The sequence below is a fragment of the Streptomyces sp. NPDC036822 genome, assembly GCF_055609145.1.
This window is the reverse complement of the sequence record NZ_JBVJPY010000017.1, coordinates 54,871-110,918: the sequence shown is the minus strand read 5'-3', so window position 1 is coordinate 110,918 and position 56,048 is coordinate 54,871. Positions and strand designations below refer to the sequence as shown.

Below are 56,048 nucleotides of genomic sequence, written 5' to 3'. Positions count from 1 at the left end.
GCGAGCACGAGGAGTGCGGAACGGCTCATCACGGGCCCGTCAGAAGAGGAAGTAGCGCTGGGCCATGGGCAGTTCGGCGGCGGGCGCCGGTTCGACCGGCTCGCCGTCGATCGTCACCGTGAAGGTGTCCGCGTCGACCTCGACGCGGGGCAGGGCGTCGTTCTCCCGCATGTCGGCCTTCGTGACCCGCCGGGTGCTGCCGATCGCCACGAACTCCTTGTGGACGCCTAGCCGTCGGGGCAGGTCGTCCTCGAGGGCCGCCTGGGCGGTGAAGTTGACCGATCCGGCGGCTGCCGCCTTCCCGAGCGCCCCGAACATCGGGCGGGGCAGGACGGGCTGCGGGGTGGGGATGGAGGCGTTGGCGTCGCCCATCTGCGCGTACGCGATCTGGCCGCCCTTGAGGACGGTCTGGGGCTTCACGCCGAAGAAGGCGGGGTCCCAGAGGACCAGGTCGGCGAGCTTCCCGGTCTCGACCGATCCGATGAGGTGGTCCATGCCCTGGGCGACGGCCGGGTTGATCGTGTACTTGGCGACGTAGCGGCGGACCCGGTGGTTGTCGGCGCGGCCGTCGCCGGGCAGGGCGCCGCGGCGCTTCTTCATCACGTGGGCGGTCTGCCAGGTACGCAGGATCACTTCACCGATGCGGCCCATGGCCTGGGAGTCGGAGGAGATGATCGAGATGGCGCCGAGGTCGTGCAGGACGTCCTCGGCGGCGATGGTCGAGGGCCGGATGCGGGACTCGGCGAAGGCGAGGTCCTCGGGGACGGCGGGGTTGAGGTGGTGGCAGACCATCAGCATGTCGAGGTGTTCCTCGACGGTGTTGAGGGTGTGCGGCCGGGTGGGGTTGGTGGAGCTGGGCAGGACGTACGGCTCGGAGACGACGCTGATGATGTCGGGCGCGTGGCCGCCGCCCGCCCCCTCCGTGTGGTACGCGTGGATGGTGCGGCCCGCGATGGCGGCCAGCGTGTCGCCGACGAAGCCCGCTTCGTTCAACGTGTCGGTGTGGATGGCGAGCTGGGCACCGGTCTCGTCGCAGACGCCCAGACAGGCGTCGATGACGGCAGGCGTCGCCCCCCAGTCCTCGTGGATCTTGAAGCCGAGCGCCCCGCCGCGCAGCTGGGAGTGCATGGCCTCCCGCGACATGGTGTTGCCCTTGCCCAGCAGACCGATGTTGACCGGGAAGGTGTCGAGCGCCTCGAACATCCGGGCCAGGTGCCAGGGGCCGGGCGTGACGGTGGTGGCCTTGGTGCCTTCGGCCGGTCCCGTTCCGCCGCCGACGAGGGTGGTGATGCCGCAGGCGAGCGCCTGGTCGACGAGGGTGGGCGAGATGAAGTGGACGTGGGCGTCGACGGCGCCGGCCGTGACGATCTTCCCGTTGCCCGCGATGATCTCGGTCTCCGGGCCGATCACGAGGTCGGGGTGGACCCCGTCCATGGTGTCGGGGTTGCCCGCCTTGCCGATGCCGGTGATCCGCCCGTCCCGGATGCCGATGTCGGCCTTGACCACGCCCCAGTGGTCGACGATGACCGCGCCGGTGACGACGGTGTCGGGCGCGCCCTCGGCGCGGGTGGTCCGGGCCTGTCCCATGGACTCGCGGATGACCTTGCCGCCCCCGAAGACGGCCTCGTCGCCCGCGCGACCGGGGCCGCCGGAGCGGTCCTCCTCGATCTCGACGAGCAGGTCGGTGTCGGCGAGCCGGATCCGGTCGCCGGTGGTGGGGCCGAACAGGTCGGCGTAGGCGGCGCGGTGGAGCTCAGGCATGGTCGGCGCCCTTCGGGTCGAGCGGGCCCGCCGTCTCGCCGCGCAGCCCGGGGACGACCCGGCGGCCCGCGAGCGGTACGAGTTCGACCTCGACGGGGATGCCGGGCTCGAAGCGCACGGCGGTGCCGGCGGCGATGTGCAGCCGCTGTCCGCGCGCGGCGGCGCGGTCGAAGTCGAGGCCGGGGTTGGCCTCGGCGAAGTGGTAGTGGGAGCCGACCTGCACGGGCCGGTCGGCGGCGTTGAGGACGGTGAGGCGGGTGACGGGACGCCCTTCGTTGAGGGCGACCGGCTCGTCCGCGTGGAGGATCTCTCCGGGGATCATCGGCGTCGCTCCCCGGTCACACGATGGGGTCGTGGACGGTGACGAGCTTGGTGCCGTCCGGGAAGGTGGCCTCGACCTGGACGTCGTGGATCATCTCCGGGATCCCGGCCATGACGTCGTCGCGGGAGAGCACCGTGCGCCCGGAGGCCATGAGTTCGGCGACCGTACGGCCGTCGCGGGCGCCCTCGAGGATGTGCGAGGTGATGAGGGCGACGGCTTCGGGGTGGTTGAGCCTCACTCCGCGCGCTCTGCGTTTCTCGGCCACGTCGGCGGCCACGTGGATCAGCAGTCGTTCCTGTTCGTGCGGGGTCAGTTGCACGCTTCCACCTCATCGTCGTCCACCGGGCGGTTCCCTCCCGGACAGCAGCGGACCTTACCGATCTTCAACACTCTGTTGAGCTGCGGAGACGCGCTGCGGGGCCGGACATTGCACGTTAGGGCGGAAGTTTTTCCGACGCGTTAACTCGGGCTTTGCGTCTCCATGGACATCAGTCCGCGCAGCCCGTCCTCCAGGACCTCGACCTCCACGTCGCCGAACAGGGCCTGCTGGGCGATGAAGCCCTGGGCGGTGGCGATGAGGGTGCGCGCGACCCGGTCGGCAGGGACGTCGGCCGCCATGAGCCCGTTCGCGCGGTAGGCGTCGACGAGCGTCGACCAGACCTCGCGCATGGCGCGGTACCCCTCGGAGAGGGTCGCGTAGAGCTGCTCGTTGCGCAGGGTCTCGGACCAGACCTGGAGGATGAGCCGGGCGAAGGCCTGGCGGTCCGCGCCCACGATCCGCTCCTCCAGGAAGAGCCGCAGGACCGAACCGAGCAGCACGTCGGGGGTGGGCGGCGGGGTGGTCCGCGCGGCATCCTCGAACGCGCCGCGGATGCCGGCGAACGCCTCCGAGGCGATGGCGGCGATCAGCTCCTCCTTGCCTCGGAAGTAGCGGTAGACGGCGCCGGCCGAAAGGCCCACCTCGCCGAGGACGTCCTGCATCGAGGTGGCGTGGAAGCCGTTGCGGGCGAAGCAGCGCGCGGCGCCGTCGAGGATCTGACGGCGGCGGGCGTCGAGGTGTTCCTGAGAGACGCGAGCCATGCCCCGAATCTAAAACGAACATTCATTCTTGACAAGCGGCCACTCCGGCGGGACAGTGACTCCACCGCCGTAAAACGAACGATCCTTCTCTTTGAATGGGAGTCGCCATGCCTGCCAACGGCACCCGCAAGACCCTCGCGGTGATGGTGTTGATCCCGGTCGTCGCGGCCCTTGCCCTGTGGGCGTTCGCCTGGCCCGCCGCCCGCGTCGCGCCGCACGACCTGCCGATCGGCGTCGCGGGCCCCGCTGCCGCCGCCGCCCCGCTGGAAGGGCGCCTCGCCGAGCGCGACGGCGCCTTCGAGGTCCACCGCTTCGACTCCGAGGCAGCCGCCCGTGCGGCGATCGAGGACCGGGTCGTATACGGCGCCGTGGTCGTCACCCCGCAGGGTCCGCGGCTGCTGACCGCGTCCGCCGCGAGCCCCGTCGTCGCGGGGCTCCTGCGGGAGGCCGTCACCGCCCAGGTCCCCGCCGGCACGCAGGTCGAGGTCATCGACGTCGTTCCCACGCCCGCGGGCGACCCGCGCGGCAGCGCGTTCGGATCGAGCCTCTTCCCCCTCGTCCTGTCCGGCACGGCCGCGGGCATCGTCACCACGGTCCTGGGCCTGCGCCGCGGACGGGCGGTCCTCGCCCTGTGCGGCGCCGCCGCGCTCGCCGGGATCGTCGGCGCCGGACTCGCCCACAACTGGCTCGGGGCGCTCACCGGCGACTGGTGGGCCGAGGCCGGTGTCCTCGCGCTCACCGTCCTCGCCATCGGCTCGACGCTCGCGGGGCTCGCCGCGCTGCTCGGCAAGGCGGGCTTCGGCATCGGGGCACCCCTGATGGTCCTGTTCGGCAACCCGTTCTCCGGCGTGGCGAGCGCGCCCGAACTGCTGCCCGCGCCCGCGGGCGCGCTCGGTCAGCTGCTGCCGCCGGGTGCGGGCGGCTCGGCCCTGCGGTCCGTGGCCTTCTTCGACGGCGCCGGCGCGGGCTCACCGCTGCTGGTGCTGGGTGTGTGGGTGGCGCTCGGCCTCGCCGCGGTCACCCTGGGCGGGCGCCGCACCCGGGCCGCCGCCGAGCCGGACCCCGCACCGGCCCCACGGCCCGCACCGGTGGGCTGACGCCCCCTCCTACCGCCGCGTGCCTCCGCTGTAGCGGACGGGGGCACGCGGCTTCCGCACGGGCGCCGGAGGTCCCGGGGCGGCGCGAAGACGCCGGGCGGACCGGGTCACTCTCCCGAGGACCCCGGCGAGTTGACATTCTCGCGTGTCGTGTCGAGGTCCACTCGGCCCACGGAGGGCGCAGAAAGCCTCCCCCTTTCGGCGTAGTCGATGAATCTACATATGGCCGGGGCGGGTTGCAGCGCAGCTGTACACATCTGGCTGAATCAGGCGTCCCACCCCTGGTACGGGGCTCGTCGGGCAAACCTCTGAAGATCACGAAACCTACTTGTCCACCCGAACGGATCAGTGGTGAGGAGCCTCACATATCGCCGTTTCAACTCGGATTTCACCCCGGATGTGGGTCAAGATCCCTGACGACGACAAGCCCCCGCCACCACGGCGGGGCGGTCCGGGCGGACGCCGAGTCCTGCCGCTGTCCCGGACGTCTGGTCGACAGAGGTGGATCGGCAGGAGTGGAGGACCCGAGCAACACGGGACGACCGAGCAGGTGGGCCGTTCCTCGGGGTGAAGCCGCAGCCGCGGCCGGGCATCTTCGCCTGCCCGAACCCGACAGGTCATCCTTCACAGGCGGCTGACGAAGGGTTGCGCATGACTGCGCAGATTCATGTCCCGTCCCTGCTGTCCCGGGCCGGAGCCGTCTCGGCTCTCACCCTCGCCGCCGTCGGGGGCACGCTGCTGGCACCAGGTGCCGCACCGGAGGCCCAGGCCGCGACCTCACACGCCGGCAAGGCGCTGAGCATCGCGGCCTCGAAGAAGGGATCGCCCTACAAGTACGGAGCGGCCGGACCGAGCCGGTTCGACTGCTCGGGGCTCACGCTCTACTCGTACAAGAAGGCGGGCAAGTCACTGCCCCGTACCGCGCAGCAGCAGTACAACAAGACCAAGCACATCTCCGCCTCCAGCAGGCAGCAGGGGGACCTGGTCTTCTTCCACTCCGGCGGAAGGGTCTATCACGTGGGCATCTACGCCGGTCAGAACAGGATCTGGCACTCCCCCAAGACCGGTTCCTGGGTGAAGCTCGACAAGATCTGGTCCTCGAAGGTGTACTACGGCCGCGTCCGCTGACGCGCGCCGGCCGGGCGCCCGCCGGGCGCGGCCGGTGTCCGACGGGTGCCGTCGGGCCCACGACGGCTGACGGGACGTCGGGCGGATGACCGGGCCTCGGACGGGCGCGGTGCCGAAGGGTCGCGATGGCGCCGCCGCCCTCGACGCGGCTCACACCGCCTCAGGCGCCCCCGAGCGGGGCCGGCACCGGGCGCCGGGCCGTCCAGGGCAGGTTGATCCAGACCGTCTTGCCCCCGTCGTCCGTCGGGGCGACCGTGAGCCGGCCGCCCGCCTCCGCCGCGAGGAAGCGGATGATCACCATCCCTCGGCCGTTGTCCTGCTGCACCGCGGCCGGGAGTCGCCGGGGCCAGCGGGGGTGGCTGTCGGTGACGCCGACGCACAGCCGCTCCTCGCGCTCCAGCCGGACGTCGACGGTGAACGTGGGCGACTTCCCGAAGGTGTGCTGGACGGCGTTGGTGGCCAGCTCCGAGACGATCAGCCGGATCGAGTCGGCCGTGTCGCTGCCGGCCTCGAGCCCCCATTCCCGGAGGACGTCGTCCACATATCTCCGGGCGGTGGACACCGAGGCGGGATCGCTCGGCAGCGTGACGGATGCTTCCTGGTGGTCTGCCATGGCGACGCTGTCCTTCCCACCGGGGCCCCGCCCCGGACTGCACTTCGCGTCAGGGTGCCACCGATCGGGCCGCCATAGGGGCCGATCCACCAAGATATGCATATATCTATCGCCCGAAGCGGTGAACTCCGTCCTGTCCCGGATGGACAGGACGTGCCCGCGTCACCCTGTCCGGCGCGGACGGAGGCGTGCGCGCGGGCGCCGTGGACAGCCTCAAGCCAGGGGCGGAGCCGTCCGGACGATCGTGGCCACCGCCTCGGCGATCTGGGCGTCGCCCAGGTCCGCGCGCGCGGTGAGCCGCAGCCGGGAGATCCCGTCCGGCACCGACGGCGGCCGGAAGCAACCCACCGCGAGACCCTGCGCGCGGCAGTCCGCCGCCCACCGCAGCGCCGCCTCCGGCGACGGGGCGCGCACCGAGACCACGGCCGCGTCCGGGCGCACGGCGGTCAGCCCGGCGTCGGTGAGGAGCCGGTGCAGGGTGGTCGCGACCGTCCTCGCGCGCCCGGCCAGGGCGGGGTCGCCCTGGATCAGGCGCAGGGCGGCGAGGGCGGCGCCCACGGCGGCCGGAGCGAGCCCCGTGTCGAAGATGAACGTCCGTGCCGCGTTGATCAGGTGCTCGATGACCCGGGCGGGGCCGAGGACGGCGCCGCCCTGACTGCCGAGCGACTTGGAGAGGGTCAGGGTGGCGACCACGTCCGCGTCGCCCGCGAGCCCGGCGGCGTTCAGCGCGCCGCGGCCGCCCTCGCCGAGGACGCCGAGACCGTGGGCGTCGTCGACGACGAGGGCGGCGCCGTGAGCGCGGCAGGCGGCGGCGAGTTCGGTCAGGGGCGCCTTGTCCCCGTCCACCGAGAAGACCGAGTCGGTCACCACGAGGGCCCGCCGGCCGCCATGGGCGTGGAGTGTCTTGCGGACGGACTCGGGGTCCGCGTGCGGGACCACGGCCGTCTCCGCGCGGGACAGCCGGCAGCCGTCCACGATCGAGGCGTGGTTGCCGGCGTCCGAGACGATCAGCGAGTCACGGGCGCTGAGCGCGGTGAGGGCCGCCAGGTTGGCGGTGTAGCCGGAGGAGAAGACGAGGGCCGCCTCGAAGCCACAGAAGTCGGCGAGTTCGCGTTCGAGGCGGGAGTGCAGCCGGGTGGTGCCGGTGACCAGCCGGGAACCGGTGGAGCCGGCGCCCCAGCGCCGGGCCGCCTCGGCGGCGGCCTCGGTGATCTCGGGGTGCCGGGTGAGGCCGAGGTAGTCGTTGCCCGCCAGGTCGAGCGGCTCCGCCTCGGCGGCGCGCGGCCGCAGCGTGCGGACGAGACCGGCCTCCGCGCGGCGGCGTGCCTCGGTGTCCGTCCAGTCGAACGGGGTACGGTGCGTGTCCTCGTCCGGCGTGTGCGCGTCCCGGTGCATGGGGCAGATCCTTTTGTAGGCAGCGCACAGACCCTAGCTGCCCGTGGCCAAGGTCAGAGTGTGGCCATCCACACACCTCAAACAGGCGCTGTTGTTCGGTTCCTCCTTGGCCGGGGGGTGTGCCGTAGGCCAGGATCAGCCCTTATGGACCTGCTGAACACGCTGGTGGACAAGGGGCTGCGGCGCGAGCTGCCGACCCGTGAAGAAGCGCTCGCCGTGCTGGCGACCTCCGACGACGAACTGCTCGATGTGGTGGCCGCGGCCGGCAAGGTGCGCCGCCAGTGGTTCGGGCGCCGGGTGAAGCTCAACTATCTGGTCAATCTGAAGTCCGGTCTGTGCCCGGAGGACTGTTCGTACTGTTCGCAGCGGCTCGGCTCGACCGCCGGGATCCTGAAGTACACCTGGCTGAAGCCCGACGAGGCGTCCCAGGCGGCCGCCGCCGGAGTGGCCGGCGGCGCCAAGCGGGTGTGCCTGGTGGCGAGCGGCCGCGGCCCGACGGACCGGGACGTGGACCGGGTCGGCAAGACCATCGAGGCGATCAAGGAGCAGAACGAGGGCGTCGAGGTCTGCGCGTGCCTCGGCCTCCTCTCGGACGGCCAGGCCGAGCGGCTGCGGGCCGCGGGGGCCGACGCGTACAACCACAACCTGAACACGTCCGAGGGGACGTACGGGGAGATCACGACCACCCACACCTACCAGGACCGGGTCGACACCGTGCGGAAGGCGCACGACGCCGGTCTGTCGGCCTGCTCGGGTCTGATCGCGGGCATGGGCGAGAGCGACGAGGACCTGGTCGACGTCGTCTACGCGCTGCGGGAGCTGGACCCGGACTCGGTGCCGGTGAACTTCCTGATCCCCTTCGAGGGCACGCCGCTGGCCAAGGAGTGGAACCTGTCCCCGCAGCGGTGCCTGCGGATCCTGGCGATGGTCCGGTTCGTCTGCCCGGACGTGGAGGTCCGGATCGCGGGCGGGCGCGAGGTGCACCTGCGCTCGATGCAGCCGCTGGCGCTGCACCTGGCGAACTCGATCTTCCTCGGCGACTACCTCACGAGCGAGGGCCAGGCCGGCAAGGCGGACCTCGACATGATCGCGGACGCGGGCTTCGAGGTGGAGGGCGCGGGCACCACGACGCTGCCCGAGCACCGGGCCGACGCGCTCGCCGCGGCGATGGGCGGCTGCGGCTCGCACGCGGGCGCCGAGGCCGGCGGGGGCTGTGGCTCGCACGCCGAGGCCGGCGGGGGCTGTGGCTCGCACGCCGAGGCCGGTGGCGGCTGCGGCCCGTGCGGCGGCGGTCCGGCGCCGGAGACGGTTCGGGCCCCCGAGGCCGGGAGCGAAGAGGTGCCGAACGCCCGTACCGACCTGGTGGCGGTCCGCCGCCGGGGGGCCGGCACGGACCTCGCGCCCAATGCGTGACAGCGAGCTGCTGGCCTTGGACCGGGCGCACGTCTGGCATCCGTACGGCCCCATGCCGGGCCGTACGGACCCGCTGGTCGTCGCGTCCGCGTCGGGGGTACGGCTGCGGCTCGCCGAACCGGTGCACGGCAGGACCGAGCTGATCGACGGCATGTCGTCGTGGTGGTCCGCGATCCACGGCTACAACCACCCGGTGCTCAACGAGGCGGTGCGCCACCAGCTGGACCGGATGAGCCATGTCATGTTCGGCGGCCTCACCCACGAGCCGGCCGTACGGCTCGCGACCCGGCTGGTGGAGATCACCCCCGAGCCGCTGCGGCACGTGTTCCTCAGCGACTCGGGCTCGGTCGCCGTCGAGGTCGCCGCCAAGATGTGCCTGCAGTACTGGCGCTCGATCGGGCGGCCGGGCAAGCAGCGGCTGCTCACCTGGCGCGGGGGCTACCACGGCGACACCTGGACCCCGATGTCGGTGTGCGACCCCGAGGGCGGGATGCACGAGCTGTGGTCGGGAGTGCTGCAGCGCCAGGTCTTCGTCGGCGCGCCGCCGGCCGCGTACGAGGAGTCGTACGCGCGGCTGCTGCGGGAGGAGATCGGCCGCCACGCGGACGAGGTCGCCGCGGTGATCGTGGAGCCGGTGGTGCAGGGCGCGGGCGGCATGCGCTTCCACGCGCCGGAGTACCTCCGGGTGCTGCGGGAGGCGTGCGACGAGCACGACGTCCTGCTGGTGTTCGACGAGATCGCGACCGGCTTCGGCCGTACGGGCGAGCTGTTCGCCGCGGACCACGCGGGGGTCTCCCCCGATGTGATGTGCGTGGGCAAGGCGCTGACCGGCGGCTATCTGTCGATGGCGGCGACGCTGTGCACGGCGCGGGTCGCCGAGGGGATCTCGCGCGGCGAGGTCCCGGTGCTCGCGCACGGCCCGACGTTCATGGGCAATCCGCTGGCCGCAGCGGTGGCCGGCGCCTCGATCGACCTGCTGCTGTCGCAGGACTGGGCGGTGGAGGTCAAGAGGATCGAGGCCGGGCTGCGCGAGGGCCTGGCCGACGCCGCCGCCCAGCCGGGCGTCCGGGACGTACGGGTGCTCGGCGCCATCGGGGTCGTACAGCTCGATCACGACGTCGACATGGCGGCGGCCACGGAGGCGGCGGTACGGGCGGGCGTATGGGTGCGCCCCTTCCGTGACCTGATCTACGTGATGCCGCCGTTCGTGACCGGCGACGAGGATCTGACCCGTATCTGCGACGCGGTGCGCGCGGCCGCCGCGGCGGGCTGACCGGCCCCGGCCCCGCGCTCCGGCACCACCTCCGAAAGGACAGCACACACCATGACCGTCATCGTCGTCAGCGGTACGGGCACCGAGATCGGCAAGACGATCGTGACCGCGGCGCTGGCCGCGGTGGCGACCGGCCAGGGGCGTTCGGTGGCCGTGCTCAAGCCCGCGCAGACGGGCCTCGCCCCGCACGAGCGGGGGGACGCGGACGAGGTCGTACGGCTCTCCGGGGCCGGGACCGCGACCGAACTGGGCAGGTTCCCCGAGCCGTTGGCCCCGGCCACCTCCGCCCGGCGGGCGGGCATGACACCGGTGGGGCCGCACCGGGTGGCCGAGGCGGCGGCGAAGCTGGCCGCCTCGCACGACCTGGTGCTCGTGGAGGGGGCGGGCGGCCTTCTGGTCCGCTTCGACGAGGAGGGCGGCACGCTCGCCGACGCCGCCCGCCTCCTCCGCGCTCCGGTCCTGGTGGTGACCCCGGCCGGCCTGGGCACCCTGAACGCCACCGCCCTGACGGCCGAGGCGCTGCGGGCGCGCGGCCTCACCCAGCTGGGCGTGGTCGTGGGCAGCTGGCCGGCGTCCCCGGACCTGGCGGCGCGCTGCAACCTGGCGGATCTTCCGGACGCGGCAGGCGCGCCGCTGATCGGGGCCGTACCGGAGGGCGCCGGGGCGCTGGACCCCGACCGGTTCCGGGCGGAGGCGGTCGACTGGCTCGCTCCCGTGCTGGGCGGCGTCTGGGACGCGGAGCGTTTCGCCTCGGCGCACCGGCCGTGATCTCCGTAGGCTGAACCCATGCGTGCAACCGTTCAGGAAATCGTCTTCGACTGCGCCGACCCGGCGGGTCTGGTGCGGTTCTGGGCCGGGCTCCTCGGCGGGGCTCCGGTCGACCGGAGCCCCGACTGGTCGTACGTCGACCCGCCGGGCTTCGTCCGGATCGCCTTCCAGCGGGTCCCCGAGGGCAAGGCCGCCAAGAACCGGCTCCACCTGGACCTGCAGGGGGCCGAGCTGGACGCGGCGGCCGAGGCCGCGATCGCCCTGGGGGCGGAGCGGGTCGCCGAGATCGTCACCGACGACCACGGCGACTTCCAGGTGATGCGCGACCCGGAGGGTAACGAGTTCTGCTTCGTGACGGGCTGAGCGGCGCGGGACGGGGAATAATCCCCCCGTCCACGTCCGCTCCGCCGAGCGCCGGAGGAGGTCCGCGATGTCATCGCGTTCCACCCGGGTCCCCCGGGACGCCGTTCACCACCCCTTCTTCGCCCGCTTCTACGCCCGGTTCAGCGTCTCCGCCGATCTGAAGGCCGGGATCGGCGCCCTTCGTACGGAGTTGCTGACCGGTCTGTCGGGCCGGGTCATCGAGATCGGGGCGGGGAACGGGCTGAACTTCGCGCACTATCCCGGGACCGTCGCGGAGGTCGTGGCGATCGAACCGGAGCGGCATCTGCGGCAGTTGGCCGCCGAGGCCGCGCTGCGCGCGGACGTACCGGTGGATGTGGCGCCGGGCGCGGCGGAGGCGCTGCCGGTCAAGAGCGAGGCGTTCGACGCGGCGGTGGCCTCCTTGGTGCTGTGCACCGTGCGGGACGTGCCGCGCACGCTCGCCGAGCTGTACCGGGTGGTGCGTCCGGGTGGTGAGCTCCGCTTCTTCGAGCACGGGGTGGCTCCCGGGCGCGGCATGGCGCGCACCCAGCGGGCGCTCGACCGGACGGTCTGGCCGTTGCTCTTCGGCGGCTGCCACACGGCGCGCGATCCCCTGGCCGCGATCGAGGCGGCGGGGTTCGAACTGATCACGTACCGGTCCTTCACGGTTCCGCAGGAGGGGCCGCGGCTGCCGTCCTCCTTCTGTGTGCTGGGCTCGGCACGGCGTGTCTGATCCACCGGACGACATGTCCGATCCACCGGTCCGGGCCGCCCGACCGACGGACGGGTGACCCCCGAACCGGTGAGACGCGGGCGCGTCGGACCGGATGGCGAAACGCGCTCGACGGCCCTGGGCGGCCGGTGGTGGGATGCCGATCATGGACGAGTTGAGTATCCGGACCGCCTCGGCGGCCGACATCGACATGGTGCTGGCCTTTTGGAAGGTGGCCGCCGAGGGCACAAGCATCAGCGACGACCGTGACGGGGTCGAACGGCTCCTCACCCGTGACCCGGAGGCGCTGATCCTCGCGGAACGCGGCGGCGAGCCGGCCGGCACGGTCATCGCGGGTTTCGACGGCTGGCGGTGCCACCTCTACCGGCTCGCCGTCCACCCCGGCCACCGGCGTCGCGGCGTCGGGGCCGCGCTGCTCGTGGCGGCCGAGGAGCGGTTCGCCGCGCTCGGCGGCCGGCGTGCGGACGCGATGGTGCTGGACCACAACGAGCTGGGGAGACATGCCTGGCGTGCGGCGCGGTACGAACCGGACGAGCGGTGGACGCGGTGGATCAAGCCGCTGCCCGGTGCGGGCTCGGGCACGGGTCCGGACTCGGGCTCGGGCTCGGACCCGGGTCTGGGCGCGGACTCAGGCTCAGGCTCCGGCGCGGGTGCGGGCTCCCGGGCCGAAAGTGGGTCTTCCCAGGTCGCCCGGCGGGGGTAGTCACCCCTCTCCTTTGCCCGTCCTTTACCATGAGTGTTTCCTTCCCCTACGACCGAAAGGTGTGAGCGTCCGCCCATGGGCGAGCCTCCCAGTAGCAGTCAGCGCGAGACCCGACATCGCGCGATCCTCCCGTCCCTGGCTGATCATGGGACGGAGGTGAACCGATGACCGAAGTGCTTCTGCTCGGGGTGGCGCTGCTGCTCTCCCTCGCGTGCGGTGCCTTCGTCGCGGCCGAGTTCTCGCTGACCACGGTCGAGCGCGGCGAACTGGAAGCGGCCGTCGAGCGGGGCGAGCGCGGGGCCGCGAGCACGCTCAAGGCCGTCAAGTCGCTCACCTTCCAGCTCTCCGGCGCACAGCTCGGCATCACCGTCACCAACCTGATCGTCGGCATGCTCTCCGAGCCGTCGATCTCCAAGCTGATCCGCGGCCCGCTCCAGGACCTCGGCCTCTCGGCCTCGGTCGCCTCCTCAGTGGCCCTGGTCATCGGCACCGCCCTGTCGACCGTCGTCCTGATGGTCGTGGGCGAGCTGGTCCCGAAGAACTGGGCGATCTCCTCGCCGCTGGCGATCGCCAAGCGGGTGGCCACCCCGCAGCGGGTCTTCACCGCCGCCTTCAAGCCGCTGATCAGCCACCTCAACAACACGGCCAACCGGATCGTGCGCCGGCTCGGGATGGAGCCGGCCGAGGAGCTGGCCTCCGCCCGTTCGCCGCAGGAGCTGGTGGCGCTGGCCCGCCACTCCGCCAAGGAGGGCGCGCTCGAGGCGGACACCGCCGAGCTGTTCGTACGGACCCTCAACCTCGCGGAGCTGACGGCGGAGAACGTGATGACGCCGCGCGTCCAGGTCACCGCCCTGGAGGTGCAGGCCACCGCCGAGGACGTCGCCAACGCGACCCGCGCGACCGGCCTGTCCCGCTTCCCCGTCTACCGCGGCAGCCTCGATTCCGTCGTGGGCATCGCCCACATCAAGGACGTCCTGGCCATACCGGCCGACGAGCGGCGCCGCCGTGGGATCGGGGACATGCTGCGCGAGCCGCTGCTCGTCCCGGAGACGCTCACGGTCGACCGGCTGCTCGACCGGCTCTCGGGCAAGCAGACCATGGCCGTCGTCATCGACGAGTACGGCGGCACGGCCGGGGTCGCGACCCTGGAGGACATCGTCGAGGAGGTCGTCGGTGAGGTGCGCGACGAGCACGACCCGCACGAGACGCCCGACCTGGCACGGGCGGGTGTGGACGCCGACGGACGCGAGCTCTGGTCCGCGGACGGCGCGGCCCGCACGGACCAGCTCGAGTCGATCGGTCTGCGGGTGCCGGACGGCCCCTACGAGACCCTGGCGGGCGTCCTCGCCACGGAGCTGGGACGGATCCCCGCCGTCGGCGACCGGGTCGAGCTGGCCCACTGGCGGCTGGACGTCGTGGACGCCTCCGGGCGCCGGGCGGCCCGGGTGCTGATGCACGCGCCGCCGGCCCACCTGTCCGAGGAGACCGGGGAGGCGGGCCGATGATCGCGATCCAGTTGCTGATCGGCCTCGCGACCCTGGTCGTGAACGCCTTCTTCGTCGGCGCGGAGTTCGCCCTGATCTCCGTACGCCGCAGCCAGATCGAGCCGGAGGCGGACGCCGGGAACCGCCGCGCCCGGAGCGTCATCTGGGGTCTGGAGCACGTCTCGGCGCTGCTCGCCGCGGCGCAGCTCGGCATCACGCTGTGCACGCTGGTGCTCGGCATCGTCGCCGAGCCGGCCATCGCGCACCTCCTGGAGCCGCTCTTCGACGCGGTCGGCGTGCCGCACGGCCTGGTGCACCCGATCTCGTTCGTGATCGCGCTGTCCGTGGCGACCTACCTCCACATGCTGCTCGGCGAGATGGTCCCCAAGAACATCGCGCTGGCCGAGCCGACCCGCTCGGCGCTGCTCCTCGGCCCGCCGCTGGTGGCGATCGCCCGGGGGCTGCGGCCGGTCATCTTCGCGATCAACGCCTTCGCGAACGGCATCCTGAAGCTGCTGCGGGTGGAGACGAGGGACGAGGTCTCGGCGACGTTCTCGGACGACGAGCTGGCTCGGATGGTGACGGACGCGGGTGTCGCCGGCCTCCTGGACGATCGCGCCGCCGAGCGGCTGCGCGACGCCCTCGAGCTGGGACGGCGCCCGGTGCGGGACGTCGTCATGCCGGTGGAGAAGGTCGTGTACGCGGCGGTGGGCACCACGCCCGAGGAGCTGGAGGCGCTCGCCGCGGAGTCGGGCTTCTCCCGCTTCCCCGTCGTCGACTCGGGGCGCGGAATCCTCGGCTACCTCCATGTGAAGGACGCCCTGGACGCCGTACCGCGCGACCTGCCCTTCCCGGTCTCGGCGATGCGGCCGATCGCCCGGGTCCGGGCGGCGACCCCGATGGACGACGTCCTGACGGCGATGCGCCGCAGCCGCACCCACCTGGCGGCGGTGCTGGGCGACGACGGCAAGCTGGCCGGTCTCGTCACGATGGAGGACGTGCTCCGGGAGCTGGTGGGGCGCCCGGCGGCGTAGTCCCGCCGATGAGGACGGTTCACGAGGCCCGGGGCCGGGAGCGCACACGCGCTCCCGGCCCCGGGCCGTGAGCGGGCGGACGCGCCCGGGCGTCGGTGGCACCCCGACGGTCCCGGAGCGTGGCCGGGTCGGTCTCGCCGGGCGGGCCGCAGGCACCCCATACCGCACGGTATGATCGCTCCGCCATGGAATTGAATGCCACCTACACCAGTCTGGTCGCCGTCGGCGACAGCTTCACCGAGGGCATGTCGGACCGACTGCCCGACGGGACGTACCGAGGATGGGCGGACCTCCTCGCGACCCGGCTGGCCGCCCGCACCCCCGACTTCCGCTACGCCAACCTCGCCGTACGCGGAAAGCTCATCGGCCAGATCCTCGACGAGCAGGTGGACGTGGCCGCCGCCATGAAGGCGGACGTGGTGACGCTGGTCGGCGGCCTGAACGACACCCTGCGGCCGAAGTGCGACATGGGGCGGGTGCGAGGGCTGCTCACCGAGGCGGTCGAGCGGCTCGCGCCGTCCTGCGGTCAGCTGGTCCTGATGCGCAGCCCCGGCCGCCAGGGACCCGTCATGCAGCGGTTCCGGCCCCGCATGGAAGAGCTCTTCGAGCACATCGAGGCGCTCGCCGCCCGGCACGGCGCCCTGGTGGTCGACCTGTACGGCGCGCCCGCGCTCGGTGACCAGCGCCTGTGGGACGTGGACCGCCTGCATCTGACCGGCGAAGGCCACCGACGGGTGGCCGAGGCCGTGTGGCAGGCGCTGGGCCTCGACCCCGAGGACGACTGGCGGGCGCCGCTGCCCCCGGCCGTGCGCCCGGGCTGGATGACCCGGCGCGCCTCGGACGCCCGTTTCGCCAGGGAACACCTGGGCCCGTGGATCGGCCGCCGCCTGACCGGCCGCTCCTCCGGCGACGGCCTCCCCGCCAAGCGGCCGGACCTGCTGCCGTACGAGCTCCCGCACGGGACCGCCTCCAGGACCCCGTCCGAGCCGCCGGGGGCGTAGCGGAACCCAGGGCCTTCCGTCGGGATCAGGCCCCATGAGCCCGGCAAGATCCGAACGATCCGGCCCAGGCCGTGAGGACGCCGAGGTCACGCCGGAGTCCTGCGGGGACATGCCTCCGGGGAGAGGCCTCCGGCCGCGGTGGCGAGGAGCAGCACGAAGGCGGGACCGCGGCCGAAGGCGATGAGGAGGATGCCGGGCAGCCGCCGGGTGGCGTAGGAGCCGCCGGCCTCGACGCTGGTCGGGAGCGCAGGGCCGACCGGGGCGCGCGCCAGGCCGCGCACGATCGCGCCGCGGGGTGCCGGCCGGTGCCGTCGGCGGAAGCGTCCTGCCCTCGGCAGCGGGGCGGGCCGGGCCGATCCGGGCCGGGGACAGCCGAGGGGATGCACCCGACCACATCGTCGGCCCGCCCGGCGTATGCGCCGGACCGGTCGTGCCGAGGGGTCCGCCGACCCAGGGGCCGCCCGAGACCAGCCCGTGACCTGCGGAAAGATCCACGACGGGGTTACCGCGGGTTTCGTCGCCACGCGCACAGGATCGTCACCGAACCGACATACCGAGCGGTCGGAAAGTCCTTACGCACGGGCTATACCCATGAGTAACGTACGCGGACCACGGCGCCACCCGCCCGTTCCCCGGGGCGGCAAGGAGCAAGATCGATGTCGTATCACCAGCCATTCCCCGGCCCACCGCCCGTACCCCAGCACCGCAATGCCGGGCGTCACCGCCAAGAGGCGGCGTCGCAGTCCTGGGAGGGTGGATCGCCGTCCTGGGACACCGATCCACAGGCCGCCTGGGACACGTCCCCGCGAGCGTGGGACTCCTCGCCGCAAGGCTGGGATTCCGCGCAGCAGCCCTGGGACGCGTCCCCGCAGCAGCGACCGCCCGCCGCCACCGACGACCGTGGTGATCTGCACCGGCTCGGATCGGCCTACCGCAGGCTCCGCCGCGTCGCCACCTTCACCGCGCTCGGCTACTTCGTCATCTTCCTTCTCCTGTCCGGTTACGCCCCCTCGCTGATGACCGGCACCCTCACCGGCGGTCTCACCACCGGTCTGGTCCTGGGACTCCTCCAGCTGCCCGTGGCGCTGGCCGCGATCGCGCTGTACGAGCGGATCGCGCGCAAGAGCGTCGACCCGCTCGCCGCCGCGATCCGCGAACGCGCCGAGCAGGCTGCCGCCGCAGCCGCGCCCGCGCCGGAACGCCAGAGCCGCTCCGGACGTCCCGTGTGGCAGCAGCCCACCGGAGGTGGGCGCGCATGACCAGCTTCAGCTCCGAGGCCCAGACCATGTCGCTGATGGCGTTCATAGCCGTCATCACCGTCACGCTGCTGCTGTGCGTGATGACCGGCCCCGATCGTGACGACCTGGGCGACTTCTACACCGGCTACCGCTCGCTCTCCCCCATGCAGAGCGGCCTCGCGATCGCCGGCGACTACATCTCCGCCGGCACCGTGCTCGGCACCATCGGCATCATCGCGCTCGTCGGCTACGACGGCGTCACGCTCGCCCTGAGCACCGTGCTCTCGCTGGTCCTGATGATGTTCCTGCTCGCCGAACCGCTGCGTAACGCCGGCCGGTTCACGATCGGCGACGTCTTCACCCGGCGTCTCCCCGGCCCCGCCGTGCGGATCACGACGGCCGCGGTCACCCTGACCGCACTGCTGCCGCTGGTGATCTTCCAGCTCGCGGGCGCCGGCGATCTCCTCTCCGTCGTCCTCGGCTTCGACGCCGACGGCTTCAAGACCGGGGCGATCGTGTTCCTGGGTCTGCTGATGATCGCGTACGCGGCGATCGGCGGCATGAAGGGCACCGCCTTCATCCAGATCGTCAAGACCGTCGCCCTGCTCGGCGCGTCCCTCGCGATCGCCGCGCTCATCCTCGACCGCTTCGACTTCAGCCTGCCCTCTCTGCTGGACGCCGCCAAGCGCGGCAGCGGGGCGGGAGACGCCTATCTCGCCTCCGGTCTGCAGTTCGGCGGCAACGAACTCGACATGATCAGCACGCAGTTGACGGTCGTGCTCGGCGCCGCGGTGCTGCCGCAGATCACCATGCGCATGTTCACCGCGCGCAGCGCGGCAGCCGTGCGGCGCTCGATGTCGTGGGCCGTGTCGACCGTCGTCGTGACCTGTCTGCTGATCGCCGTCATCGGCTTCGGCGCGGCGGCGATCGTCGGCCACCAGGGGATCGTCGCCGGCGACCCGCAGGGCAAGACGGCGTTCCTCATGGTCAGCCAGGCCGTCATGGGCACGGACCAGACGACCGTCGAGACACTGCTGTTCACGGCCGTGGCGACGGCCATCTTCCTCACCCTGCTGGCCTCGGTCGCCGGGATCACCCTCGCCTGCGCCAACACCCTGGCGCACGACCTCGTCACGCACGGGCTGCGCCGCAAGGCGCGACTGAAGGACTCCGCGGAGATGGCCATCGCCCGGACCGCCGCGGCGGGCGTCGGGCTCGTGGCGATCGCGATCGCCGCCGGTGCACGGCATCTGAACCTTCAGGCACTGCTCACCCTGTCGTTCTGCATCGGCGCGTCCGCGGTCGCACCGGCCCTCATCTACAGCCTCTTCTGGCGCCGCTACTCCCGTACGGGACTGCTCTGCACCCTCATCGTGGGCAGCGTCTCCGCGCTCGTCCTCATGACCGGCAGCAACCTGGTGTCCGGATCACCCCAGGCGATCTTCCCGGACCAGGACTTCAACTGGTTCCCGTTCACCACCTCGGGCATCCTCTCGGCCCCGCTGGGCTTCCTCGCGGGCTGGCTCGGCACGGTGCTCCGCGAACGTGACCCGGCCGACCAGCGCATGCGGTACGAAGCGGTGGAGGAGACGATCCTGGCCGGCACACCCGCGGCGAACAGCGCCCCGGCGTCCTGACGCGCAGGGGCGACCTTGACCGAGTGCAGCCGGGGCAGGAGAAGACGTCGCCGTTGGCATCGATGATCAACAGGTCGCCGATGCCGTCTCCGCCGACGTCACCCGAGCCGTCCGCGCTGAAGGGCTTCGCCGAGAAGATCGGGGCCGAGTGAAACTGAGGAAATGACGTACGAGCTGGTCGGTGGAGACCTTCCCCTGCGGCTTCCGGGGACCTTCAAGCCGTGGGCCATCGAGGTGGGCCACAGCAAGGTCCTGCTCCGTGGGCTTCTGGGCGGCGACGACGGTGAACGTCCGAGGATGTTCGACGTCCTCTTCCAGGACGTGTCACGGCTGGCGCTGTCGGATCGGTACACGGACCTCGGTGTGCACATCGCCGAACCGGAGACGACGCGGGCCGAGGAGAGGAGAGTGGGAGGCAGGTGGCGCGGATCGCATCTCTTCCGCATCTCCGAGGCCGCGCCGTACGACTACGTGGTCGCGGGGTATCTGTTCTGGGCCGAGGTGAACGTCTACCCCGGCGATCGGAGCCCTCTGCTCGAGGAGTCTCCGCAGCCCGGCTCCATCGTGGGGAACAGGGTCTACCGGTCGTAGACCCGGTTCGCTGACTCCCGCGAGGCGGGTGCGTCGCGTGCAGACGGTGGAAGCCCCGCCAGGCCCGGCCTGGCGGGGCTTCTCGCTCCCGCTCCTCCGGGAGGCCGCTTCCGCGGGTGGCCGCGCCCGACGCGGGCGTCCCTCGCGCGTTCGTAGCAACGCACAGCCCGGACCCTGGCGCTGGCCTGCACGAACCGCCAGTAGAATCTGCTCACGTGACTGCTGCTGCGAAGCCCCGCATCCCCAATGTCCTGGCCGGCCGCTACGCCTCCGCGGAGCTTGCCGTCCTCTGGTCCCCCGAGCAGAAGGTGAAGCTGGAGCGCCGGCTGTGGCTCGCGGTGCTGCGTGCCCAGAAGGACCTCGGGATCGAGGTTCCGGACGCGGCCCTGGCCGATTACGAGCGCGTCCTCGACCAGGTCGACCTCGCCTCCATCGCCGAGCGCGAGAAGGTCACCCGGCACGACGTGAAGGCCCGGATCGAGGAGTTCAACGCCCTCGCCGGTCACGAGCAGGTCCACAAGGGCATGACCTCCCGCGACCTCACGGAGAACGTCGAGCAGCTGCAGATCCGGCTCTCGCTGGAGCTGATGCGCGATCGTACGGTCGCCGTCCTGGCGCGCCTCGGCAAGCTCTCCGGCGAGTACGCCGAGCTCGTCATGGCCGGCCGTTCGCACAACGTGGCCGCCCAGGCGACCACCCTCGGCAAGCGTTTCGCGACCGCCGCCGACGAGCTCCTGGTGGCCTACGGCCGCCTGGAGGACCTCCTCGGCCGCTACCCGCTGCGCGGCATCAAGGGCCCGGTCGGCACGGCCCAGGACATGCTCGACCTGCTGGGCGGCGACGCGGCCAAGCTGGCGGTGCTGGAGCAGCGCATCGCCCACCACCTGGGCTTCGCTCAGGCCTTCACCTCGGTCGGCCAGGTCTACCCCCGCTCGCTGGACTACGACGTGGTCACCGCGCTCGTGCAGCTGGCCGCCGCCCCGTCCTCGGTCGCCAAGACGATCCGCCTGATGGCGGGCCACGAGCTGGTCACCGAGGGCTTCAAGCCCGGCCAGGTCGGCTCCTCCGCGATGCCGCACAAGATGAACACCCGCTCCTGCGAGCGCGTCAACGGCCTCATGGTCATCCTGCGCGGCTACGCGTCGATGACCGGCGAGCTGGCCGGCGACCAGTGGAACGAGGGCGACGTCTCCTGCTCGGTGGTCCGCCGGGTGGCCCTGCCGGACGCCTTCTTCGCGTTCGACGGCCTTCTGGAGACCTTCCTGACGGTGATGGACGAGTTCGGCGCCTTCCCGGCCGTCGTCGCCCGTGAGCTGGACCGGTACCTCCCCTTCCTGGCCACCACCAAGGTCCTCATGGGCGCCGTGCGCGCCGGCGTGGGCCGCGAGGTCGCCCACGAGGCCATCAAGGAGAACGCCGTCGCCTCCGCCCTCGCCATGCGGGAGCAGGGCGCCGAGCGCAACGAGCTCCTCGACAAGCTGGCCGCCGACGAGCGCATCCCGCTGGACCGGGACCAGCTTGACGCGCTGATGGCCGACAAGCTGTCCTTCACCGGCGCCGCCGCCGACCAGGTCGGTGCCGTGGTCTCCCGCATCGAGGAGATCGTCAAGCAGCACCCGGAGGCCGCCGGGTACACCCCCGGGTCGATCCTCTGACCGGCTTCACCCCGCAGGAGCTGCAGGCCGCTCGTGACCGCGTCGTTCCCGACGTGGCCGCGGGCGGCCTCTCCGTGCTCTTCTGCGGGATCAACCCGGGGCTGATGTCGGCGGCGACGGGCCACCACTTCGCCCGCCCGGGTAACCGGTTCTGGCCGGTGCTCCATCTGTCCGGCTTCACCCCGCGCCTGCTGAAGCCGTCGGAGCAGCGGGAGTTGCTCGCGTACGGTCTCGGGATCACGAACGTGGTGGCCCGCGCGAGCGCGCGGGCCGACGAGGTCGGCGACGAGGAGTTCCGGGAGGGCGGCCGGCTGCTGGCCGAGCGGGTGGAGCGGCTGCGTCCGCGCTGGCTGGCCGTCGTCGGCATCACCGCGTACCGCACGGCGTTCGGGGAGCGCAAGGCGGTCATCGGGCCGCAGGAGCGGACGATCGGCGAGACCAGGATCTGGGCGCTGCCCAACCCCAGTGGGCTGAACGCCCATTGGACCGCCCGGACGATGGCGGAGGAGTTCGCCAGGCTTCGGGAGGCGGCCGGCGTTCCCGACCGGCGGTCGTAGTCAGGGCGGGTCGGTCGCGGTGAGACAGGCGACCAGCCGGAAGCCGGCGCCGCCCCGCACGAGGCCGAGCGCGACCCACCGGTCCTCCGCCCGCCACAGCCGGACGTCGGGGACCGACGTGCAGAGCAGGTCCCACGGCCCGGGTATCGCCTCGCCCGCGGCGTACCGGCCGAGCAGCGGGGACAACTCGACGACGCGGGGCGGGCCCCATCGGCCGGTGAGGACCAGCGCGAGCGCGTCCCGCTCGGCCTCCGCCTGTTCCTCGTGCAGGTCCTCGTGCAGGTCCTCGTACAGATCGTGGGACCGGTCGTCGGGATCGTCCGCGGAGGGGCCGTCGACGGCTAACTCCGCCAGGTGGTAACCCTCCTGGGGCAGGGCGCGGGCGCGCAGCAGGTCGAGGGCGGCGAGGTGCTGTGCGAGCGTCATGGGTCCAGTAAAGCGCCGGGGTCTGACAGCTGGTGCTCCGTCAGGAGCGAGGCCGCGCCCCTGACGGTCCCGTACGGTCCCCGCTCAGGCCCCGTGCCGGCCTGCGGGCGCGGAGCCGGATCCTGTCGCGGGGCCGTACGCGCGGGAGGCGACCATCAGGACGCGGGCCGTACGCGCGGGGGGGTGATCATCGGGACGCGGGACGCGGGCCGTACGCGCGAAAAGGCGACCGTCGGGACCCGGGGCCGGGCGGCGCTCGCCGCCCTCCGGTCCATTGAGTACCATCCGGCAGACATGCGTACGAGCTGGAAGGACACACGGTGGGGCGGCTGACCGGCGGGGATCCGTCGCTGCTGCGGCGGATCAACTCCGCGGTGGTACTCCATGCTCTGCGGGGCGCCGACGCGCTCACGCTGACCGATCTGACCCGGATCACGGGTCTGTCGCGCCCCACCGTCGAGGGCGTGGTCGAAGGACTCATCGTGACGGGGCTCGTCGTCGAGGCGGCGGCCGAGGAGGGCGAGGCGAGGCGGCAGGGGCGGCCGGCCCGGAGGTTCCGCTTCCGCGCGGAGGCGGGGCATCTGCTCGGCATCGAGATCGGCCCGCACCGGGTCGCCGCGCTGATCTCCGGTCTGGACGGCCGCATCATCGGCGCCGGTGCGCGGGAGGTGTCGGAGACGGCTCCGGAGGACGAGCGCCTGGAGCGGGTCCGCTTGGTCGTCGCCGACGTCCTGCGCAGGGCAGGGGTGCCTCGTTCGAGTCTGCGGGCGGTCGGTGTCGGGACGCCCGGGATCGTCGAGGCGGACGGCACGGTGCGACTGGGCACCGCGCTGCCCGGCTGGACGGGTCTCGCGCTCGGCGAACGGCTCCGGCGTTCCTTCCGCTGTCCGGTGCTCGTGGAGAACGACGCCAACGCGGCCGCGGTCGCCGAGCACTGGAAGGGCGCGGCGACCGACTCCGACGACATCGTCTTCGTGCTGGCCGGGCTGAGCCCGGGCGCGGGATCGCTGATCGGCGGACGGCTGCACCGCGGGTACGGCGGGGCGGCCGGAGAGATCGGGGCGTTGCACCTGCTCGGCCGGGGGGTCACTCCGGAGCACCTGCTGTCGACCACGGACGAGCCGCTGCACCCGCTGGACGAACAGGCCGTCGCCGAGGTGTTCACACTCGCCCGTCAGGGTGACACCCGGGCGCAGGCGGCGGTGGAGCGCTTCACGCAGCGGCTGGTCCACGACGTGGCGGCGCTGGTCCTGGCGCTCGACCCGGAGCTGGTGGTGATCGGCGGCTGGGCCGCGGGCCTGGCCGGCGTGCTGCAGCCGCTCAGGGACGAACTGGCACGGTTCTGTCTGCGCCCGCCGCGGGTGGCCCTGTCGCTGCTCGGCGATTCGGCGGTCGGCACGGGTGCGCTCCGGCTGGCCCTGGACCACGTGGAGGAGCAGCTCTTCGCCGTGGAGGGCACGGCCACGGCCCGCCGCTGAGCGGCCGGGGCCCGAGTGCTCCCCCCGGTGGGGTGACGGCGGGCCGCCGTCCGACCGCCGCGTGGGGCGGCGATCGGACAGAGGGCGCGGGCTGCGCGCGGGGACCGTGTGTCGGGCGGCGTGGACGGCGCGAGCCCGCGCGGGCGCCGTCGGTGCGGCGCCCTCACGGGCTCGGGCTCGGGTCGGGGCTTGTGGAGCGGAGAAGGGACTGCGTCAGGAGGCCATGACCAGGTCGACGGAGTCGCCGAAGGTGAGGCGGCAGGTGTCGGCGCGGTAGGTGGCGACGGAGACGGCGGCGGTGCGTCCCTCGGAGAGGTAGCGGGTCGTCACGAGGAGCACGGGGGCGCCCGGCAGGCGGTCCAGCTCCTTGGCGTCGTCGGCGCGTGCCGAGCCCAGTTCCACGGAGCGGTCCTGGCCGTCCAGGGCGAGACGCTGGAGTTCGCGCAGGACGACACGCGCGCGGGCGGGGCCCGTCGGGTCGCCGTCCGCGCCCAGGTCGGGGACCGAAGCCGACGGGACGTAGAGAAGCTCCGCCGCGACGGGCTGTCCGTGCGTGACGCGGAGCCGGCGCACGACGTGCACCCGCTCCTCCGGCTCGATGTCCAGGAGCCTCGCGACGGCGGCGGGCGCCGGGGTCACGGCGCAGTCCATCGACTGCCAGGTCTCCTCGGCGACGCCGGGCCAGGTGTGCTGGGTGGTGGAGACGTCCACGCCCACGCGGGGCGGGGCGACGGTCGTGCCGACGCCTCGGCGGCGCTGCAGACGGCCTTCGAGCTCCAGCTGCTCCAGAGCCTGGCGGAGCGTGGCCCGGGCGACGCCGAAGCGCGCGGCCAGCTCCCGCTCGTTGGGCAGGATCTCCCCGACCGCGAAGTCGGAGTCGAGCGCTTCGCCGATCACGGTCTTGAGGTGCCAGTACTTAGGCTCCGGCACCGATTCCAGCTGCGTGGTCCCCACCCTGATCCTCCGCAATTCGCCGTGTCCCGCGGCGGTTTTCCGCGCCCTTGTTTATTAAAGGTTCCTGCACTAACTCTGCGACCATAAGGCGGCCCACCCCCTTGGTCAAGACCAATGCTCCGCCCGATGACCGGTAAAAGGGTCCTTTGACGTAGATCGTTCACAGGACGTTCGCGCGCGCGTGAGGCGGCACGGCGGAGAGACGCCGTGAGAGCGCGTCGTGAGGCAGTGGCCACGGTCAGGTAGGTGAACCGGCGCGCAGGCGCGGGCCCGGCCGGTCAGCCGGCCGTCAGCGCCCGCAGCTTGTCGGGATTGCGGACGATGTAGACGCACTGGACGCGCCCGTCCCGTACCTCCACCTGGAAGAGGGCGTCCGGGGCGCCGTCGACCAGGGCAAGCAGCGCGGGAGCGCCGTTGACCTCCAGGAAGCGGAACTCGTAGAGCGCTTCGGCGTCCCGAGCGGCGGCGAGGAGGAAACGGCCGACCTTGTCCGCGCTCTCCACGATCCGCCGCGGCGCCTTGGACTTGCCGCCGCTGTCGCCGACGAGGCGGACGTCCGGGGCGAGCAGGGCGAGGAGCCGTTCGAGGTCACCGCCGGCCGCGGCGGCGAGGAAGCGTTCGGTGACGTCGCGGCGCTCGGCCGGGTCGACGTCGTAGCGCGGCCTGCCCTCGTCGACATGGCGCCGGGCCCGCCCGGCGAGCTGGCGGACGGCGGCCTCGGAGCGGTCGAGCGTGGCCGCGATCTCCGCGAAGGGGAAGCCGAAGGCCTCGCGCAGCACGAAGACCGCGCGTTCCAGCGGCGAGAGGGATTCCAGGACGACGAGGACGGCGAAGGAGACGGACTCGGCGAGCAGCGCGCGCTCGGCGGTGTCGGGGACGGCCGGGCCGAAGTCCGTGACGATCGGTTCGGGGAGCCAGGGCCCGACGTAGGACTCGCGGCGGGCCTGGATGCGGCGCAGCCGGTCGAGGGCGAGGCGGGTGGTGACGCGTACGAGATAGGCGCGCGGTTCCCGGATGTCGGCGCGGTCCGCGGCCGACCAGCGCAGCCAGGCCTCCTGGACGACGTCCTCGGCGTCGGCGGCGCGGCCGAGCATGCGGTAGGCGACGCCGGTCAGCGTCGGCCGGTGCTCTTCGAAAACGTCGGTCGGTGTCTCGGTCGCCACTCCCCCATCCCAGCCGAACGAGGCCGGGCCTGTCCAGTTCCGTCCGGGCCCTTGAACTCGTGGCTACCGACCGGTAATTCTTGCTGACAGGGCGTCTAAGAGATGTCGACGACAGGGAGCAGGCGCATGTCCGCACAGATCTCGTTCACGGCCGGATCCTCAGGGGGTCCTCGCACGGTCTCCCTGACGTACGAGCGCAGGGGCGCGGGCGAGCCGCTGCTGCTGCTCCACGGCATCGGCCACCACTGGCAGGCGTGGGAGCCGGTTCTCGACATCCTCGCCGCCGAGCGGGACGTCGTCGCCGTCGACCTGCCGGGATTCGGCGCCTCGCCCGCGCTGCCGGAGGGGTACGCCTACGACCTGTCGACCGTCGTGCCCGTGCTCGCCGCGTTCTGCGAGGCCCTCGGCCTCGACCGGCCGCACGTCGCGGGGAACTCCCTCGGCGGGCTCCTGTCGCTGGAGCTCGGCCGGGAGAAGCTGGTCCGCTCGGTGACGGCCCTCTCCCCGGCGGGGTTCTGGTCGGAGCGCGAGCGGCGGTACGCCTTCGGGACCCTGCGCGCCATGCGGGCCGCCGCCCTGTCGATGCCGGTGCCGGTGATCGAGCGCCTCTCCCGCAGCGCGGTCGGCCGGACCGCCCTCACCAGCACCATCTACGCCCGGCCCGGGCGGCGTTCACCCGAGGCGGTGGTCGCCGAGACGCTCGCCCTGCGGGGCGCCACCGGCTTCCACCAGACGCTGGCCGCCGGCCGGAGCGTGCTGTTCGGCGACGACGTGCCCGCGGTGCCCGTCACCGTCGCGTGGGGCAGCCGCGACCGGCTGCTGCTGCGCCGCCAGGGCGTACGCGCCAAGCGCACCGTCCCGGGCGCCCGGCTGGTCCGCCTGCCCGGTTGCGGGCACGTCCCGATGAACGACGATCCCGCCCTCGTCGCCCGGGTGATCCTGGACGGGAGCCGCTGACCGCCGCCCCCGGCGCGGGAGGACGCCACGCGTGAACAGACCGGTGCCCAGCGCCGCACCCGCGCCCACCAGCACGCTGCCGACGGCCTGCGCGGGCCCGAAGCCGCCGGTCGAGACGAGGACCGCCGTCAGGGCGGCGGCGACCGGGATCGCCCCGGTGAAGAGGGTGGCGCGCTCCATCCCGACCCGCTGGACCCCCATGTAGAACAGGACGAATCCGACGACGGTGGCCAGGGCGGCCTGCCACACCAGAGCTCCCGTCTCGACCGCTGTCGGCAGCCGCAGGAACGCCTTACCGTCCACGAGGAGGCCGAGCAGGGCCGATTCGACGGCGCCGATCCCGCAGACGACGGCCGTGAGCAGTTTCGGGCCGAGCGGGCGCAGGACGGGCACGGCGAGGACGGTGAAGCCGACCTCGCCCGCCAGGGCGCCGACGGAGTAGAGGACGCCGGCCAGGTCGGAACGGCCCCAGCCCTGGACGGTGAAGGCCCCGGCCGCCACGAGCAGCGCCCCGAGGACCACCGGGCGGCTGGGCCGGCGTCCGTCCAGGAGCGGTACGAGGACGGCGACGACGACGGGCGCGCAGCCGACGAGCACACCGGGCACGGCCGGTTCGGCGGTGCGCTCCGCCGCGAGGACCGCGAGGTTGAAACCGACCATGCCCACGGCCGCGAGCAGGGCGAGCCGGACCCACTGGCGGGCCGTCAGCGCCCGGAGCGGAGCCGGGCCGCCCGGGCCGAGGAGGGGCAGCAGGAGCAGGCAGGCGGCGCCGTAGCGCAGGGCCTGGCCGCCCGCGTACGGATAGTCGCCGAGGAGGCTGTTGGCGGTGAAGGAGGCACCGACGAGGGCGTAGGCGAGGGTCACCAGGAGCGCTCCGCGCAGGGAGTTGGCGTTCATGGCACCGACGTTAGGAAGCGCGGCGGTCCGGTGACAGGACCACTTCCCCGACGTTATCGGGGACCACTTCCCGTACCGCCCGAAGCCTGGGAGGACGGGGTCCGCGGACGTGGAAGCCGATCACCCACGAGGCGGGACCGGGCCGTGTCCGGGCGACCGTGTCCCGGCTCGGAGCGGGGTCGTGTCCGGGCGAACGTCTGCCGGAGCGCTCGGGGATTCTCAGGCCGTGTCCCGGCTCGCGGCCGAGGCGGCGCGGTCGTGGAGCGCGTCCAGGACGGCCTCGTGTGCGGAGTCGACCTCCACACCCAAGGAGACGAGGTCCGGGCCGGGGTGGACCGTGAAGGTGAAGAAGGAGCAGCAGGCGCTCTCGCGGGCCGTCAGATCGCGTACCGCCTCCTCGACGCCCGGTTCCCCGGTGAGGACCATGTCCAGCCGGAGCCGGTCCGGTCGGGTCAGGCGGGTCAGGCGCTCGGCGAACAGCGCGTCGAACTCCGCCACCCGCAGGGGCTGCTCGCCGGTGGGCAGGGCGCAGGACTCCGGTACCCAGATGGTCATCGTGACCCCTTCCGTCGATGCCTCGTCCCTGCCTTCCGGAAGCGGCAGCATCTTCACATTCGACCCCTATCCATGTTGACACATGTCGAAGCAGGCGCCCGGGGGTCCGGCCTGCCGGGCCCGTCGCCGAAGGCCGTCCTCCCCGTCGGCCGTCCGCCGCTCGCGGGGCGTCATACTCATCGTCCGTGGACGGCACGGAAGCAAGACCGGCGGACAGCAGCTCCTCGGCCCCGCCCGGGGCAGCGCCGGGGAGCCCGTCACCCCACGCCGGAGGGGAGCCTTCCGGATACCGGCCCGCCGCGGAAGTCCGCTCCTGCGCGGCCGACCCGGGCGGGCATCCCGCCTGGGAGGTGCTGCTCCCGGCCGTGGCCGCTCCGGCCCGGCGGCGCGGACGGGCGTTGCGGGAGGCCCTGCGGGAGGCGGTACGAACGGGCCGCCTGACGGCGGGCACCCGGCTGCCCTCCAGCCGTGAGCTGGCGGCCGACCTCGGGGTCTCGCGGGGCGTGGTGACCGAGGCGTACGAACAGCTCACCGCCGAGGGGTACCTGCGCAGCGGCCGCGGCTCGGGCACCTGGGTGGGTGACGCGGCACGGGCGGCCTCGTCGCAGGGGGCGCGGGATCTGGCGCCGCACGCGCCGGGCAAGACGCCCCCTGGAGGTGGCACGGTCGACTTCCGTCCGGGGACACCGGATCTGGCGCTGTTCCCCCGGTCCGCGTGGGCGGCGGCCCACCGGTCCGTCCTGTCCCGGCTGCCTCACGGGGCGCTCGGGTACCCCGATCCGCGAGGGCTGCCGGAGCTGCGGACGGCTCTCGCCGGCCTGCTGGCCCGCCGACGCGGCGTGGTGGCCGACCCGGAGCGGCTGGTCGTCTGCTCGGGGGTCGCGCAGGCGTCGACGCTGGTCGGCTTCGTCCTGCGGGCCCGCGGACAGCGGATGGTCGGGATCGAGGATCCGGGCAGCCCGGAGCACGGGCGGCTGTTCGCCTCCACCGGCATGGACACGCTGTGGCTTCCGATGGACGAGGAGGGCCTGATGCCGGGTCCGCTCGCCGCGTCGGGGGTCCGGGCGGTGGTGACCACGCCCTCGCACCAGTTCCCCTCCGGCATCGCCTATTCGGCGACCCGCAGGGCCGAACTCCTCGCCTGGGCACGCGAGGTGGACGGCTGTGTCCTGGAGGACGACTACGACGGGGACTTCCGCTACGACCGCGCGCCGGTCGGCGCGCTCCAGGGGCTCGATCCGGAACGCGTGGTGTACACCGGCTCGGTGAGCAAGTCCCTGGCTCCGGGTCTGCGGCTCGGCTGGATGCTGGTGCCGGAGGGCATGGTCGCGGAGGTGGTGGAGCGCAAGCGGACGATGGACCTCGGCAATCCCGCCCTGGACCAGGCGCTGCTGGCCGAGTTCGTCACGAGCGGCGGGTACGACCGCCAGCTGCGCCGCTGCCAGCGCGCGTACCGGGAACGGCGGAACGCCCTGCTGGCGGCTCTGGAGGAACACTTCCCGGGGACGCGGGTGAGCGGGATCGCCGCCGGACTGCACGTCATCGCGCGCGTGCCGGAGCGTTACGGCCCGACCTCGCGCTTCCTCGCGCGGGCGGCGTCCGCCGGGGTGGCCCTGCACCCGCTCGAGGAGTACGGCACGACGCGGCCGACGGACGGCGCCGTCCGTCTCGTCATCGGGTACGCGCACCTGGCGCCGTCCGAGATCGCCCGGGGCATCGCGCTGGCCGCACGGGCACGGTAGGCCGGGGAGGCCGCTCGCCCCCCGGCGTCGGTGTGGTCCAGGAGCGCGCCGGAGTCCGGAGTCGTCCGGAAGCGGGACGGCCGAGGGCAGGGGGCCGGCGGAGTCGGGCGCGGCGCCTGCGGTTTGTTCACGCGTGGTTCGTGTCCGCGCCGCCCCCGTCCCTTAGGCATGGGGCGGCACCTGACACTCCCACCCGGAACAGGCTTTGGAGGCACCCCGATGTCCGACCTCACCCCCGGCCCGTCCCCCGCCCGCCGCAGCGTGCTGCGCGGTTCGGTCGCCGTCTCCGCGGCGCTCACGCTGGGCGGCGCCGCCTCGGCCCCGGCCCTCGCCCTGTCGGGACGGCCCCGGGCCGGGTGGGGCGTGCAGACCGGCGGCGTCACCTCCTCCTCCGGCCTGGTCTGGGTCCGCTCGGACCGCCCGGCCCGCATGCTGGTGGAGACCGCGGCGGACTCCTCGTTCCGCCGCCCGCGGCGCCACTTCGGGCCCCTTCTCGGCGCGGGCAGCGATTTCACCGGGACGCACGCGCTGCGCGGACTGCCGGCCGGTGAGCAGATCCACTACCGCGTCACCCTCGCGGACCCGGACGACCCGCGCCGTACGAGCGAGCCCGTCGTCGGCACGTTCCGTACGGCTCCGGCGCGGCGACGCGACGGGGTGCGGTTCCTGTGGTCGGGGGACGTCGCCGGGCAGGGCTGGGGCATCAACCCCGACATCGGCGGCTTCCGCGTGTACGAGGAGATGCGCCGGCTGGACCCGGACTTCTTCCTGTGCAGCGGCGACTCGATCTACGCCGACGGGCCGCTCCAGCCGACGGTGACGCTGCCCGACGGCCGGATCTGGCGGAACGTCACCACGCCGGAGAAGTCGAAGGTCGCCGAGACCCTGGACGAGTACCGGGGGAACTTCCGCTACAACCTGCTCGACCACAACGTCCGTGCCTTCAACGCGCAGGTGCCGTCGATCGTGCAGTGGGACGACCACGAGGTCCGGAACAACTGGTATCCCGGCCAGATCCTGGACGACCCGCGGTACACGGAGAAGGACGTGGACGTCCTCGCGGCCCGGGCCGCGCGCGCGTTCGGGGAGTACGTCCCGCTCTCGCCCGCCACCACGCGCGCCGGCACGGTGGAGGGCCGGATGCACCGGGTGGTGCGCCACGGCCCGCTGCTCGACGTGTTCGTCCTCGACATGCGCTCGTACCGCAGCGCCAACTCCCCCGGCCGGCAGGCGGACGACACCACCGGCATCCTGGGCGCGGAGCAGCTCGCCTGGCTCAAGCGGGAGCTGAGCCGCTCGCGGGCGGTGTGGAAGGTCCTCGCGGCCGACATGCCCCTGGGGCTCGTCGTCCCCGACGGCGCGACGGACATCGAGGCGATCGCCCAGGGCGACCCGGGCGCCCCGCTGGGCCGGGAGCTGCAGATCGCCGAACTGCTGCGGTTCGTCAAGCACCGGAGGATCACCGGCACGCTGTGGCTGACCGCCGACGTGCACCACACCTCGGCGCAGCACTACGCGCCGGAGCGGGCGGCCTTCCAGGACTTCGCGCCTTTCTGGGAGTTCGTCTCGGGGCCGCTGGCCGCGGGCGGCTTCCCGGCCAGCCGGCTGGACGCAACCTTCGGCCCTGAACGGGTCTTCGTCCGGGCGCCGGGGCGGGCGAACCTCTCGCCGATGGAGAGCCCGCAGTACTTCGGGGAGGTCGACATCGACGGCGACAGCGGCGAGCTGACGGTCCGGCTGCGCGCGGAGGGCGGGACGGTCCTGTTCAGCAAGGTGCTCCGGCCGGGGCGCGTCGGGCAGTGACGCGGGGCCCGGGCGAGATGCGAGCCCGCGCGGGTGCCGGGCGGGCCCCTCAGCCGTAGGTGAGCGGGCGCCGGGGCCGAAGCGGTCCGCCGGTGCGGGCGCCGAGGCCGTGGAGGAGCGGGTGCCGGGCCGTGGCCGAGGCCGATTGTCAGTGGGGGGTCCTAATGTCTTTCGCATGACGCGATCCGTACAGGCGCTCGCCTATTCACGCCCGTCCGCCCTCGAGTCCCGCGGGGGCGGACGGCGGCTCGGCCTGGAGACCTCCGGCGGCCTGACCCCTGCCGGGGCCGAGGCGCATCCCCGCTTCTTCTCCGGGTTCCTGACGTCTCCGCAGATCGCGGCGCGCGGCCTGCTGGCGGTCGCGGACGTGGCGGCCGCCCGTTACCACCAGCGGATACGGCCGGGTTCGCTCGACCCGGTCGTGACGGGGAACGGCGACCGGCTGCGGTTCGAGTCGTTCTCCGGTTGCGGCGGGGTGTACGCCCGGCTGGACGTGCTGAGCGAAGGGCTCGACGGAGCGGAGACCGGGCACGGCACCACCAATGTCGACGTCAACAACCCGCTGCGCGAGGCGCTGTCCCGTATGACGGGTGACGATCCGCTTCATCTCCGCGTGGGGTCCGAGGAGTTGGCGGTGACCACGCTGGAGGGCGCGGTCGTGGAGAAGAAGGTGCCGCTCCCGGACCGCTGGCTGCGCGGTTTCGCCGAGGCCCAGGTGGTCTCCGCCGGGTTCGATCTGCGGGCCGAGCTGACCGGCCCCGAGGCCGTCCGGTTCCTGCGGTCGCTGCCGCGCTCGCAGGCGCGGGGCCGGGAGCCGCTGTGGGTGGTCCGGTCCGGCAGGACGCTGCGGCCCACGACCCGGCCGGTGGCGGGCGCGGTCTGTCTGCCGGGGCCCGACCGGCTGGTGGCCCTGGAGCGGGTGCTGCGGCACGCGACGGCGCTGCGGGTGTACGGGCCGGTTCCCGACGGGGTCGCGACGGCGAGTGCCTGGGAGCTGGCGCTTCCGGGGATGCGCCTGACGCTCACCCTCTCGCCGGACGCCTCGCGGGGCTTCTCCGGGGAGGGCGGTGTCCTGGAGGCGCTGGCGACGCCGGAGGCGGAGCTGGACGCGGAGCTGGTGTCGGTGCTGCTGGCCTGGGAGCCCACGATCGACCCGGCGGAACTGGCCGCGGAGGCGGGGCTCACGGCGGACCGCGTGCGCGCGGCCCTGACCCGGCTCGGCACGGCGGGCCGGGTGGGGTACGACGTGGCCGACGCGGCGTACTTCCACCGCGAGCTGCCGTACGACGCGGAGCGCGCCGAGCGCCACAATCCGCGGCTGGTGGCGGCTCGCGCCCTGGTCGCCGAGGGCGCGGTCGCGGTCGACGGCGCGCTCGCCGCCGTCACCTCGGGCGAACGGCGCTACCAGGTGCGGGAGTCGGGGGGAGCGCTGAGCTGTACGTGCCAGTGGTGGGCGGACTACCGAGGCCGGCGCGGGCCGTGCAAGCACGCCTTGGCGGTGCGGATGGTCAGGCAGGGCGAGACGGTCGCCGGGGGCGTGCGATGACGGGGACGCGGGGGACGACGGAGATGACGGGGACGCGCGACGAGGCCACGGGGGTCGAGCGGCTGCTGGACGCGGTGCGTCAGGGGCGGGCCGCGGATGTTCCGGGCCTGTTGAAGCCGCTCGACGCGGCCGCGCGCAAGGCCGCGCTGGCGGAGCTGAAGCTGCTGCGCAGAGAGGTGCGCGGCTGGGACTGGAACCGCTGGTCCGAGGCGGGCAGAATCCGGCGCCCCCTGCGGGTCGCGGGCGCCGGGTGCCACACGGGGGCGGCCGCGGCCGCCGCCTGGATCGGGGGCCGCGACCTCATGGACTGGGGAACGCGCGACGGTTCCCTGGTGCTCGCGGTGCTCGCCGACCGGGAGCCGGCCTGGGTCGCGGACGTGGCGCAGCGGCTGGCCGAGCGGCCCGCCGTGGTGGAGAACGGCTACGACCTCGTCCATGACCTGGTGGTGCTCTCCGGGGGTCCCGTGCCGACGACGGACGCCTACATCCTGGGCTGGACACGGGCGGTGGCCGGCCCCGGTCTCCTCGGCCGGCTGCGCACCGACCCGCAGACGCCGGTGCTGGTGCCCCGCCTCTTCGAGCTGCCCGAGACCCCGGACCCGCTCACCTGGGGGACGGACGGGCAGAACGGGGGTCATTGGCCGACGGCGCTCGCGACGCTGGCAGCCGAGGGGCTGCTCGATCGCGGGGCCTTGGTGGAGGGCTGCGTGGCACGTCTCCTGCGCGGTGGGCGGCTGCGTGACCTGCGCTTTCCCCTCGCCCTGCTGCAGCTCCTCGGCCCGACGGCGCGGGAGCGGAGCGGCCGGGTCGCGGAGTGGACCGGGATGGCGGCGGACGCTCCGTCGCCGGTCGCGGGCTACGCCCAGCAGATCCTTGCGGAGCTCGCGATGGAGGGCGAGCTGTCGGTGCGGGAGTTGGCCGAGATGACCGGGCCGGTGCTCTTCCGGACCGAGAAGACGCTGGTGCGGGCGCAGTTGACCCTCGTGGGCAAGGTGCTCAGGCGGGATCCCGCCGCGGCGGCCGAACTCCTGCCGGTCGTGGCGGACGCCTTCGGGCACGAGGACCACGGCATCCAGGAGCGGGCGCTGAAGCTGGTGGGCCGCCACCTGCGCAGGGTGGACGAGCAGGTGCGGCAGGAACTGGCCAACGCGGCGGGGCGGCTGGACCCGGGGCACCGGCAGGCGGCCGGGGAGCTGTTCGGCGGCGCGCCGGACGGGGAGGCCGACGAGGCTCCGTACGAGGAGATCCTGCCGCCCGCTCCCGTGGCGCGTCCGGTGGCGCCCCCGGCGGAGTCGGTCGCCGAGCTGGTCGAGGACCTGGTGGCGCTCTCCAAGGGACGCACGAAGGCGGCGGAGGAGTTCGAGCGGGCGCTGGACGGGCTCGTCCGGCACGCCCACCGGGACCGGGAGGCTCTCACGGCGGCGGTGGCGACGGCCTTCGCCGACAGCTTCTGGCTGGGGCACCACCACACGGGCCGGCGGACGGACCACTTCCACCGGACGACCCACGGCATCGACGTGGTGCTGGCCGCCCTCCTGGGCGCCGTGGAGCAGTCGGCCATCGACGCCGGCCGGGCCCGCCGACACGGCACGACCTCCTGCACGCACCTGGCGTTCGACGGCGTGGTCGACGCGCGGCTCTGGGAGGTCGCCGACCTGATCACCACCGGCCGGCTTCCCTTCCTGCTCGCCGCACCGACGTGGCACACCGGGGCGATAGCGCCGCTGACGCTGGTCGACCGACTGCGCGCCTACCGGGCCGCGGGCGTCGAGCCGGCGCCCGCCGATCTCGCGCAGGCCCTGCTGCGGCTGCGCAAGGCCGACCCGACCGCTCGGGAGGCCGCGGCGAAGGCGGCGGCGCTCGGTGGCCGGGCCGCCGAGCGGCTCGCCGACTGGCTGGAGTCGGACGCCTCCCTCGCGCCGGGCGTGCGGTTCCTCGCGCGGCGTCGGGACCAGTCGCCGGGCCGGTGGTGGCTGGCGGACCGGCTCGTGCTGAAGATCCGTGAGCGCCGGGCCGTACGCGAGGAGTTCCCTCCGGCCTTCCAGTGGCTGGGCGGGCGGGTCTCGGAGGCTGTCCGGCGCTGCTACCACTGGTCGGACGGGCAGGAGAACTGGGCGGCGGTGCTGCCGGACGACCGGGAGACTGTGGCCGCCTGGCTGCTTCCGTCCCTGGCCGGCGGTGCGGCGTGGGACGGGCGTGGGGTGAACCGGGGGCTGACGGCGCTGGCCGAGTCCGAGGGGCCGGTCGGCCCGGCGGTGCGTCTCGCGCTGGCGATCGGGTTGGGAGCCCGGCACGCGGAGGACCGGCTGACGGCCGTGGACGCGCTCCTCGTGCTGGCCGCGCGGAAGGAGCTGGACGGGCGGGGCCTCGGAGCGGAGCTGGCCGGGCTCGTGGGCGAGGGCGAGGTCAAGCCCAACCGGCTGGCGGAATCCTGCCGGACGGCCGCCGCGACCGGCGCGTACGCCACGGTGTGGGGTGTGCTGGCCTCTGCGCTGCCCGAGCTGCTGGCGGCGGAGAAGCCGGTGCGCGCGCTCGGCGAACTGCTCGCCGTGGCCGCCGAGTGCGCCGAGCGGTGCGGGGCGGCCCAGGAGATACCCGGGCTCGACGCGGTGGCGGCGAGGCGTGGTTCGACACAGCTCGTCGTGCAGGCGAAGCGTCTGCACAAGGCCCTGACGGCCGGGGGTGACAGGCTCCGACACGCGGCCGATCAGTCCGGGACACAAGTGGTTGAAAACAGTCACTAAGCTCCCAGATTGGCGCTTAACCCATCAGTCACACATCGTTCGTGATCACGCAACACCGCTGGGTCACAGTGAGGTCATGACTGATGTGACTTCCGGGAAGAGCGCCCGCCGCCCCCACCACTGGCGGCGGGACCTCATCGAACTGGCCGCGCTGTTCACGGCCGTGGTGGTGGCGGACACGATCGCCAAGACCGTCGTCCGCGGCGCCGAAGGTCCGTTCATGCTGGTGTTCTCGGCGATCGCGCTGATCGCCACCGCCGCCTTCCACACGTGGTGGGAACGGCGCCACAGCCATGCGCCGCCCGCCGCCCATACCGGCGGCGGGACGACCCCGCCGCCGGCCCGGAGCGAGGGCACCGCGACGGACGGGCACGCCGAGCCCGTGGCGACCGTGCTCTGGAGGATGCGGACCACGGTCCGCGACACCCCCGGCAGCCTCGCCGCGCTGTGCACCGCGCTGGCCCGCCACGACGTGGACATCCTCACCCTCCAGACCCATCCGCTGGCCGAGGGGACGGTGGACGAGTTCCTGCTGCGCGCCCCCGCCACCGTCGAGGCCGGTCACCTCACCCGGGAGATCGCCGCGGCCGGCGGCAGCGGCACCTGGATCGAACGGGCCGACGCCCACGACCTCGTGGACACGCCGACCCGGCTGCTCGGCCTCGCCACCCGTACCGCCCTGGACGCCGCCGAACTCCCCCTCGCCCTGCGCCAGCTCCTGGGCCGCTGCACCATCCACTCCCTGCCGGCCGTCTCCCTGTCGGGGCGCCCCACCGGGGAGACCGCCCCCGTCGAAGGCGTCCTCGAAGAGACGGTGATGCGGCTGCGCGACCCGAACGGCGGGGCCATCACCATCGAGCGGCCCTATCTGCCGTTCACCCCGACCGAGTTCGCCCGCGCCCGCGCCCTCGTGGAGCTCGACGCGCGGCTCGGCCCGCGCATGCCGCGCGGCCAGGACGTGCTGACCCTCCCCGAGGGCAGCGAGATCACCGTCCGCCGGGCCGACCAGCGCGACGTCGTCGCGGCACGGGCGATGCACGACCGTTGCTCCGAGCGCACGCTCGGCCTGCGCTACCACGGGCCGGTGGGCGACGCCGACCGCTATCTGAACCATCTCCTCAGCCCCCGCTTCGGGCGCACGCTCACGGCGCAGTCGTCCTCGGGCCGTCTCGTCGCCCTCGGCCATCTGCTCTGGGACGGCGACGAGACGGAGGTCGCCCTGATGGTCGAGGACGCCTGGCAGCGCCGGGGCATCGGCTCCGAACTGCTCGGCCGACTGGTCGCGATGGCCGTGGAGGCGGGCTGCGAGAGCGTCTACGCCGTGACGCAGTCCTCCAACACCGGGATGGTCGCCGCGATGCGGGCGCTGAACCTCCCCCTGGACTACCAGATCGAGGAGGGCACGCTGGTCATCACCGCTCGGCTCGCAGCGGCTCGGCCGGCGAACCGTCCTGCGTACGGTGAAGTCCCGAGCGGCTCGTCTCGGCAGGGGAGGCACTGAGGGCCTGGGTCAGGTCCCGCCACAGGTCCTCGACGTCCTCGAGGCCGACCGACATCCGCAGCAGCCGGTCGCTGACACCCGCCGAGCGCCGGTCTCCCTCGGCCACGATCCGGTGGCTGATGGAGGCCGGGTGCTGGATCAGGGTGTCGACGCTGCCGAGACTGACCGCCGGGGTGATCAGCCGCACACCGGCGATCACGTCGTGCGGGTCTCCGTACACCTCGAAGGAGACCATCGCCCCGCCCACCCGCGGGTAGTGGACCCGGGCGATGCGGGGGTCGGTGGCGAGCCGCCGGACCAGCTCCGCGGCCGTCGTCGACGCCGCCCGCACCCGTACGGGCAGGGTGGAGAGCCCCCGCAGCAGCAGATAACCGGCCAGCGGGTGCAGCACGCCGCCGGTCGCGAACCGCACCTGGCGCAGTGAGCGGGCGAACTCCTCGTCGCAGGCGACGACACCGCCCATGACGTCTCCGTGCCCGCCCAGGTACTTGGTCGCGCTGTGCAGCACGATCCGCGCGCCGTGCTCGGCCGGCCGCTGGAGCACCGGCGTCGCGAAGGTGTTGTCCACCAGGAGCGGCACCGAGCCGCAGGCGTGGGCGACGGCCCGGATGTCGACCTCGGCCAGGGTCGGGTTGGCCGGCGTCTCCACCATCACCAGGCCGGTGTCCGGACGGATGGCGTCCGCTATCCCGGCCGGATCGGTCCAGGTCACCTCGGTGCCGAGCAGTCCCGCGTTCAGCAGATGGTCGCTGCAGCCGTACAAGGGCCGGACGGCGACCACGTGCCGCAGGCCCATGCTCGCCCGCACCATCAGGACGGCGGTCAGCGCCGCCATGCCGCTGGCGAAGGCGACCGCGGAGTCGGTGCCCTCCAGACGGGCGAGAGCCGACTCGAAGCGGGCGGTGGTGGGGTTGTCCAGGCGCGCGTAGACGGGCGGACCGTCCAGCCGGGCTCCCGTGGTGGCGAACTCGTCGATCCGCGCGGCCTCGGCCCGCGTGTCGTACGACGGGTAGGTGGTCGACAGGTCGAGCGGCGGGGCGTGCAGACCCAGGCCGGCGAGGTCCTCGCGGCCGGCGTGCACGGCTTCGGTGGCCAGAGCCCTGGGGGTGGTCGAGACGTCGTAGTCCATGGGCGGCACTGTGAACGAATACCGGAGGGTAGTGCCGATTCCCCGTGTTACGTTCGCCGCATGGCCGATTCTGTCGTACTGGACCCGGTCGATCTGCACATTCTTCGCCTCCTGCAGAACGACGCGCGGACCACCTACCGCGAGCTCGCCGCCGAGGTCGGCGTGGCGCCCTCCACCTGCCTGGACCGGGTCGCCAGGCTGCGCCGCACCGGGGTGATCCTCGGGCACCAGCTACGGCTGGATCCGGCCAAACTCGGCCGTGGGCTCGAAGCGCTTCTTCTCGTCCAGGTACGCCCCCACCGGCGCGAACTGATCGGTCCGTTCGTGGAGCGCATCCGGGCGCTCCCGGAGTCCCGGGCGCTGTTCCATCTGACGGGCCCGGACGACTACCTGGTGCACGTGGCCGTCGCCGACCCGGCCGACCTGCAACGACTCGTTCTGGACGAATTCACCTCGCGCCGTGAGGTGGCCCGCGTCGAGACCCGGCTGATCTTCCAGCAATGGGAGTGCGGTCCCCTCCTGCCGCCCGGCCAGGGCGCTCATTTGTCAGCCGACTGAGATCGATTGAGATGACGCGGGGACCGTGGAGGCACGAGGATGAACCCCATGCCAGAGACTTCCAGCAGCGCGCTGCCCCGCCAGGTCGCCGACACCTACGTCGACGCACTCATCGCACTCGACCCGATCACCGGTACATACCTGGGAGTCAAGGAGAGCGCGGGCCTGCTTCCCGACTTCTCCCCCGCCGGACAGGAGGCGGTGGCCGAACTCGCCCGCCGCACCCTGGCGTCGCTCGACGAGGCCGAGCGGCAGCCGGGCGCTGACACGGATGCCGAACGCCGGTGCGGCCGACTGCTGCGGGAGCGCCTGACGGCCGAACTCGCCGTCCACGACGCGGACGAGGGGCTGTGCGCGGTCAGCAACATGCGCTCCCCCGCCCACAGCGTGCGCATGGTCTTCACCGTGATGCCGACCGAGACGCCGGAGGACTGGAAGGCAGTCGCCGAGCGGCTGCGAGCGGTCCCCGCGGCGCTCGAGGGCTACCGCGCCTCGCTCGCCCTGGGCCTGGAGCGCAAGCTGCTGGGCGGCCCCCGGCCGACGGCCACGTTCGTGGACCAGTTGACCGAGTGGTCGGGCGCCGATTCCGACGGGCCGGGCTGGTTCGAGGAGTTCGCCGCCGCGCGGCCCGACTCCCTCGACCCCGATCTGCGTACGGAACTGGCCGCCGCAGGCCGGGTCGCGAACGACGCCGTCGCGTCGCTGCGGGACTGGATGCGCGACGTGTACGCCCCCGCGGTCGCCGGCGCGCCGGACACGGTGGGCCGTGAGCGCTACCAGCGCTGGTCGCGCTATTTCAACGGCACCGACCTGGACCTCGACCAGGCCTACGCGTACGGCTGGTCGGAGTACCACCGGCTGCTCGGCGAGATGCGGACCGAGGCGGAGCGCATCCTTCCCGGCTCCGGCCCCTGGGAGGCGCTGGCCCACCTCGATGTCCACGGCACCCACATCGAGGGGGTCGAGGAGGTCCGTGTCTGGCTGCAGAACCTGATGGACGAGGCGATCGAGGCGCTCGACGGCACCCACTTCGAACTCGCCGAGCGGGTACGGAAGGTGGAGTCCCGGATCGCCCCGCCGGGCGGCGCCGCAGCGCCGTACTACACCGGCCCGTCCGAGGACTTCTCCCGCCCCGGCCGCACCTGGCTGCCGGTCGACGGCGAGACCCGCTTCCCCGTCTACGACCTGGTGTCGACCTGGTACCACGAGGGGGTGCCCGGTCATCACCTGCAGATCGCCCAGTGGGTGCACGTCGCCGACCGGCTCTCCCGCTACCAGGCCACGATCGGCGGGGTCAGCGCCAACGCGGAGGGCTGGGCGCTCTACGCGGAGCGGCTGATGGACGAGCTGGGCTTCCTGCCGGACGCCGAGCGCCGGCTGGGGTACCTCGACGGGCAGATGATGCGCGCCTGCCGGGTGATCGTCGACATCGGCATGCACCTGCGGCTGGAGATCCCCTCCGACTCGCCCTTCCACCCGGGTGAGCGGTGGACGCCGGAGCTCGCCCAGGAGTTCTTCCAGCAGCACAGCAGCCGGCCGCCGTCGTTCGTCGAGAGCGAGATGACCCGCTATCTGTCGATGCCGGGGCAGGCCATCGGCTACAAGCTCGGCGAGCGCGCCTGGCTGCTGGGGCGGGCCAACGCGAAGGCGGCGCACGGTGACGCGTTCGACGCGAAGGCATGGCACATGGCGGCCCTGTCGCAGGGGCCGCTGGGCCTGGACGACCTGGTGGACGAGATCTCGCGTCTCTGACGTCGCCGGGCCACCCGGGGGCGGCGGCGGGTCCGCCGCCGCCCCGACCGCGCACCCGCCCGGATGTCCCCCGTGGTGAGGCGTCCGAGCCGTGAGAAGCCGCCGGACCTCGCTTGATCGGCCGGGGATGCGCCTGCTATCTGTCGCGCATGAGCGGATATACACCGGACGCCACCGACTGGCGCATCATCGAGGCCCTGCAGAGCCAGGGCCGCGCCAGCTTCGCCGATCTGGCCAGGACCGTGTCGATGTCCGCGTCGGCCGTGACGGAGCGGGTGCGACGCCTTGAGGAGACGGGTGTGATCGCGGGCTACACCGCCGTGGTCGATCCGGAGCGGCTCGGGCTGCCGGTCCTGGCCTTCGTCCGGCTGCGCTATCCGCACGGGAACTACAAGCCGTTCCACGACCTGATCGAGGCGACGCCCGAGATCCTGGAGGCGCACCACGTCACCGGGGACGACTGTTTCGTCCTGAAGGTGGCCGCGCGGTCGATGCGGCATCTGGAGGAGGTCTCCGGCAAGGTCATGACGCTCGGCTCGGTGACGACGAGCGTCGTCTACTCCTCACCGCTTCCCCGGCGCTCGATCAGCCGCTGAGACTGCTCGCGGACTCCGGCGTGCGATCGGCCGCCCGAGCCGGCCTGATCGCCCCCGTCATGCGATCGGCCGCCTGAGCCGGCCGCGCGCCTTCGGGTGCCCGGATCGACCGCCGAGCCTGCTTGACCGCCCCTGAGCGCCCGGATCGACCGCCGAGCCCGCCTGAAGGTCCCCGGGCCCGGAGTGCGATCAGCCGGCGAGTCCGCCTCCGGTACGGAGCCTCACGGCCGAGCCGTGGCGCTCCTTCACCACCTCCAGCTGGGCCGGGATCCGGCGGCGCAGGTCGCCGACGTGGCTGACGATGCCGACGCTGCGGTCCCGTTCGCGCAGGGAGTCCAGGACGTCGAGGACCTCGTCGAGGGTCTGGTCGTCCAGGCTTCCGAAGCCCTCGTCGATGAAGAGGGTGTCGAGCCGGACGCCGCCCGCCTCGTCGGTGACGACATCGGCGAGGCCCAGCGCGAGGGCCAGGGAGGCGAAGAAGGTCTCCCCGCCGGAGAGGGTGGCGGTGTCGCGCTCGTGCCCGGTCCAGGCGTCGACGACATGGAGTCCGAGCCCGGCCCGCTTGCCACCGGAGCGCGCGTCGGAGTGGACGAGGGTGTAGCGGCCGGAGGACATGCGCAGCAGGCGGGCGGTCGCGGCGGCGGCGACCTGTTCGAGGCGGGCGGCGAGGACGTACGACTCCAGGCGCATCCTGCGCTCGTTCTCGGCCGAGGTGCCGGCGGTGAGGCCGGCGAGCCGGGCGACACGGTCGTACTCCTCACGGAGTGGGCCGAGACGGCGGACCTCCGCGTCGGCTTCGCGGGAGAGCCGGGTGAGTTCGGCGCACCGGTCACGCTGGGCGGCGAGGACCGAGCCGGCGTCGCGCAGGGCCCGTTCGGCGGCGGTGTGCGCGGCCTCGGCGCTCGTCGGGTCGGCCGACGGACACTGCGCGGCGGCCCGCGTCCCCGGCTCGGCGAGCCGGTCGGCGACGGCGGCGGCCTCGGCGTGCCAGGCGTCCAGCCGGCGCTGGAGGTCCCGGTGCTCGTCGTCGCCCAGAAGAGCGGCGCGGGCGGCGGCCGGGGTGTCGAACCCCGCGCGGAAGGCGGCGTCGGCGAGCCGGTCGTCGGCCTCCTTCAGGCGCTCCGCGGTGAGTTCCACGGAGCGTACGGTCTCGGCGGCGTCGAGCAGGATGCCGATCCGGCGCTCCAGGCGTGAGGCGTGCTCGGCGACGGAGCCGGACTCGCCCCGGCCACGGGCCACTTCGGCCTCCAGGGCGCTCTGTTCCCGGTCGAGCGCTTCGCGCTGGGAGGTCCGCGCGGCGACCCGCCGCTCGGCCTCGCGCTGTGCGGCGACCCTCTCCTCGTGCTCCCGCTCGGCCCGCGCGAGGGCTTCCCTGGCGCCGTGCGTCTGTCCGGCGAGAGCGTGCGCCTCGGCATGACGGCGCGTCAGGTCCTCGACCTCACGGGCGAGGTCGGCGACGTCCGGGTCGGGCGGCGTGCCGGGGTCGGCAACGGCGGCCAGGCCCCCCGAACCTGTCTCCGGCGCGCGCTGCCCGGGGACGGTGTCGCGCGTCGGCTGCGGGCTCTCCACCGTCCCGGGGCGGACCTCGCCCCCCACACCGGAGGCACCGGACGTGCCGGGCCCGGCGGAGGGGTGGCTCGTGCGGCTCGCGCCGGGGTGGCTCTCCTGGCCGGGGTGACCGGCGGTCGCGTCCGCGGCTCCCGTACGGACCGCGGCGACGGCGGCCGCGTGCGGGCCGTCCGCCAGGCCCGTCAGGACGTCGGCGCGGGCGGCCGCCCATGCCTCCCGGGTGACGGCCAGGTCGCGTTCCGCGGCGGCACGGTCCTCGTCGGCCTGGGCGAAGGCGGCGTAGGCGGCCTCCTCCGTCGCGCGGTCGACGTGGTCGGCGCCGGTCCGGGCGGGGGCCGGGTGCTCGGCGGAGCCGCAGACCTGGCAGGGGGCGCCGTCGGTCAGGCCGGCGGCCAGTTCGGCCGCGATGCCCTGGAGACGGCGGGACTTGACGTCGAGCCAGGTCTCGTGGGCGTCGTTGCGCTGCTCGCGGGCGGCCGTCAGCCGGTCTTCGGCATCGGCCGTCCGGCGGGCCAGATCGTCGCGGCGGCGCGCCGCCGCGAGACGGCGACGGGCGGGTTCGAGCCGGCCGGCGAGGTGTTCGGCGCGGGCGGCCGCCTCCTGCGCGGACTCGATACGGGCCGCCAGCTCGGCGCGCCGGGGCCCCCAGCCGGCCAGCCAGCCGGCCGCTTCCTGCAGGATCTCGTCGTCCGCGCGGGCCTGCCGCTCCAGGACGTCGCGCTCTCGGGTGATCTCGACGGCGCGCCGCTCGGCCCGCCGCGCGGACTCCAGGCCGCCCAGCTCCTCGCGGAGCCGCCGTTCCAGGGCGGAAAGCTGCTCGGCGCCGGCGTCGGCGAGGTCGGCCGGCAGCAGACCGCGCGACCTCTCCCGTGCCGCGCTCGCCGCCGCGTGGTCGCGCTCGGCGTCGGCGCGCAGGCTCAGCGCGGGCGCCACGAGCCCGGCCTTGCGGGCCCGGTCCAGCGTGGCTTCCCAGCCGTCCCGTTCGGACCTGCCGGCCTCCAGCTCACGCTGCCTGCGTGTGGCCTCGTCGTGCCGCGCCTGCCGGGCGGCCAGGTCCCGTTCCGCGTCCAGCGCGCGCCGGGCGGCGGACTGCCGGACTTCGGCGGCCGCGACCCGCACCTCCGCGATGTCGAGCGCCTCCCGCGCCTCCGAGCGCGCCACGGCGGCCCGGGTCTGCACGGCGTCGGCCAGCCCCGGCTCGCCCGGCCGCTCGGCGACGACGCTGCTCCCCGCGGCCTGGGCCATCCGGTGGCCGAGCGCGAGGAGCCGCTCGTCCCCCTCCCGTACGCGCTGTTCGGCGGCGCGCCGCAGGTCGGCGAGCCGCTCTTCGACGGCCGCGAACCGCCGGGTGTCGAAGAGTCGCCCGAGGAGTTTGCCGCGAGCCTCGGCGTCGGCCCGCAGGAAGCGCGCGAAGTCGCCCTGGGGCAGGAGGACGACCTGGCAGAACTGCTCTCGGCTCATGCCGACGAGCTGGGTGATCTCCTCGCCGATCTCCTGGTGGGAGCGGCTGAGCCCGTTCCATTCGCCGGTCGTGGCGTCGTACTCCCGCAGCAGGCTCTGCGCCTTCTCGGTGGTGAAGCCGCCGCCGCGCTTCTTGGGCCGCGGCTGGGCCGGGCGGCGGGTGAGCTCCAGCCGTCGCTCGCCCACGGTCAGCTCCAGGGCCACCTCGGTGGCTGTCCCGGCCGGCGCGTGGTCGCTGCGCAGCGAGGCCCCCGGGGTCTGGCGCGCACCGGGCACGGCGCCGTACAGGGCGTAGCAGACGGCGTCGAGGACGGAGGTCTTGCCCGCGCCGGTGGGTCCGTGGAGCAGGAACAGTCCGGCGGAGGACAGGGCGTCGAAGTCGATCTCCTGGGTGGCGCCGAACGGCCCGAACGCCGTGACGGAGAGGCGGTGGAGTCTCACCGTCCCACCTCGCGCCGCTCGGCGTCGACGCGTACGTCGTCGAAGGCGCCGTACAGGACGGCCCGTTCGGATCCGTCCGGCCCCGCGCCGCCGCGGACATGGGCCACGAAGTCCTCCGCGATCTGCTGGTCGCTGCGGTCGCGCAGCCGCTGCGCGTACGAGGCGTGCGGGTCGCCCTCGGTGGGCTCCGGATCGAAGACCAGGTTGAGGGTGTGCGGGAAGCGTTCGACGAGCCGGGCCATGGGCTCGGCGGGGCGTACGGGATCGGTGAGCGTCGCCTCGACCCAGGCGTCCTCGTGGCGCGCGTGGGCGGGGTCGGCGAGCAGGTCGTCGAGCCGGCCCCGGATGCGGGCGAGTGCTCGCGGCACCGGGCAGTCGATCCGTTCGGCGGCGTCGATCTCCCCGCGGGCTCCGAGGTCGATCAGCCACATCGTCTTGCGGTGGCCGGCTTCGGAGAAGGAGTAGGCGAGGGGGGAACCGGAGTAGCGCACGCGCGGGGTGACCGTCTGGCTGCCGTGCAGATGGCCGAGGGCGACGTAGTCGACGCCGTCGAAGACGCCGACGGGTACGGCCGCGACCCCGCCGACCGTGATGTCGCGCTCGCTGTCGCTCGGCTCACCGCCCGCGACGAAGGCGTGCGCCAGGACCACGGACCGGGTTCCGGCCGGTCGCGCGGCGAGGTCGGCGCGGACCCGTTCCATGGCGGCGGTGAGCACCGCCTCGTGTCCGGCCTTGGCGGCTCCGAGCCGCTCGCGGACCAGGGCGGGTTCGAGGTAGGGCAGGCCGTAGAGGGCCACGTCTCCGTGGCTGTCGGTGAGGACGACGGGGGTGCCGACGCCGGCCGGATCGGTACGGAGGTGGATCCCGGCGCGTCCGATGAGCCCGGCGCCCACACCGAGGCGGCGGGCCGAGTCGTGGTTGCCGGAGATCATCACGGTCGGGACGCCGGCCTCGGCGAGCCGGTGCAGGGCGGTGTCGAAGAGCTCGACGGCGGGCAGCGGGGGTACGGCCCGGTCGTAGACGTCGCCGGCCACGAGGACGGCGTCCACCTCGCGCTCGCGCACCGTCCTCACCAGGTGGTCGAGGAAGGCGGCCTGGGCGTCGAGCAGGCCGACCCGGTGGAAGGAGCGGCCCAGGTGCCAGTCCGACGTGTGCAGAATCCTCAACGTCCCGTCCCGCCCCGCATGATCCTCACCGTGCCGCTCCGCCCCGCATGTGTTCCGCTGTCCGCCCCCGGCCGCCACGGCACCCGCACGGGCGCCGTCGAAGAGCATCGACCACGCTAGCGCGCCCGAGCACCTCGTTTCGCACGGACCACCGATCGAGACCCTTCCGGGGGCGGCCGGCGGCGGCCGGTCAGGCCACCGGGGAACCTGTCCGGGCGCTCCTCCCGTGCCCGGTCCAAAGCCCTCGGGCGGCTGTGTCCCGGGGCTCAGGGCGCTCAGGCGTCGCCGTAGGCCTCGCCGCCCAGCTCCAGGGTCGCCGTGCCGGCCGTCACATCGGCGAGCCAGGCCCGGAAGGCCTCCACGTCGGCGTCCGGCAGACCGATCCCGATCGCGACGGCCTCGCCGTACCGCACCTCGCGCACCGAGCGCCCCGTCGACCGGAGATCGTTCTCCAGCTTCCCCGCCCGCTGGTGGTCCACGGTGACGGTGGCGAGGCGGAAGCGCTGCCGGGTGAGGGTGCCGAGCGCGTCCAGGGCCTCGCCGACCACACCGCCGTACGCCCTGATCAGCCCGCCCGCGCCGAGCTTGACGCCGCCGTAGTAGCGGGTGACGACGGCCGCGACGTACCGCATGTCGCGCCGCATCAGCATCTGGAGCATCGGGACGCCCGCGGTGCCGCCCGGCTCCCCGTCGTCGCTGGCCTTCTGGACGGCGGCGTCGGCGCCGACGACGTACGCGAAGCAGTTGTGCGTGGCGGTGGGGTGCTCCTTGCGGACGCGTGCGACGAAGGCCTGCGCCTCCTGCTCGGTGGCGACGGGCGCCAGCGCGCACAGGAAGCGCGAGCGGTTGATCTCGGTCTCGTGCACGCCCTCGCGGGCCACCGTGCGGTACTGCTCGTGCATCCCGCCACCCTATGCGCCCACCGCGGAGGGCAGCGCCGCCCTCCTCCACGGCCGGAACCGCCGGGGAGGCACGCGAGCCGCCCCCGGGCGGCACGCAAGCCTCGTTCGGGACGCACTGAGCCGCTCCCCGGCGGCCATCCGGGAATCATGGGCGGGCCGGGCTCGTTCAGGAGGGGAACGAGCGAGCCACGGGAGGCAGCGGATGAGCGGCGAGACCACGACGACCGAGTCGGAGACGGTGCGGAGGATCCTCACCGACGCGGGCGACACCTGGGCGGTCGTGGGGCTGTCGTCGAACGAGGCGCGCGCGGCGTACGGCGTCGCGGCCGTCCTGCAGCGCTTCGGCAAGCGGATCGTGCCCGTCCACCCGAAGGCCGAGACGGTGCACGGCGAACCGGGCTACGCCTCGCTCGCCGACATCCCCTTCCCGGTGGACGTGGTCGACGTGTTCGTCAACAGCGAGCACGCCGGGCAGGTCGCGGACGAGGCGGTGGCCGTCGGCGCGAAGGCGGTCTGGTTCCAGCTCGGCGTGCTCGACGAGGCGGCGTACGCGAGGACCCGTGAGGCGGGGCTCGACATGGTCATGGACCGCTGCCCCGCGATCGAGATCCCGCGGCTGGGCTGACGCGCCTCAGCCGGCGGTGACGCCCAGGCCCTCGAGGACGACGGCGCCGGGCAGCTGGGCGAAGGCCTTGCCCGGCACGATCAGCTTGCCCCGGCGCCGGCCGCTGCCGATCAATACCCAGGCGGTGTCCACGACGGCGGCGTCCACGAGGACCGGCCAGTCGGCCGGGAGCCCGATGGGCGTGATGCCGCCGTACTCCATGCCGGAGTCGCCGGTCGCGGTGTCCATCGGCGCGAACCGCACCTTGCGTGAGCCCAGGTGCTTGCGGACGACCCCGTTGACGTCGACGCGGGCCGCCGAACGCACCACGCAGGCGGCCAGGGTCGTCACCTCGCCGCGCTTCCCGGCGACGATCACGCAGTTCGCCGACTCGTCGAGCAGCTGCTGACCGTGGTGCTCGACGAAGACGGCCGTGTCGGCGATCGCCGGATCCGTGTCCACGTACAGCAGCTGGTCGACCGGCACGGCGCCCTGCCAGGCGCGCACGGCGGCGGCGACCGGCTCCGTCAGCAGGTCCAGGCAGTCGGGGGCGGGTCGGGCGTCGTCGAAGTCACCGATGGGGGCGCGCATGCCCGCCACGCTAACAAGGCGTGTCCTGCCGGGGTTTGGGCGTCTCACCGTACGGGCGGGATGGAGACGGCCATCGTCATCTCCACCCGCTCGTCGCCGTCGTTGCGGTAGGCGTGGGGCACGTTGGCCTCGAAGACGGCGGAGGTGCCGGCCGGGAGGGAGTGCTCCGCGCCCTCGACGACGAGGGTCAGCACGCCCTGGGTGACGTGCAGCAGCTCGGTCGTGCCGTCGGGGTGCGGGTCGGAGGCGCTGCCGTCGCCGGGCATCAGCGTCCAGGACCAGAGCTCCAGCGGGCCGCGGGCCTCGGTGCCGGCGAGGAGGGTGGTGTGGCTGCCGGTGGAGGTGGACCACATGCGCACGGCCTGCTCGGGCGGGACGAGGCGGACCTGGGGCTCCTGGTCGTAGTCGAGGAGCGTGGTGATGGAGACTCCGAGGGCGTCGGCCAGCTTCACCGTGGTGCCGACGCTGGGGTTCGTGCGGGCCTGCTCGATCTGGATGATCATGCCGCGGCTGACCCCGGCCCGCGCGGCCAGCGCGTCCAGCGTGAAGCCGCGATCGTTGCGCCACCGCTTCAGATTGCGGGCGAGCGACTGCGTGAGCTGATCGAGGTCCGACACATTCCGTCCAATATTTTGGATGACATAGTTCAATGTATTGCACTACGGTGGGGTGTACCGCGGTGTACTCGTCTGTACACCGCACTGTACTGCGAGACCCCACCCTGCGAGGATTCCATGACCGCGCTGTTCGCCCTGGCCACCGCCCTGCTCTGGGGCCTGGCCGACTTCGGAGGCGGACTGCTCACCCGGCGCATGCCGGCCCTGACCGTCGTCGTCGCCTCGCAGTCGATCGCGGTCGTCGTGCTCGGCGCGATCGTGCTCGCCACGGGCGGCTGGAGCGAGATCGGGCCGGACCTCTGGTACGCGGTCGGGGCCGGCGTCGTCGGCCCCGTGGCGATGCTCGCCTTCTACAAGGCGCTCGCCCTCGGCCCGATGGGCGTGGTCTCCCCGCTCGGCTCGCTCGGTGTCGTCGTACCGGTCTCGGTGGGCCTGCTGATCGGCGACCGGCCGGGCCTGCTCCAGTTCGCCGGGATCGGCGTGGCCCTGGTCGGCATCGTCCTGGCCGGCGGCCCGGAGCTGCGCGGCGCGCCCGTCCAGCGCCAGGCGGTGCTGCTCACGCTCCTCGCCGCCTTCGGGTTCGGCTCGGTGATGGCCTTGATCGCCGAAGCCTCCTCGACCCTGACCGGCCTCTTCCTCGCGCTGTTCGTCCAGCGCGTCACCAACGTCCTGGTGGGCGGCGGCGCGCTCTACGTCTCCGTGAAGCGTGGCGGACGGGCGCTGCCGGAGGGCGGGGACGGCATGCGGGTCGTCTGGACCGCCCTCCCGGCCCTCGCGTTCGTCGGCCTCGCCGACGTGGCCGCCAACGGCACGTACTCGATCGCGGCGCAGAACGGTCCCGTCACCATCGCCGCCGTCCTCGCCAACCTGTATCCGGTCGTGACGGCGCTCGCGGCGCGCGGGGTCCTCAAGGAACGGCTGCGCGCCGTCCAAGCGGCGGGCGCGGGCCTCGCGCTGGTGGGCACGGTCCTGCTCGCGACCGGCTGAAGGAGCCCTTCCACCCGCGGACGGCCCGGCCAGGGCGCGGTCAGGCGTCCTTCAGTTGGCCCTCCAGCTCGCCCTCAAGCACCAGCTCGTCCGTCAGCCCGTCCGTCGGTTCACCCTCAAGCACCAGCCCGTCCTTCGGCCCGAGTTCGCCCTTCGGTTCGCCCTCGACGGTCTCGGCGAGTTCCAGCTCCGCGAGCGCGGCGAGCTGTTCGGGCGTCACGCCGTCCGGGATGGGCACCGGTGCCGGAGTGCGGATCGGCGGCTGCCAGCCCTGCTCCGGGTCCCAGCGGCGCACCACGCGGGCCGGGGCCCCGGCCACCACCGAGTGGTCCGGCACCTCTCCCCGTACGACGGCGCCCGCCGCGACGACCACGTTGCGGCCGATCCTCGCCCCCGGCAGGATCACCGCGCCCGTGCCCAGCCAGCAGCCGGGGCCGATCTCCACGGGTGCGGAGCGCGGCCACTGCCTGCCGATCGGCACGTGCGGATCGTCGTAACTGTGGTTGGTCGACGTGATGTAGACGTACGGTCCGCAGTACGTCTCGGAGCCGATCGTCACCGTCGTGTCGGCGATGACGTGGCTGCCGCGCCCCAGGACCACCCCGTCGCCGAGGGTCAGGATCGGGTCGGGACCCAGGTCGAGGCCGGGCATCATGCCCGCGGTGAGCGTGACCTGTTCGGCGATGATGCAGTGCTCGCCGATCTCGATCCAGCGCTCCCCGAAGACGGTGCCCTGCGGGAAGGCGAGCCGGGTGCCCGCGCCGAGACGCCGGAAGCGCAGCCGCCCGGGCGACGCGGCGGTCACGGCACCGGCCTCCTGCGCCCAGCGCCAGCCGGCCCGCACCACACGGGCGACGACACGGCGCCGCCGGTCGGCGAGAGACGAGAACGTGTTTCTGTTCTTGGGCACCCGCACACGGTAGTCGCCCCCGTCGCACCGGATCGGCGCCGCGCGCTGTGATGTCGGTTACGGGTACGGGCGGGTGGTGACCGCGAGCCCGGCCGTCGCCGCGCGGGGCGACGGCGGACAGGGGCGGCGGGCCCGGGCGGGGCGTCTCGTAGGGTTCCCACCAGGCGCGAGCGAACAGCGAAACGATCAGGAGCGGACGATGACCGAGCAGGCGTTGATCAAGGGTGTGGGCGGCAAGGAGCCGCGGATCGATCCCACCGCTTTCACGGCCCCGACCTCAGTGGTGCTCGGCGACGTCACGCTCGGCGCCCGCGCCGGCATCTGGTACCACGCCGTGCTGCGCGCGGACTGCGGGCCGATCGAGATCGGCGAGGACTCCAACGTCCAGGACAACTGCACCGTGCACGTCGACCCCGGCTTCCCGGTCACGATCGGCGCCCGGGTCACCGTCGGCCACAACGCCACGGTCCACGGCTGCACCGTCGAGGACGACGTCCTGGTGGGCATGGGAGCCACGATCCTCAACGGCGCCCGCATCGGCGCCGGCTCCCTCGTCGCCGCGCAGGCGCTCGTCCCGCAGGGGATGCAGGTCCCGCCCGGCTCACTCGTCGCGGGCGTCCCGGCGAAGGTCCGGCGCGAGCTGACGGAGGAGGAGCGGCAGGGCATCCGTCTCAACGCGGAGGTGTACCTGCACCTCGCGAAGGCCCACGCCGAGATCTACGAGGATCCGCAGGGGTGACGCGCGAGGGGCGCGGCTGCCTCACGGCACCGCGCCCCTCGTCACACTCTCCGTCCGGCGTATCCCGGTCGGTCAGTCCCCGACCGGCACGGTCGCCTGGGCCGCCGGCGCCGGGGACGTCTCCGACACCGCCCGCTCCGCCTCCGCCTGGGCCGCCGCCTTCTTCGCGCGGTTCTTCAGGACGAGCATCGAGGTGAGGCCGACCAGCACGGCGAACACCAGGCCCAGCCACGAGAAGCGCTTCAGCCACGCCTCGGCGACCACACCCACCGAGTAGACGACCGCCGTGGTCCCGCCGGCCCAGAGGATGCCGCCGAAGACGTTGGCGACGAGGAACTTCCAGTACGGCATGCGCAGCACACCCGCGAGCGGTCCGGCGAAGATCCGCAGCAGGGCGACGAAGCGGCCGAAGAAGACCGCCCACATCCCCCACTTCTCGAAGGAGCGCTCCGCCAGCGCGATGTTGCCCTCGCTGAAGTGCTTGGGGAACTTCTTCCCCAGCCAGGCGAGCAGCGGCCGGCCGCCCCTGCGGCCGATGGCGTACCCGATCGAGTCGCCGATGATCGCGCCGGCCGTGGCACAGGCGCCGAGGACGTACGGATTGATGTCGCCGTGCTGCGAGGCGAGCAGGGCCGAGCTGACGAGGACGATCTCGCCGGGCAGGGGGATGCCCAGGCTCTCCAGCCCGATCACCACTCCCACCAGCGCGTAGATGGCGACCGCGGGGATCGTCTCCAGCCATTCCTGGACGTGCAAGGCGAGTTCCTCCCGTATCGACCGTGGACGCCGGGCCCGCCTGTCGGCCCTGGGTCACGGCGTGCGCGGCGTGCGCGGCGTCGCGCACGCCGGGGAAGCCTACCTGGTCACGGGGAGGGGACCCTGACCTCGGTACGGAGCCTGAGGGCACGGGACGAGGAGCCCACGCGGACCGTACGGCGTCCGGTGCCGAGGACCCAGTCGTGCCGTGCCACGTCCCAGGAGGACAGGGTGCGGGCGGTGACGGGCACGGTCACCTTTCGTCGTTCACCGGCCTCCAGCTCCAGCCGGAGATAGCCGGCGAGGCACTGGCGGGGCTGGTCGATGCCGAGGGCGGCGAGGTCGGGCGAGGGGCCCAGATAGATCTGGGCGACCTCCGTGCCGGTCCGGCGGCCCGTGTTGCGGACGGTGAAGGTGACCGAGAGACCCCCGCCCACGCCGGGTGTGGCCGGTGGGACGGGTGCCACGACCAGACGCTGGTAGGTGAAGGTGGTGTACGACAGACCGTGCCCGAACGGGAACAGTGGCTCCACGTCTTCGGCGTCGTACCAGCGGTGCCCGACGTGCACGCCCTCGGAGTACTCCGCGACGCCGCCCTGCCCGGGGTAGCGGCGCGGGTCGCCCGCCGTCGGATGGCGGTCCTCGGCGGCCGGGAAGGTCTGGGTCAGCCGGCCGCCGGGGTCGGCGTCGCCGAACAGGACGGCGGCCGTGGCGGCCGCGCCCTCCTGTCCGGGGTAGTACATCTGCAGGACGGCGGCGGTCCGGTCCAGCCACGGCATGGTGACCGCGGACGAGGTGTTGAGGACGACGGCCGTATGGGGGTGGGCGCCGGTCACCGCCTCGATGAGAGCCTCCTGCCGGCCGGGGAGCGCGAGGCTCGTACGGTCCCGGCCCTCGGTGGCCTCCTCGTACGCGAAGAGCACCACGCTCCCGGCGGCCGAGGCGGCCCGGACGGCCTCCGCCACGTCCGCCGCGCGGCCCGCCTCGGTCTTGGCGCGGAGCCGGAAGACCTGCCCCCGCGCCCCGCCCTGGGCCGTGACCTCCAGACGGTGGGGTCCGGCGGTGAGGGCGCGGCCGGTCCGGCGGACGGTCAGGCCGTCGGGGGCGCGGCCGGCGATCCCGCCGGCGTGGACCTGACCGGGGGCCGGGGCGGCGGGGAAGAGCTCGATCCCGTCGAGGGTCACGGTGGGACGCGTCCCGCTGTGGTGGACGAGGAAGGTCCAGTCCTCGGGGGTGGTGACCGTGAGCGTGCCTTCGTAGGTCCAGGTCTCGCCGGGGCCGACGGTGACGCGCTCCAGGTCGGTCGCGGGTGCGAGAGCCGGCAGGGCCGTGCCGTAGACGTCCTCGCCGATGGCGTAGGTGACGGTGGCCCCCTCACCCGCCCGGGCCCTGATCGCGTCGAGGGGGCTGGGCGCCGCGTCGGGGACGACGTGGGCGCTCCCGCCCCCGCTGACGAACGGGACGGCGCCGGTCGGCCCGATGACGGCGATCGAGCGGGCGGCGGTTCCGGCCAGCGGCAGGGCGCCGTGCTCGTTGCGCAGGAGGGTCGCCCCGGCGGTGGCGACCCGCAGCGCGAACGCGGCCCCGGCGGCGGCGTTCCGCGCGGGCCGCGCCCTCTCGACCCCTTCGGCCCGCTCGGGCCTCCCGGTCGGTCCCGGAGCCCCGGTCGATCCTGGGGTCCCGGTCGATCCTGGGGTCCCGGTCGTCGCCGCAGCCCCGCTCGACGCCGCAGCCCCGCTCGACGCCGTAGCCTCGGTCGTCGCCGTAGTCTCAGTCGTCGCGTCGAGCAGTCCGTACCGTTCCCGGACGGTGAGCAGACGGCGCACCGCCCGGTCCACGTCCTCCTCGGCGACCCGGCCGTCGCGCACGGCGGTGCGCAGGGGCGCGCCGAAGTACCGTCCGCCGGGCATCTCCATGTCGAGGCCGGCGGTGAGGGCGGCGGCGGTGGAGTGGAGGGCGCCCCAGTCGCTCATCACCCAGCCGTCGAAGCCCCAGCGGTCGCGCAGGATGTCGGTGAGCAGCGTCCGGCTCTCGGTGGCGTGGAGACCGTCGACCTTGTTGTACGCGGCCATCACGGCACCGGCCCCGGCGGCGACGGCGGCCTCGAAGGGGCGCAGTTCCGTCTCGTGGAGGGTCTGCTCCCCGGCCCGGACGTCGACGGTCATCCGGTCCTTCTCCTGGTTGTTGAGGGCGAGGTGCTTGACGGTGGCGACCAGGCCCTCGGCCTGGATGCCCCGGACCTGCTCGGCGGCGAGGTCGGCGGTGAGGAGGGGGTCTTCGGAGAAGGTCTCGAAGTTCCGCCCCGCGTAAGGGGTGCGGATGAGGTTGACCATCGGGGAGAGCATCACGTCCTGGCCGAGGGCGCGGCCCTCGCGGCCGAGGACCTGGCCGTAGGCGCGGGCGAGCGCGGGATCGAAGGCGGCGGCGAGCATGACGGGTGCGGGCAGCGCGGTGGCGGTGCGCTGGACGCGGACGCCCGCGGGTCCGTCGGCGAGCCGCAGTTCGGGGATGCCGAGCCGGGGGACGCCGGGCACGTATCCGGCCTGGCCGAGGCGCTGGGGGTCGGTCGCGCCGTGGAGCAGGGAGATCTTCTCGTCGAGGGTGAGCCGGGCGAGGAGGTCCGCGACGCGGTCGGTGACCGGTTCGGGTGCCGGGGCGGCCGTGGGGTCGCCGCCACGACCGGAGGCGCGGCGCGCGGGGGCGGCGGCCGCGGCGGTCGTCCCGGTGACGGCCGCCAGCGCGGCGGCGCCGCCGAGGAGGAGCAGCAGCCCGCGTCGCGGCAGGCCCCGCTCCGCCGTGCGCCGCTCACCGGCCGGGCCGCGTCCGCCCGCCGTCCCGGGGGCGTCACATGGCGGAGCTGTCCGGCCCGCGCCGGCGGCGCCCTCCGTGCCCGCCTCTTCGGCGCCCTCGGTGTCCGCGCCCTCGGCCCGCGAGGGTTCCGCAACCGGAGCGGGGCCGCCGGCCGGTCCCGCCGAGGTGGGGGAGACGATCCGGGCGGGGTCGGCCGGAGCGCTGCTCGGCAGGGGCGGCGGCCACGGCAGAGGCAGGCGCGGAAGAGGGCTCGGAAGGGGACGCGAACGGGGCGGGACGTCGGACAAGGTGGCTTCTCCTCGGCGCGGGCGCGGATGCCGTGTGGCTCTTCTGCGCACTATGCGTGACGGCCCGTCGGATTCCGGGGCAGTGCCCCGGGACACGGCCGCCCCCGCACCCGAAGAGGTGCGGGGGCGGCCGTGACGACCCGAACGAGAGCCTGGCGACGCCGGGCCCCGGTGGCCGGGCACCGGGGGTGCCCGCGGGTCAGGAGTTCGGGCGCAGGGTCCAGACGACGGTCATCTCGCCCGTGACGGCGCCGTCCTCGCGGGTGATCGCGATGTGGACCGGGAACTCGGGTCGCTCACCGGCGTCGAGCTCGGCCACGACCTCGGCGGCAGGGCGGCCCAGGGTCGCCGTGGCGGTCACGACACCCATGGCGAGCTTCTTGTAGCCGATCTCCGCCTTGACGGCGAGCGGGACCGCACGGCTCAGCTGGGCTCCGAACGCGGCGAGGACGATGGCCCCGCTGGCGGACTCGGCCAGCGTGAACATGGCTCCGGCGTGCGGGCCGCCGACGTGGTTGTGGTAGGCGGCCTGGTCCGGCATGCGGACGACGGCACGCTCG

General features: G+C 73.6%; 50 protein-coding genes, 2 pseudogenes and 1 riboswitch (2 of these 53 only partly in view). Of the genes and pseudogenes, 29 read left to right on the top strand and 23 right to left on the bottom strand.

Translation table 11 applies throughout. The features are described from left to right. The 5 genes from ACZ68P_RS29660 to ACZ68P_RS29640 all read right to left on the bottom strand — a co-directional run. On the bottom strand, positions 1–29 hold the 5' end (the start) of the coding sequence (locus ACZ68P_RS29660) for an urease accessory protein UreF (protein ID WP_471011593.1). Its footprint begins 634 nt before the window's first position; 29 of the gene's 663 nt are visible here — the first part of the coding sequence; it begins with the start codon at positions 27–29; its stop codon lies beyond the left edge, outside the window. A gap of 10 nt (positions 30–39) precedes the next feature. Beyond that, the gene (locus ACZ68P_RS29655) at positions 40–1,761 is read right to left on the bottom strand and encodes an urease subunit alpha (protein ID WP_471011592.1); all 1,722 of its coding nucleotides are present in this window, start codon (positions 1,759–1,761) and stop codon (positions 40–42) included. Beyond that, positions 1,754–2,083, bottom strand: coding sequence for an urease subunit beta (locus ACZ68P_RS29650; protein WP_471011589.1), 330 nt, complete (start codon positions 2,081–2,083; stop codon positions 1,754–1,756). Before ACZ68P_RS29650 ends, ACZ68P_RS29655 begins: the two co-directional genes overlap by 8 nt. A 16-nt stretch (positions 2,084–2,099) precedes the next feature. Continuing rightward, positions 2,100–2,402 (bottom strand): urease subunit gamma, encoded by a 303-nt coding sequence (locus ACZ68P_RS29645; protein WP_365714990.1) that lies wholly within the window; start codon positions 2,400–2,402, stop codon positions 2,100–2,102. Positions 2,403–2,542: 140 nt separating this feature from the next. After that, positions 2,543–3,163, bottom strand: coding sequence for a TetR/AcrR family transcriptional regulator (locus ACZ68P_RS29640; protein ID WP_471011586.1), 621 nt, complete (start codon positions 3,161–3,163; stop codon positions 2,543–2,545). A gap of 107 nt (positions 3,164–3,270) precedes the next feature. Here ACZ68P_RS29640 and ACZ68P_RS29635 point away from each other — a divergent pair, with 107 nt between their 5' ends. Beyond that, positions 3,271–4,260, top strand: coding sequence for an ABC transporter permease (locus ACZ68P_RS29635; RefSeq protein ID WP_471011585.1), 990 nt, complete (start codon positions 3,271–3,273; stop codon positions 4,258–4,260). Between the two features lie 475 nt (positions 4,261–4,735). Further along, positions 4,736–4,908, top strand: a riboswitch (cyclic di-AMP (ydaO/yuaA leader). 3 nt (positions 4,909–4,911) lie between these two features. Then, positions 4,912–5,388 (top strand): C40 family peptidase, encoded by a 477-nt coding sequence (locus tag ACZ68P_RS29630; RefSeq protein WP_365714993.1) that lies wholly within the window; start codon positions 4,912–4,914, stop codon positions 5,386–5,388. Positions 5,389–5,548: 160 nt separating this feature from the next. Here ACZ68P_RS29630 and ACZ68P_RS29625 read toward each other — a convergent pair whose 3' ends face one another. Both ACZ68P_RS29625 and ACZ68P_RS29620 read right to left on the bottom strand, forming a co-directional pair. After that, positions 5,549–6,001, bottom strand: a complete 453-nt coding sequence (locus ACZ68P_RS29625) for an ATP-binding protein (protein WP_471011583.1) — start codon at positions 5,999–6,001, stop codon at positions 5,549–5,551. Positions 6,002–6,214: 213 nt separating this feature from the next. Then, positions 6,215–7,396 (bottom strand): 8-amino-7-oxononanoate synthase, encoded by a 1,182-nt coding sequence (locus ACZ68P_RS29620; protein WP_471011581.1) that lies wholly within the window; start codon positions 7,394–7,396, stop codon positions 6,215–6,217. A 144-nt stretch (positions 7,397–7,540) separates the two neighbouring features. Here ACZ68P_RS29620 and bioB point away from each other — a divergent pair, with 144 nt between their 5' ends. From bioB to ACZ68P_RS29575, 9 genes and pseudogenes are all read left to right on the top strand, one after another. Further along, positions 7,541–8,809, top strand: coding sequence for a biotin synthase BioB (bioB, locus tag ACZ68P_RS29615; protein WP_471011580.1), 1,269 nt, complete (start codon positions 7,541–7,543; stop codon positions 8,807–8,809). Then, on the top strand, positions 8,802–10,082 hold the full coding sequence (locus tag ACZ68P_RS29610) for an adenosylmethionine--8-amino-7-oxononanoate transaminase (protein WP_471011578.1): 1,281 nt from the start codon (positions 8,802–8,804) through the stop codon (positions 10,080–10,082). Before bioB ends, ACZ68P_RS29610 begins: the two co-directional genes overlap by 8 nt. Before the next feature lie 51 nt (positions 10,083–10,133). Further along, on the top strand, positions 10,134–10,850 hold the full coding sequence (gene bioD, locus ACZ68P_RS29605) for a dethiobiotin synthase (protein ID WP_471011576.1): 717 nt from the start codon (positions 10,134–10,136) through the stop codon (positions 10,848–10,850). Between the two features lie 18 nt (positions 10,851–10,868). Next, positions 10,869–11,213: a VOC family protein gene (locus ACZ68P_RS29600; RefSeq protein ID WP_471011574.1), complete on the top strand. Its 345-nt coding sequence runs from the start codon at positions 10,869–10,871 to the stop codon at positions 11,211–11,213. Between the two features lie 67 nt (positions 11,214–11,280). Next, positions 11,281–11,946, top strand: coding sequence for a class I SAM-dependent methyltransferase (locus ACZ68P_RS29595; RefSeq protein ID WP_471011572.1), 666 nt, complete (start codon positions 11,281–11,283; stop codon positions 11,944–11,946). A gap of 145 nt (positions 11,947–12,091) precedes the next feature. After that, positions 12,092–12,508 (top strand): annotated as a pseudogene (locus ACZ68P_RS29590) (GNAT family N-acetyltransferase); the annotation flags it as partial. Between the two features lie 305 nt (positions 12,509–12,813). After that, positions 12,814–14,154, top strand: a complete 1,341-nt coding sequence (locus ACZ68P_RS29585) for a hemolysin family protein (protein WP_471011569.1) — start codon at positions 12,814–12,816, stop codon at positions 14,152–14,154. Next, positions 14,151–15,167, top strand: coding sequence for a hemolysin family protein (locus tag ACZ68P_RS29580; protein WP_471011566.1), 1,017 nt, complete (start codon positions 14,151–14,153; stop codon positions 15,165–15,167). The genes ACZ68P_RS29585 and ACZ68P_RS29580 overlap by 4 nt, the downstream gene beginning before the upstream one ends. Positions 15,168–15,352: 185 nt before the next feature. After that, positions 15,353–16,168: an SGNH/GDSL hydrolase family protein gene (locus ACZ68P_RS29575; RefSeq protein WP_471011564.1), complete on the top strand. Its 816-nt coding sequence runs from the start codon at positions 15,353–15,355 to the stop codon at positions 16,166–16,168. Positions 16,169–16,254: 86 nt separating this feature from the next. On the opposite strand, the gene ACZ68P_RS29570 is transcribed toward ACZ68P_RS29575, so the two are convergent. After that, positions 16,255–16,449, bottom strand: a complete 195-nt coding sequence (locus ACZ68P_RS29570) for a hypothetical protein (protein ID WP_471011562.1) — start codon at positions 16,447–16,449, stop codon at positions 16,255–16,257. Positions 16,450–16,824: 375 nt separating this feature from the next. Between ACZ68P_RS29570 and ACZ68P_RS29565 the strand changes: the two genes are divergently transcribed. From ACZ68P_RS29565 to mug, 5 genes are all read left to right on the top strand, one after another. Further along, positions 16,825–17,427, top strand: coding sequence for a DUF485 domain-containing protein (locus ACZ68P_RS29565; protein ID WP_471011559.1), 603 nt, complete (start codon positions 16,825–16,827; stop codon positions 17,425–17,427). Further along, on the top strand, positions 17,424–19,043 hold the full coding sequence (locus ACZ68P_RS29560) for a sodium/solute symporter (protein WP_471011557.1): 1,620 nt from the start codon (positions 17,424–17,426) through the stop codon (positions 19,041–19,043). Before ACZ68P_RS29565 ends, ACZ68P_RS29560 begins: the two co-directional genes overlap by 4 nt. A gap of 162 nt (positions 19,044–19,205) precedes the next feature. Then, positions 19,206–19,634, top strand: coding sequence for a hypothetical protein (locus ACZ68P_RS29555; RefSeq protein WP_471011555.1), 429 nt, complete (start codon positions 19,206–19,208; stop codon positions 19,632–19,634). Between the two features lie 215 nt (positions 19,635–19,849). After that, positions 19,850–21,289: an adenylosuccinate lyase gene (gene purB, locus ACZ68P_RS29550; RefSeq protein ID WP_471011552.1), complete on the top strand. Its 1,440-nt coding sequence runs from the start codon at positions 19,850–19,852 to the stop codon at positions 21,287–21,289. Continuing rightward, positions 21,286–21,846, top strand: coding sequence for a G/U mismatch-specific DNA glycosylase (gene mug, locus ACZ68P_RS29545; RefSeq protein WP_471011625.1), 561 nt, complete (start codon positions 21,286–21,288; stop codon positions 21,844–21,846). Before purB ends, mug begins: the two co-directional genes overlap by 4 nt. Here mug and ACZ68P_RS29540 read toward each other — a convergent pair whose 3' ends face one another. Then, a complete protein-coding gene (locus ACZ68P_RS29540) occupies positions 21,847–22,272 on the bottom strand; it encodes a hypothetical protein (protein WP_471011550.1) in 426 nt (141 codons plus the stop codon). Between the two features lie 320 nt (positions 22,273–22,592). Between ACZ68P_RS29540 and ACZ68P_RS29535 the strand changes: the two genes are divergently transcribed. Further along, the gene (locus tag ACZ68P_RS29535; protein ID WP_471011547.1) at positions 22,593–23,750 is read left to right on the top strand and encodes an ROK family transcriptional regulator; all 1,158 of its coding nucleotides are present in this window, start codon (positions 22,593–22,595) and stop codon (positions 23,748–23,750) included. Positions 23,751–23,963: 213 nt separating this feature from the next. On the opposite strand, the gene ACZ68P_RS29530 is transcribed toward ACZ68P_RS29535, so the two are convergent. Next, the gene (locus ACZ68P_RS29530; protein WP_471011544.1) at positions 23,964–24,704 is read right to left on the bottom strand and encodes a GntR family transcriptional regulator; all 741 of its coding nucleotides are present in this window, start codon (positions 24,702–24,704) and stop codon (positions 23,964–23,966) included. A gap of 278 nt (positions 24,705–24,982) precedes the next feature. After that, a complete protein-coding gene (gene sigJ / locus ACZ68P_RS29525; RefSeq protein ID WP_471011542.1) occupies positions 24,983–25,867 on the bottom strand; it encodes an RNA polymerase sigma factor SigJ in 885 nt (294 codons plus the stop codon). A 126-nt stretch (positions 25,868–25,993) separates the two neighbouring features. On the opposite strand from sigJ, the gene ACZ68P_RS29520 reads away from it, so the two are divergent. Then, positions 25,994–26,824 (top strand): alpha/beta fold hydrolase, encoded by an 831-nt coding sequence (locus tag ACZ68P_RS29520; RefSeq protein ID WP_471011539.1) that lies wholly within the window; start codon positions 25,994–25,996, stop codon positions 26,822–26,824. 60 nt (positions 26,825–26,884) lie between these two features. On the opposite strand, the pseudogene ACZ68P_RS29515 reads toward ACZ68P_RS29520, so the two are convergent. Both ACZ68P_RS29515 and ACZ68P_RS29510 read right to left on the bottom strand, forming a co-directional pair. Then, positions 26,885–27,721, bottom strand: a pseudogene (locus ACZ68P_RS29515) (DMT family transporter); the annotation flags it as partial. 219 nt (positions 27,722–27,940) lie between these two features. Beyond that, the gene (locus ACZ68P_RS29510; protein ID WP_471011536.1) at positions 27,941–28,276 is read right to left on the bottom strand and encodes a hypothetical protein; all 336 of its coding nucleotides are present in this window, start codon (positions 28,274–28,276) and stop codon (positions 27,941–27,943) included. Positions 28,277–28,626: 350 nt separating this feature from the next. Between ACZ68P_RS29510 and pdxR the strand changes: the two genes are divergently transcribed. From pdxR to ACZ68P_RS29485, 5 genes are all read left to right on the top strand, one after another. Next, on the top strand, positions 28,627–30,018 hold the full coding sequence (gene pdxR, locus ACZ68P_RS29505) for a MocR-like pyridoxine biosynthesis transcription factor PdxR (RefSeq protein ID WP_471011624.1): 1,392 nt from the start codon (positions 28,627–28,629) through the stop codon (positions 30,016–30,018). Between the two features lie 219 nt (positions 30,019–30,237). Then, positions 30,238–31,821 (top strand): alkaline phosphatase D family protein, encoded by a 1,584-nt coding sequence (locus ACZ68P_RS29500; protein WP_471011534.1) that lies wholly within the window; start codon positions 30,238–30,240, stop codon positions 31,819–31,821. 175 nt (positions 31,822–31,996) lie between these two features. After that, complete coding sequence (locus ACZ68P_RS29495) at positions 31,997–33,367, top strand: SWIM zinc finger family protein (RefSeq protein ID WP_471011531.1); 1,371 nt, start codon at positions 31,997–31,999, stop codon at positions 33,365–33,367. Between the two features lie 23 nt (positions 33,368–33,390). Beyond that, positions 33,391–36,111, top strand: a complete 2,721-nt coding sequence (locus tag ACZ68P_RS29490; protein WP_471011529.1) for a DUF7824 domain-containing protein — start codon at positions 33,391–33,393, stop codon at positions 36,109–36,111. 76 nt (positions 36,112–36,187) lie between these two features. Further along, entirely contained in the window at positions 36,188–37,612 is a 1,425-nt protein-coding gene (locus tag ACZ68P_RS29485) for a GNAT family N-acetyltransferase (RefSeq protein ID WP_471011527.1), read from the top strand. Here the strand turns inward: ACZ68P_RS29485 and ACZ68P_RS29480 are convergent. Then, complete coding sequence (locus tag ACZ68P_RS29480) at positions 37,524–38,741, bottom strand: trans-sulfuration enzyme family protein (protein WP_471011525.1); 1,218 nt, start codon at positions 38,739–38,741, stop codon at positions 37,524–37,526. The genes ACZ68P_RS29485 and ACZ68P_RS29480 overlap by 89 nt on opposite strands. Before the next feature lie 60 nt (positions 38,742–38,801). Here ACZ68P_RS29480 and ACZ68P_RS29475 point away from each other — a divergent pair, with 60 nt between their 5' ends. The 3 genes from ACZ68P_RS29475 (at position 38,802) to ACZ68P_RS29465 (ending at position 41,647) form a co-directional block, all read left to right on the top strand. Continuing rightward, complete coding sequence (locus tag ACZ68P_RS29475) at positions 38,802–39,299, top strand: Lrp/AsnC family transcriptional regulator (protein WP_365715019.1); 498 nt, start codon at positions 38,802–38,804, stop codon at positions 39,297–39,299. Positions 39,300–39,347: 48 nt separating this feature from the next. Further along, entirely contained in the window at positions 39,348–41,051 is a 1,704-nt protein-coding gene (locus ACZ68P_RS29470) for a DUF885 domain-containing protein (protein WP_471011523.1), read from the top strand. A 149-nt stretch (positions 41,052–41,200) separates the two neighbouring features. Further along, the gene (locus ACZ68P_RS29465; protein ID WP_471011520.1) at positions 41,201–41,647 is read left to right on the top strand and encodes an Lrp/AsnC family transcriptional regulator; all 447 of its coding nucleotides are present in this window, start codon (positions 41,201–41,203) and stop codon (positions 41,645–41,647) included. 189 nt (positions 41,648–41,836) lie between these two features. Here the strand turns inward: ACZ68P_RS29465 and ACZ68P_RS29460 are convergent, their stop codons facing one another. The 3 genes from ACZ68P_RS29460 to ACZ68P_RS29450 all read right to left on the bottom strand — a co-directional run bounded on the left by ACZ68P_RS29460 (position 41,837) and on the right by ACZ68P_RS29450 (position 47,186). After that, a complete protein-coding gene (locus ACZ68P_RS29460; RefSeq protein WP_471011519.1) occupies positions 41,837–45,118 on the bottom strand; it encodes an AAA family ATPase in 3,282 nt (1,093 codons plus the stop codon). Next, a complete protein-coding gene (locus ACZ68P_RS29455; protein WP_471011517.1) occupies positions 45,115–46,284 on the bottom strand; it encodes an exonuclease SbcCD subunit D in 1,170 nt (389 codons plus the stop codon). Before ACZ68P_RS29455 ends, ACZ68P_RS29460 begins: the two co-directional genes overlap by 4 nt. Before the next feature lie 275 nt (positions 46,285–46,559). Then, positions 46,560–47,186, bottom strand: coding sequence for a YigZ family protein (locus ACZ68P_RS29450; RefSeq protein WP_471011514.1), 627 nt, complete (start codon positions 47,184–47,186; stop codon positions 46,560–46,562). A 202-nt stretch (positions 47,187–47,388) separates the two neighbouring features. On the opposite strand from ACZ68P_RS29450, the gene ACZ68P_RS29445 reads away from it, so the two are divergent. Further along, positions 47,389–47,811, top strand: coding sequence for a CoA-binding protein (locus ACZ68P_RS29445; protein ID WP_471011512.1), 423 nt, complete (start codon positions 47,389–47,391; stop codon positions 47,809–47,811). Between the two features lie 6 nt (positions 47,812–47,817). On the opposite strand, the gene ACZ68P_RS29440 is transcribed toward ACZ68P_RS29445, so the two are convergent. Together ACZ68P_RS29440 and ACZ68P_RS29435 are read right to left on the bottom strand one after the other, a co-directional pair. Continuing rightward, positions 47,818–48,381: a YbaK/EbsC family protein gene (locus tag ACZ68P_RS29440; RefSeq protein ID WP_471011511.1), complete on the bottom strand. Its 564-nt coding sequence runs from the start codon at positions 48,379–48,381 to the stop codon at positions 47,818–47,820. Positions 48,382–48,425: 44 nt separating this feature from the next. After that, entirely contained in the window at positions 48,426–48,998 is a 573-nt protein-coding gene (locus tag ACZ68P_RS29435) for a helix-turn-helix domain-containing protein (RefSeq protein ID WP_471011509.1), read from the bottom strand. Between the two features lie 117 nt (positions 48,999–49,115). On the opposite strand from ACZ68P_RS29435, the gene ACZ68P_RS29430 reads away from it, so the two are divergent. Then, positions 49,116–49,985: an EamA family transporter gene (locus ACZ68P_RS29430; protein WP_471011507.1), complete on the top strand. Its 870-nt coding sequence runs from the start codon at positions 49,116–49,118 to the stop codon at positions 49,983–49,985. Positions 49,986–50,025: 40 nt separating this feature from the next. Here ACZ68P_RS29430 and ACZ68P_RS29425 read toward each other — a convergent pair whose 3' ends face one another. After that, a complete protein-coding gene (locus ACZ68P_RS29425; protein ID WP_471011505.1) occupies positions 50,026–50,895 on the bottom strand; it encodes an acyltransferase in 870 nt (289 codons plus the stop codon). 199 nt (positions 50,896–51,094) lie between these two features. Between ACZ68P_RS29425 and ACZ68P_RS29420 the strand changes: the two genes are divergently transcribed. Then, positions 51,095–51,634 carry a gamma carbonic anhydrase family protein gene (locus ACZ68P_RS29420; RefSeq protein ID WP_471011502.1) on the top strand — a complete coding sequence of 180 codons (540 nt, stop codon included), beginning with the start codon at positions 51,095–51,097 and terminating at the stop codon, positions 51,632–51,634. Between the two features lie 72 nt (positions 51,635–51,706). Here the strand turns inward: ACZ68P_RS29420 and ACZ68P_RS29415 are convergent, their stop codons facing one another. The 3 genes from ACZ68P_RS29415 to ACZ68P_RS29405 form a co-directional block, all read right to left on the bottom strand. Continuing rightward, positions 51,707–52,390, bottom strand: coding sequence for a DedA family protein (locus ACZ68P_RS29415; protein WP_471011499.1), 684 nt, complete (start codon positions 52,388–52,390; stop codon positions 51,707–51,709). Positions 52,391–52,497: 107 nt separating this feature from the next. Then, a complete protein-coding gene (locus tag ACZ68P_RS29410; RefSeq protein ID WP_471011621.1) occupies positions 52,498–55,173 on the bottom strand; it encodes a glycoside hydrolase family 3 C-terminal domain-containing protein in 2,676 nt (891 codons plus the stop codon). A gap of 514 nt (positions 55,174–55,687) precedes the next feature. Next, positions 55,688–56,048, bottom strand: the 3' portion of a protein-coding gene (locus ACZ68P_RS29405) for a DUF4442 domain-containing protein (protein ID WP_365715033.1). 92 nt of this gene lie beyond the right edge of the window; only the last 361 of its 453 coding nucleotides appear in the window; its start codon lies off the right edge, out of view; its stop codon occupies positions 55,688–55,690.

Excerpts from the sequence above, each read along its gene's own strand:
- ACZ68P_RS29625 (WP_471011583.1), bottom strand. The coding sequence starts at position 6,001 with ATGGCAGACCACCAGGAAGCATCCGTCACGCTGCCGAGCGATCCCGCC.
- ACZ68P_RS29580 (WP_471011566.1), top strand. The coding sequence starts at position 14,151 with ATGATCGCGATCCAGTTGCTGATCGGCCTCGCGACCCTGGTCGTGAAC.
- ACZ68P_RS29585 (WP_471011569.1), top strand. The coding sequence starts at position 12,814 with ATGACCGAAGTGCTTCTGCTCGGGGTGGCGCTGCTGCTCTCCCTCGCG.
- ACZ68P_RS29465 (WP_471011520.1), top strand. The coding sequence starts at position 41,201 with ATGAGCGGATATACACCGGACGCCACCGACTGGCGCATCATCGAGGCC.
- ACZ68P_RS29630 (WP_365714993.1), top strand. The coding sequence starts at position 4,912 with ATGACTGCGCAGATTCATGTCCCGTCCCTGCTGTCCCGGGCCGGAGCC.
- ACZ68P_RS29445 (WP_471011512.1), top strand. The coding sequence starts at position 47,389 with ATGAGCGGCGAGACCACGACGACCGAGTCGGAGACGGTGCGGAGGATC.
- ACZ68P_RS29635 (WP_471011585.1), top strand. The coding sequence starts at position 3,271 with ATGCCTGCCAACGGCACCCGCAAGACCCTCGCGGTGATGGTGTTGATC.
- ACZ68P_RS29555 (WP_471011555.1), top strand. The coding sequence starts at position 19,206 with ATGACGTACGAGCTGGTCGGTGGAGACCTTCCCCTGCGGCTTCCGGGG.
- ACZ68P_RS29650 (WP_471011589.1), bottom strand. The coding sequence starts at position 2,083 with ATGATCCCCGGAGAGATCCTCCACGCGGACGAGCCGGTCGCCCTCAAC.
- ACZ68P_RS29500 (WP_471011534.1), top strand. The coding sequence starts at position 30,238 with ATGTCCGACCTCACCCCCGGCCCGTCCCCCGCCCGCCGCAGCGTGCTG.
- ACZ68P_RS29600 (WP_471011574.1), top strand. The coding sequence starts at position 10,869 with ATGCGTGCAACCGTTCAGGAAATCGTCTTCGACTGCGCCGACCCGGCG.
- ACZ68P_RS29440 (WP_471011511.1), bottom strand. The coding sequence starts at position 48,381 with ATGCGCGCCCCCATCGGTGACTTCGACGACGCCCGACCCGCCCCCGAC.
- ACZ68P_RS29495 (WP_471011531.1), top strand. The coding sequence starts at position 31,997 with ATGACGCGATCCGTACAGGCGCTCGCCTATTCACGCCCGTCCGCCCTC.
- bioD (WP_471011576.1), top strand. The coding sequence starts at position 10,134 with ATGACCGTCATCGTCGTCAGCGGTACGGGCACCGAGATCGGCAAGACG.
- ACZ68P_RS29610 (WP_471011578.1), top strand. The coding sequence starts at position 8,802 with ATGCGTGACAGCGAGCTGCTGGCCTTGGACCGGGCGCACGTCTGGCAT.
- ACZ68P_RS29485 (WP_471011527.1), top strand. The coding sequence starts at position 36,188 with ATGACTGATGTGACTTCCGGGAAGAGCGCCCGCCGCCCCCACCACTGG.
- ACZ68P_RS29450 (WP_471011514.1), bottom strand. The coding sequence starts at position 47,186 with ATGCACGAGCAGTACCGCACGGTGGCCCGCGAGGGCGTGCACGAGACC.
- ACZ68P_RS29480 (WP_471011525.1), bottom strand. The coding sequence starts at position 38,741 with ATGGACTACGACGTCTCGACCACCCCCAGGGCTCTGGCCACCGAAGCC.
- ACZ68P_RS29640 (WP_471011586.1), bottom strand. The coding sequence starts at position 3,163 with ATGGCTCGCGTCTCTCAGGAACACCTCGACGCCCGCCGCCGTCAGATC.
- bioB (WP_471011580.1), top strand. The coding sequence starts at position 7,541 with ATGGACCTGCTGAACACGCTGGTGGACAAGGGGCTGCGGCGCGAGCTG.
- ACZ68P_RS29520 (WP_471011539.1), top strand. The coding sequence starts at position 25,994 with ATGTCCGCACAGATCTCGTTCACGGCCGGATCCTCAGGGGGTCCTCGC.
- ACZ68P_RS29430 (WP_471011507.1), top strand. The coding sequence starts at position 49,116 with ATGACCGCGCTGTTCGCCCTGGCCACCGCCCTGCTCTGGGGCCTGGCC.
- ACZ68P_RS29510 (WP_471011536.1), bottom strand. The coding sequence starts at position 28,276 with ATGACCATCTGGGTACCGGAGTCCTGCGCCCTGCCCACCGGCGAGCAG.
- ACZ68P_RS29655 (WP_471011592.1), bottom strand. The coding sequence starts at position 1,761 with ATGCCTGAGCTCCACCGCGCCGCCTACGCCGACCTGTTCGGCCCCACC.
- ACZ68P_RS29420 (WP_471011502.1), top strand. The coding sequence starts at position 51,095 with ATGACCGAGCAGGCGTTGATCAAGGGTGTGGGCGGCAAGGAGCCGCGG.
- ACZ68P_RS29475 (WP_365715019.1), top strand. The coding sequence starts at position 38,802 with ATGGCCGATTCTGTCGTACTGGACCCGGTCGATCTGCACATTCTTCGC.
- ACZ68P_RS29595 (WP_471011572.1), top strand. The coding sequence starts at position 11,281 with ATGTCATCGCGTTCCACCCGGGTCCCCCGGGACGCCGTTCACCACCCC.
- ACZ68P_RS29565 (WP_471011559.1), top strand. The coding sequence starts at position 16,825 with ATGTCGTATCACCAGCCATTCCCCGGCCCACCGCCCGTACCCCAGCAC.
- ACZ68P_RS29470 (WP_471011523.1), top strand. The coding sequence starts at position 39,348 with ATGCCAGAGACTTCCAGCAGCGCGCTGCCCCGCCAGGTCGCCGACACC.
- ACZ68P_RS29490 (WP_471011529.1), top strand. The coding sequence starts at position 33,391 with ATGACGGGGACGCGCGACGAGGCCACGGGGGTCGAGCGGCTGCTGGAC.
- ACZ68P_RS29620 (WP_471011581.1), bottom strand. The coding sequence starts at position 7,396 with ATGCACCGGGACGCGCACACGCCGGACGAGGACACGCACCGTACCCCG.
- ACZ68P_RS29560 (WP_471011557.1), top strand. The coding sequence starts at position 17,424 with ATGACCAGCTTCAGCTCCGAGGCCCAGACCATGTCGCTGATGGCGTTC.
- ACZ68P_RS29575 (WP_471011564.1), top strand. The coding sequence starts at position 15,353 with ATGGAATTGAATGCCACCTACACCAGTCTGGTCGCCGTCGGCGACAGC.
- ACZ68P_RS29540 (WP_471011550.1), bottom strand. The coding sequence starts at position 22,272 with ATGACGCTCGCACAGCACCTCGCCGCCCTCGACCTGCTGCGCGCCCGC.